36 protein-coding genes are annotated in these 41,151 nt (G+C 71.0%); 11 read left to right on the forward strand and 25 right to left on the reverse strand.

What is annotated here, in order from left to right; genetic code table 11:
- The 16 genes from NBX02_RS02245 to NBX02_RS02320 form a co-directional block, all read right to left on the reverse strand.
- A partial coding sequence (locus NBX02_RS02245) for an FAD-dependent monooxygenase (RefSeq protein ID WP_250289752.1) occupies nt 1-1,288 on the reverse strand: 1,288 nt, incomplete at its 3' end.
- 22 nt (nt 1,289-1,310) lie between these two features.
- Nucleotides 1,311-2,471 (reverse strand): glycosyltransferase, encoded by a 1,161-nt coding sequence (locus tag NBX02_RS02250; RefSeq protein ID WP_250280891.1) that lies wholly within the window; start codon nt 2,469-2,471, stop codon nt 1,311-1,313.
- A 72-nt stretch (nt 2,472-2,543) separates the two neighbouring features.
- Nucleotides 2,544-3,383 (reverse strand): ester cyclase, encoded by an 840-nt coding sequence (locus tag NBX02_RS02255; RefSeq protein ID WP_250280893.1) that lies wholly within the window; start codon nt 3,381-3,383, stop codon nt 2,544-2,546.
- Nucleotides 3,380-4,654 carry a beta-ketoacyl synthase N-terminal-like domain-containing protein gene (locus NBX02_RS02260; protein WP_250289755.1) on the reverse strand — a complete coding sequence of 425 codons (1,275 nt, stop codon included), beginning with the start codon at nt 4,652-4,654 and terminating at the stop codon, nt 3,380-3,382. Before NBX02_RS02260 ends, NBX02_RS02255 begins: the two co-directional genes overlap by 4 nt.
- Nucleotides 4,651-5,943, reverse strand: coding sequence for a beta-ketoacyl-[acyl-carrier-protein] synthase family protein (locus NBX02_RS02265; protein WP_445548213.1), 1,293 nt, complete (start codon nt 5,941-5,943; stop codon nt 4,651-4,653). The genes NBX02_RS02260 and NBX02_RS02265 overlap by 4 nt, the downstream gene beginning before the upstream one ends.
- 82 nt (nt 5,944-6,025) lie before the next feature.
- On the reverse strand, nt 6,026-6,439 hold the full coding sequence (locus tag NBX02_RS02270) for a cupin domain-containing protein (protein ID WP_250289757.1): 414 nt from the start codon (nt 6,437-6,439) through the stop codon (nt 6,026-6,028).
- A gap of 137 nt (nt 6,440-6,576) precedes the next feature.
- Nucleotides 6,577-7,053 (reverse strand): SRPBCC family protein, encoded by a 477-nt coding sequence (locus NBX02_RS02275; RefSeq protein WP_250289759.1) that lies wholly within the window; start codon nt 7,051-7,053, stop codon nt 6,577-6,579.
- 52 nt (nt 7,054-7,105) lie between these two features.
- Nucleotides 7,106-7,450, reverse strand: a complete 345-nt coding sequence (locus tag NBX02_RS02280; protein ID WP_250289761.1) for an antibiotic biosynthesis monooxygenase family protein — start codon at nt 7,448-7,450, stop codon at nt 7,106-7,108.
- A 483-nt stretch (nt 7,451-7,933) separates the two neighbouring features.
- A complete protein-coding gene (locus tag NBX02_RS02285) occupies nt 7,934-8,188 on the reverse strand; it encodes a phosphopantetheine-binding protein (RefSeq protein ID WP_250280904.1) in 255 nt (84 codons plus the stop codon).
- Complete coding sequence (locus NBX02_RS02290) at nt 8,166-8,555, reverse strand: TcmI family type II polyketide cyclase (protein WP_250280906.1); 390 nt, start codon at nt 8,553-8,555, stop codon at nt 8,166-8,168. Before NBX02_RS02290 ends, NBX02_RS02285 begins: the two co-directional genes overlap by 23 nt.
- Before the next feature lie 377 nt (nt 8,556-8,932).
- Nucleotides 8,933-10,126, reverse strand: coding sequence for a LuxR C-terminal-related transcriptional regulator (locus tag NBX02_RS02295; RefSeq protein ID WP_250289763.1), 1,194 nt, complete (start codon nt 10,124-10,126; stop codon nt 8,933-8,935).
- Between the two features lie 10 nt (nt 10,127-10,136).
- Complete coding sequence (locus tag NBX02_RS02300; protein WP_250289765.1) at nt 10,137-10,793, reverse strand: ATP/GTP-binding protein; 657 nt, start codon at nt 10,791-10,793, stop codon at nt 10,137-10,139.
- Nucleotides 10,774-11,142 carry a DUF742 domain-containing protein gene (locus tag NBX02_RS02305; protein WP_250289768.1) on the reverse strand — a complete coding sequence of 123 codons (369 nt, stop codon included), beginning with the start codon at nt 11,140-11,142 and terminating at the stop codon, nt 10,774-10,776. Before NBX02_RS02305 ends, NBX02_RS02300 begins: the two co-directional genes overlap by 20 nt.
- Before the next feature lie 255 nt (nt 11,143-11,397).
- On the reverse strand, nt 11,398-11,817 hold the full coding sequence (locus tag NBX02_RS02310; RefSeq protein WP_250280910.1) for a roadblock/LC7 domain-containing protein: 420 nt from the start codon (nt 11,815-11,817) through the stop codon (nt 11,398-11,400).
- Nucleotides 11,817-14,651: a nitrate- and nitrite sensing domain-containing protein gene (locus NBX02_RS02315; protein WP_250289770.1), complete on the reverse strand. Its 2,835-nt coding sequence runs from the start codon at nt 14,649-14,651 to the stop codon at nt 11,817-11,819. The genes NBX02_RS02310 and NBX02_RS02315 overlap by 1 nt, the downstream gene beginning before the upstream one ends.
- 638 nt (nt 14,652-15,289) lie before the next feature.
- Nucleotides 15,290-17,824 (reverse strand): protein kinase domain-containing protein, encoded by a 2,535-nt coding sequence (locus NBX02_RS02320; RefSeq protein WP_250280915.1) that lies wholly within the window; start codon nt 17,822-17,824, stop codon nt 15,290-15,292.
- 318 nt (nt 17,825-18,142) lie between these two features.
- On the opposite strand from NBX02_RS02320, the gene NBX02_RS02325 reads away from it, so the two are divergent.
- On the forward strand, nt 18,143-18,694 hold the full coding sequence (locus NBX02_RS02325; protein ID WP_250280918.1) for a hypothetical protein: 552 nt from the start codon (nt 18,143-18,145) through the stop codon (nt 18,692-18,694).
- Here NBX02_RS02325 and NBX02_RS02330 read toward each other — a convergent pair.
- The 3 genes from NBX02_RS02330 to NBX02_RS02340 form a co-directional block, all read right to left on the reverse strand.
- Nucleotides 18,681-20,390 carry a DUF2142 domain-containing protein gene (locus NBX02_RS02330; RefSeq protein ID WP_250289773.1) on the reverse strand — a complete coding sequence of 570 codons (1,710 nt, stop codon included), beginning with the start codon at nt 20,388-20,390 and terminating at the stop codon, nt 18,681-18,683. The genes NBX02_RS02325 and NBX02_RS02330 overlap by 14 nt on opposite strands.
- A 153-nt stretch (nt 20,391-20,543) precedes the next feature.
- Nucleotides 20,544-21,410, reverse strand: a complete 867-nt coding sequence (locus NBX02_RS02335; RefSeq protein ID WP_250289775.1) for an ABC transporter permease — start codon at nt 21,408-21,410, stop codon at nt 20,544-20,546.
- The gene (locus tag NBX02_RS02340; protein WP_445548214.1) at nt 21,407-22,381 is read right to left on the reverse strand and encodes an ABC transporter ATP-binding protein; all 975 of its coding nucleotides are present in this window, start codon (nt 22,379-22,381) and stop codon (nt 21,407-21,409) included. Before NBX02_RS02340 ends, NBX02_RS02335 begins: the two co-directional genes overlap by 4 nt.
- A gap of 299 nt (nt 22,382-22,680) precedes the next feature.
- Here NBX02_RS02340 and NBX02_RS02345 point away from each other — a divergent pair, with 299 nt between their 5' ends.
- The 4 genes from NBX02_RS02345 to NBX02_RS02360 all read left to right on the forward strand — a co-directional run bounded on the left by NBX02_RS02345 (nt 22,681) and on the right by NBX02_RS02360 (nt 26,763).
- Nucleotides 22,681-23,499 (forward strand): class I SAM-dependent methyltransferase, encoded by an 819-nt coding sequence (locus tag NBX02_RS02345; protein ID WP_250289780.1) that lies wholly within the window; start codon nt 22,681-22,683, stop codon nt 23,497-23,499.
- Between the two features lie 302 nt (nt 23,500-23,801).
- Nucleotides 23,802-24,899 carry an HpcH/HpaI aldolase/citrate lyase family protein gene (locus NBX02_RS02350; protein ID WP_250280928.1) on the forward strand — a complete coding sequence of 366 codons (1,098 nt, stop codon included), beginning with the start codon at nt 23,802-23,804 and terminating at the stop codon, nt 24,897-24,899.
- Nucleotides 24,896-25,834 (forward strand): HpcH/HpaI aldolase/citrate lyase family protein, encoded by a 939-nt coding sequence (locus NBX02_RS02355; protein WP_250289784.1) that lies wholly within the window; start codon nt 24,896-24,898, stop codon nt 25,832-25,834. Before NBX02_RS02350 ends, NBX02_RS02355 begins: the two co-directional genes overlap by 4 nt.
- A gap of 128 nt (nt 25,835-25,962) precedes the next feature.
- Nucleotides 25,963-26,763, forward strand: coding sequence for an N-acetylmuramoyl-L-alanine amidase (locus NBX02_RS02360; RefSeq protein WP_250280933.1), 801 nt, complete (start codon nt 25,963-25,965; stop codon nt 26,761-26,763).
- Here the strand turns inward: NBX02_RS02360 and NBX02_RS02365 are convergent.
- The gene (locus tag NBX02_RS02365) at nt 26,748-27,221 is read right to left on the reverse strand and encodes a hypothetical protein (RefSeq protein ID WP_250280935.1); all 474 of its coding nucleotides are present in this window, start codon (nt 27,219-27,221) and stop codon (nt 26,748-26,750) included. The genes NBX02_RS02360 and NBX02_RS02365 overlap by 16 nt on opposite strands.
- On the reverse strand, nt 27,218-27,355 hold the full coding sequence (locus NBX02_RS02370) for a hypothetical protein (protein ID WP_250280937.1): 138 nt from the start codon (nt 27,353-27,355) through the stop codon (nt 27,218-27,220). Before NBX02_RS02370 ends, NBX02_RS02365 begins: the two co-directional genes overlap by 4 nt.
- A gap of 121 nt (nt 27,356-27,476) precedes the next feature.
- Between NBX02_RS02370 and NBX02_RS02375 the strand changes: the two genes are divergently transcribed.
- Both NBX02_RS02375 and NBX02_RS02380 read left to right on the forward strand, forming a co-directional pair.
- A complete protein-coding gene (locus NBX02_RS02375) occupies nt 27,477-27,641 on the forward strand; it encodes a hypothetical protein (protein ID WP_250289787.1) in 165 nt (54 codons plus the stop codon).
- A 298-nt stretch (nt 27,642-27,939) separates the two neighbouring features.
- Nucleotides 27,940-28,875 carry a M48 family metallopeptidase gene (locus tag NBX02_RS02380; RefSeq protein WP_250280939.1) on the forward strand — a complete coding sequence of 312 codons (936 nt, stop codon included), beginning with the start codon at nt 27,940-27,942 and terminating at the stop codon, nt 28,873-28,875.
- Between the two features lie 115 nt (nt 28,876-28,990).
- On the opposite strand, the gene NBX02_RS02385 is transcribed toward NBX02_RS02380, so the two are convergent.
- Complete coding sequence (locus NBX02_RS02385) at nt 28,991-29,938, reverse strand: dihydroorotate dehydrogenase (protein WP_250280940.1); 948 nt, start codon at nt 29,936-29,938, stop codon at nt 28,991-28,993.
- A gap of 478 nt (nt 29,939-30,416) precedes the next feature.
- On the opposite strand from NBX02_RS02385, the gene NBX02_RS02390 reads away from it, so the two are divergent.
- On the forward strand, nt 30,417-30,659 hold the full coding sequence (locus NBX02_RS02390) for an acyl carrier protein (protein ID WP_250280942.1): 243 nt from the start codon (nt 30,417-30,419) through the stop codon (nt 30,657-30,659).
- A gap of 251 nt (nt 30,660-30,910) precedes the next feature.
- Here NBX02_RS02390 and NBX02_RS02395 read toward each other — a convergent pair whose 3' ends face one another.
- Entirely contained in the window at nt 30,911-31,333 is a 423-nt protein-coding gene (locus NBX02_RS02395) for a DUF2795 domain-containing protein (RefSeq protein WP_250280944.1), read from the reverse strand.
- 883 nt (nt 31,334-32,216) lie between these two features.
- Between NBX02_RS02395 and NBX02_RS02400 the strand changes: the two genes are divergently transcribed.
- Both NBX02_RS02400 and NBX02_RS02405 read left to right on the forward strand, forming a co-directional pair.
- The gene (locus NBX02_RS02400; protein WP_250280946.1) at nt 32,217-33,020 is read left to right on the forward strand and encodes a DUF1918 domain-containing protein; all 804 of its coding nucleotides are present in this window, start codon (nt 32,217-32,219) and stop codon (nt 33,018-33,020) included.
- Nucleotides 33,021-33,166: 146 nt separating this feature from the next.
- Complete coding sequence (locus tag NBX02_RS02405) at nt 33,167-33,817, forward strand: phosphoribosyltransferase family protein (RefSeq protein WP_250280948.1); 651 nt, start codon at nt 33,167-33,169, stop codon at nt 33,815-33,817.
- A 61-nt stretch (nt 33,818-33,878) separates the two neighbouring features.
- Here NBX02_RS02405 and NBX02_RS02410 read toward each other — a convergent pair whose 3' ends face one another.
- A complete protein-coding gene (locus NBX02_RS02410; protein WP_250280951.1) occupies nt 33,879-35,546 on the reverse strand; it encodes a lytic murein transglycosylase in 1,668 nt (555 codons plus the stop codon).
- Between the two features lie 1,350 nt (nt 35,547-36,896).
- On the opposite strand from NBX02_RS02410, the gene NBX02_RS02415 reads away from it, so the two are divergent.
- A complete protein-coding gene (locus NBX02_RS02415) occupies nt 36,897-39,068 on the forward strand; it encodes a serine/threonine-protein kinase (RefSeq protein ID WP_250289788.1) in 2,172 nt (723 codons plus the stop codon).
- A 55-nt stretch (nt 39,069-39,123) separates the two neighbouring features.
- Here NBX02_RS02415 and NBX02_RS02420 read toward each other — a convergent pair.
- Nucleotides 39,124-41,151, reverse strand: a 2,028-nt coding sequence (locus NBX02_RS02420) for a SpoIIE family protein phosphatase (RefSeq protein ID WP_250289790.1), incomplete at its 5' end; no start/stop codon positions are given.

A 41,151-nucleotide genomic window follows, 5' to 3' on the forward strand; every position in this document is an offset into this window, starting at 1 on the left:
CACCTGGGCCGGTCGGGGGGCCACCGCGTCCGGTGTCCGGGGCGGCCGGCGGCCCGCCGTGTCCGGCGGCCGGGCCGGTTGGGGGGCCGGCTGAGGGGCCGCTGTGTTCAGTGGGCGGGCCGGCCGGAGGGCCGCCGTGCCCGTGCCCGTTCCCGCCGTGCCCACCGGGGCCGCCGTGTTCGGCGGACAGGTCGGGCGGGGGGTTACCGGGGCGGGCGAACAGCAGTTTGGCCTGCCTGGCCTGCATCTGCGTGACCGTTTCCACGACCGGCCGCCGCTGTTGCTCGAACTGGCCGAGCGTGTCGCGGTCGAAGCTGCCGGCGGCCAGCGCCGAGACGAGGATCGGATGCGCGAGTGCCGCGTCCTGGATCGCGAGGTTGATCCCCTGGCCGCCGATGGGGCCGTGCGTGTGCGCGGCGTCCCCGATGAGCAGCAGGCCGTCCCGGGCCCAGGTGTCGGCGAAACCGGCGAACACGTCCAGCACCGCGAGGTCACCGGGCACGTTGATGTACTTGGTGATCAGGTCGGCGTAGCGGGGAACGGACTGGCGGATCTGTTCCTTGATGTGCTCGATCCCGTGCTGGGCCAGCGACCGGTAGCTGCGCCGCGGGAGCGTCCAGCCCAGCTGGAGGCTGTCGGGGTAGGCGTCGTAGACGATGATCGGGTTGCCGTCGCCCTGGAAGACCGTCACCTCGGGGCCGTGCCGTTGCGGGGCGGGCAGTTTGAACCACACCATGTCGTAGTCGAAGGTGTCGATCTTGGTGAATGTGATGTCGGCCAGCCGCCGGGTCCTCGAGTGCCGCCCGTCCGCGGCTATCACGCACCGGGCGTCGATCCGCTGTTCGGTGTCGCCGTCCGGCAGGGTGACGCCGACGACGCGCTCGCCGTCCAGGAGCAGCCCGCTCGGTGACCGGCCGTCGAGATACTCGAAGCGGTCGTACTGTTTGCAGGCGTCGAAGAGCTCTTCCAGGACGTTCGGCTGCGGGATGCTGAGGAAGTGGTTGTACGGCGGTTCGATCTGGTCGTACTCGGCCTGGAACAGGGGGCGTCCGCCGGAGACGATACGGAAGCGTGAGCACTCGTAGTGGCCCCGTTTGCGGGCGCCGTCGAGAACACCCAGCTGGTCCAGTATCAGCGCGCCTCCGGGCTGGAGGATCTCGCCGCGGTACTCGCGGTCGAACGACGTCGCCCGTTCGACGAGGACAACCCGGGCGCCGGATCGCACCAGCAGCAGCGACAGGCTGAGCCCGGCTGGGCCGGCGCCGATGACGCAGAAATCTGTCTCCATGATGAAAGCTGCTCCCGTTTGGTCAGACCAGGGCGGCGGTGAGGTCGTGGATGACCGCGACGACGTCGGTGGGCGTCGGCTGGGCGGCGTTCTCGGCGGAGAGCGCCGCCGCCCTGTCCCGGTACGAGGGGGTGTCGAGCAGGTCGCGGCAGGCCGCGACCACCGACTCGGCCGTGACGCCTTCCCCCAGCAGCTGCCGGCCCGCGCCGGCGGCGCTGATGCGCGCGGCGTTGTCGAACTGGTCCGCGAACCGCGGCAGCGCGAGCTGCGGCAGGCCCGCTGTCACCGCGGTCAGCGTCGCCCCGGAGCGCCCGTGGTGGACGACAAGGTCACTGGTGGGTGCGACCAGGTGCAGCGGGAGCAGGCCGGTGGGGGCGCCGGCCGGCAGCGGCAGCGTCCAGCCGGGGCTGATCGGGTCCTCCAGGCCGGCCACGACCTCGATGCCGAGGCCGTGCAGGACGGCGGCGACCTCCGCCAGCGTTTCCGCGAGGTTCCGGAAGGCGGCCCTGACCAGGCTGCTGCCGACGGCCAGGGTGACCCGGGGCCGCTCCGTCCGCCTGAGGATCCACTCGGGCAGCGCGGCGGCTCCGCTGTAGGGGACGTAGCGGATGTGCCGGTCGCGGGATCCGGGCGGGTCCGCGGGCCGCAGGCTCGGCGGGCACGGGTGCAGGCGCAGCATGGGTTCGGGCAGGTCCGTCAGGCCCAGGCCGGCGAGTTCCGGCGTGAGCTCGTCGCGGGCGGGCGGCCGGGCCTCGGGCATCGTCGTCACACCCCAGCCGTGTTCGACCCAGGGTAGGCCGTGCGTCTCGGCGGCGAGCTGGCCCGCGTGCTCGGTCGGTTCGCTGATGATGACGTCCGGGCGCCAGCGCTCCACCAGTTCCAGCGTGTACGGCAGGGTGGCGGCGGTCAGGCGTCCCCAGGCCCGGCCGGTGCCCTCGTTGCGTTCCGCGGCGTTTGTCGCGGGCGGCACCGGCCGGCCGTCCCGCTCCCTGGTCATGATCGTGAGGAAGTCGACCGACGGCGCGGTCGGCCCCGCCGGCAGCGCGGCCTCGGTGATGGCGCCGGTGAAGTTCGCCGGCGCGGCGACCAGGACGTCGTCGCCGGCCGCCCGCAGCGCGTGCGCGAGCGGAACCAGCGGAAAGAGATGACCGTGGACCGGAGAAGTGGTGAAGAGCACTCGCACGAACTGCTCCTTACGGGTGTGACAGGTGTGGGGACACGGCCCGCGACGGTCGTCCCGGGCCGGCATCCCGTTTCAGGCGGTGAACGCCGGGTCGCGGTCACCGGTATCCGGCTGGAGCGTGCGAGTACCTCCCGGCAGACTGACGCCGAGCCCGCCGGAATGCGTTCCCCCCGTGCCCACGCCGAGTTGGCGCAGCAGGCCGCGGTCGTCACGGATGGCGTCGTGCTCGACCACCGTGCCGTCCGATATGCGGAACCAGTGGATGTGCCGCCAGGTGACCCGCTGGCCGGCCGCCCGCACACCCATGATCACGTCTTGTGCCTCGCCCTCGACCGCCAGTTTCGCCACGACGTTCTCGGTGTCCGCGACGATGCTCTCGACCGTCCAGGTCGCGGTCGGGAAGGCGCGCAGCACGACTGCCAGGGTCTGGGCCAGCCCGTCACGCCCCGGGGGGCTGCCCGGCTGGAGCCGGTGGTTGACCATGTCCGGCGCGAAGGCCGACACGGCGGCGTCGACGTCCCCGCGCTCCAGTGACCGGAAGTGCTCGAGAATCGTTCTCCGGTTGGCCTCGACCCGCCTGTCGACAGCGGATTCCGCTCTTTCCGAAGAAATTTCCGGGTCTTCTTTCTCGACATGCAGGACGATTTCCGAGATTTCCATTCTCGCGCTTTCCCGAAGTTCGCGCAGGGGTGCGGTAAGGATGTCCTGTTCCGGGCTCCGCTCGAATTTCTGGAATGCTTCCGGGCTGTCCCAGTCGCTGGTGATCACAAATTCGCGGGGGCCGGTGCGCAGGAGGCTCTGGCGCAGGTTTCCCGGCGTCCGGCGGACCACCGAGGCGATCTTCTCCCAGGCGTCGACGAAGTCCTGCTCCCGGTCGGGACGGACGAGCATGCGCAGCGTCGCTCTGATCATCGGGTTCCTCCGTCCGTGGTCGCGGGGTCGACGGCCCGCAGGATCAGCGAGCTGTTGAAGCCGCCGTAGCCGCGGGCGTTGACCATGGCGACCCGTACCGGGGTCTCCCGGGGCACCCGGACGAGATCGAGGCGGTACTCCGGCGCCGGGTCGTCGAGGTTGCCCACCGCCGGGATCACCCCGTCCCGGATGGACAGGACGGCGTTGACGGCGGCCAGGGCCGAGCCGCCCGCGCACATCCGCCCGGTCAGGCCCTGGGGGGCGGTGACCGGGACCCGCTCGGCGTGCGCGCCGAAGGCGGTATGGATCGCGCGCGCCTCGAGCTCGTCGAGGTCGCGGGAACCCGCGCCGTCCGCGAAGATCACGTCGACGTCGGCCGGGGTGAGCCGCGCGTCGGCGAGCGCCCGGCGCATGGCCTCGGCGTACCAGCGCGGATCCGGCGACGGGTCGCGGTGGTGGTGGGCGTCGTGGGTCGCCGCGTACCCGGCGATCTCGGCGTACACCCTCGGCGCGCCGCGGGCCGCCGCGGACGCCGGGTCCTCCACGACGAGCGTCGCGCCGCCCTCGGCGGGCACGTGGCCGCCCGCCTCGCGGTCGAACGGCTTGTAGCCGCCGTGTGGCTCACGGCTGGTGGACAGGCGCCCGCCCGTGATCTGGCAGGTCAGCGCGTAGGGGGTGAGGCCGGCTTCGGCGCCGCCGGCGAGCACCACCGGCGTCCCGCGCCTGATGGTCCGCCGCGCCTGCGCCAGGCTGTCGAGACCGCCGGCGCCGTCGGAGACCACGACCCCGGACGGCCCCTTGACGCCGTGCTGGATGGAGGTCTGGCCGGTGGTCGCCGCGTAGAACCAGGCGATGGACTGGTAGACGCTCACGGCCTGGCGGCCCCGGCTCCACAGCCGCTGGAGCTCCCGCTGGCCGAAGTCGTTGCCGCCGGAACCCGCCCCGAACACCACCGAGGTCGCGTACGGGTCATGCGCTGCCGGGTCATAGGCGGCGTCGGTCAGCGCGAACCCGGTCGCGGCCATGCCCAGCCACGTCCACCGGTCGGTCTGCAGGATGATCCGGCCGCCGATGTGGTCGGCGGGGTCGAAGCCGGTCACCTCACCGGCGAGCGTGGTGGCGTACCGGCTGGCGTCGAAGCTGGCGATCGGCCCCACCCGCAGCTCACCGCGCAGCGTGGAACGCCAGTGCTCCTCGGTCCCGATGCCGCTGGGGGTGACCGCCCCGATGCCGGTGATGACAGGACGCAGCCCGGCGCGGGTGGCGCTCACCGGTCACCTCGTCCGCGGTCGAGCACGATGGCCGACTGGAACCCACCGAAGCCGCTGCCGACCGACAGCGCCACGTCGACGTCGTACTCGCGGGCGATGTTCGGCACGTAGTCCAGGTCGCACTCGGGGTCCCGGCTGGACCAGTTGGCCGTGGGCGGGACCACCCGGTTCTCGATCGCCAGGGCGCAGGCGGCGATCTCGATGGCGCCGATCGCTCCGAGGGAGTGGCCGACCATGGACTTGATCGAGCTCACCGGGACGTCGTAGGCGTGCGGCCCGAGCGACTTCTTGAACGCGGCCGTCTCGTGGCGGTCGTTCTGCTTGGTCCCGGAGCCGTGCGCGTTGACGTAGCCGACCCTGGTCGGGTCGGTACGGCCCTGCCGCAGGGCGTCCGAGATCGCTTCGGCCATGTCGAGGCCGTCGGCCTTCAGGCCGGTCATGTGGAAGGCGTTCGAACGGGCGGCGTAGCCGGTGATCTCGCAGTACACGTGCGCGCCCCGGGCCCGGGCGTGCTCGAGCTCCTCCAGGATGAGCACGGCGGAGCCCTCACCCATGACGAACCCGTCCCGGCTGGCGTCGAACGGCCGGGACGCGTGCTCGGGGTCGTCGTTGCGGGCCGACGTCGCGCGGATCGCGTCGAAGCAGGCGATGGAGATCGGGGACAGCGGCGCGTCCGTCGCACCCGCGATCACGATGTCGGCCTCGCCGTCGGCGATGAGCTGGTGGCCGTACCCGACCGCGTCGATCCCGGAGGTGCAGCCCGTGGAGACCACGTGCGCCGGGCCGTGGGCGGAGAAGCGGCAGGCCACCTCGGTGGCCAGACAGCTTGGAACCAGAGCGTGATAAAGGAACGACGAGGCGTAGACGGGATCGACGAGCCAGTCGCGCCCGCTGTCGCTGGCGACGACGTACTCGTCCTCCAGCCGGGTGGTGGCGCCGACCGCGCTGCCCATGCTGACGGCCACCACCGGACCGCCGGCGTCGGCGGCGTCGGCGCTGTCGGCGCCGTCCCTGCCGAGCTCCAGACCGCTGTCGGCCACGGCCTCGGTCGCGGCCGCGAGAGCGAACTGCACGAAGCGGTCGTTGCGGGCGATCTCCTGCGGGGTCAGGCCCGCCGCGGCCGGGTCGAAGTCGCATTCGGCGGCGATCTGCGAGCGGAACTGCGTCGGGTCGAAGAACGACAGACGCCTGGTAGCCGTCCGGCCCTCGGTCAGCAGGTCCCAGAACTCCTTGCGGACAGTGCCTCCCGGCGCGACCACGCCGATGCCGGTTATGGCCGTCCTTCTCACTTCCGGCTCCTTCACGGGGTGTTTCTCACGGGTGTTCCGCGGCGGGTGCCGCGGGCTGGGCCAGGGCTGGCCCAGGGCTGGCTCAGGGCTGGGGGAGCGGTTCGGTGTCGACGTGGCCGAGGTCCGGCCGCGGCGCCAGCGGGCTGAGGTGGAAGACGAGGAAGGCGGTCTCGTCGCCGTCGTTGACGATCCGGTGCCGGGTGCCGATCGGGATGAGCACCCCGTGCTCGGCGGGGAGCGTGGTGTGCTCGCCGTCGAGCCGCGCGACGACCTGCCCGGACACGCAGTACAGGAACTCCTCGGAGTACGGGTGCCAGTGTTCGCTGACGAACTCGCCGGGCCGCAGCGTCAGCGTGCCGAGGAAGCCGGACTTGGCGCCCACCGTCGCGGGGGACAGCAGCGTGCGGATGTCGCCGCCGCGGCGGCGGTTGGCCGGGACGTCGTGGATGGAGAGCACCTTCGGCGCCACTTCCAGGTTGTTGGTCGTCAGGGTCATCGCTGTCTCCTCGAACGTCTCGTGGACCGCCCGGAGCCGCCTGCTCGGCGTCCGGGCCGGGGCCTGACGGGCCCGGCGCTGTCACACGGAATTCGCGCGGAATTCACAACGGGCGCCGAGCCCTGGCCGGGGCTGGTTCAGACCTGCTGGGGAAGGGCCTTCGCGCTGCGGGCGGCCAGCTCGACCTTGTCCCGGATGACGCTCATCTCCCGCCGGGTGTTGTTGTTGATGTTGTTGGTCATCCACTCGTCGTCGACCGGCGCGTCCGGACGCATGTGGAAGTCCTGCGTCCAGTGCATCCTGGTGCCGGTGCCCTCCGGTTCGTAGGTCCATTCGATGTTCATGAACTCGAAGGGGCCTGGTTCGACGCGGCGGGCCCGGACCTGGTGCTTCTCCGGGTCCAACGTCCGTTCCGAGACCCAGCTCCAGACCTTCCCGTTCGCGTCCGGGTGCATTGTCAGCCGGAATCTGAAGGTCTGGTCATGGTGCTCGAGAATCTCCACCGAGGCGTACTCGGTGAAAAGATCCGGCCAGTCCGCGAGACTGTTCGTGATCGTCCAGACCAGATCGATGTCGGCGTCGATCCAGATCGAGTTCTCCGTGTGCCCGGCCATGGCTCTCCGTTTGATTGACGATGTTCCGGTCGAGAAAGGTGTCGCCGCTGGCTCAGCCGGCCTGCTCGGCGTACTCGCGCGCGCCGGCTCCGGGCAGGTGTGCCACCACGGTCCCGGCGGCCGCGGAGAAGCTGGTGCGCAGCGCGTGCAGCCGCTTCCGGTGCTCCAGGTGCTCGGGATTGCGCTGGAACTCCTGGTACGCCTGCTCGTTGGCCCATTCACCGAATATGTAGTAGGTGCTGGGATCGTCCGTGGAGCGGACCAGCCAGGCGCCGAGGTTCTCCGGCTGCTTGGCGGCGTCCGGGGCGACCTGCAGCCAGGTCTCCTCGAACTCGCGCTCCCGACCGGGTGCGATCTGCTGCGTAAGAACAATCCGGAAGGTGCCGGAAGCACTCATCGGGTTTCTCCGTTCGGATGTCTGCGGTCAGGTTCAGGGCCGGCGCGGGACACGGCCCGCGGCGCTGTTGCCGATATGTCCGGACCGGTTCGTCGTCCGGGCACGCGTGCCATCGGACGGTGAAGACCTGAAAATGACCGGTTGCGTCCGTCCGACGGCTCCTGAACGCCCTCGGCCGGATGCCTCCCGGCGCCGGAGCCCGCCGGAGCCCGCCGGAAGCCCGCAGGGGCTCCCACTGGCAGGCTCCGCCTGTACGGACGTGCCTCCTCGGCCCTGGAGCGTCCTCGGCCCTGGAGCGTCGGTCAGGCGGTCGCTACGTGCCCGGTCCCGGCCGGGGACGGACATCGCGTGGGCGGACGGCTGCCGGCGCAGCCGCGCGTTCCCCCTGGTCGCATGATTCTCGCTGTCCGGTCGTGAATTCCTGTCGGATACGGGATGAATCCCTGTCGGATGCGGCGTGAATCCGCCGGTCCGGCCGCCGGTCTATGCGACGTCCGCTCTGACAGCGCCGTTGATGGCGGTGAGGATTTCGGCGAAGGTGTGGTCCTCGGGCGGTTCCGCCGGCAGTTCGACGCCGAAGGTGTCGAGAACGACGGTCTGCAGGTGCAGGTAGGCCAGTGAGTCCACCCCGGCCTCGGCGAACGTGACGCCAAGATGGCCGGGCCGCTCATCGGCGACGAGCACCGTACGTTCCACGAGGAAGTCGAGCAGCTGGTCAGCGGTCCACTGATCCGCCATGGTTCTCTCCTTTGTCCTGGTGACCCGGTTTCCGGGCGGGCCGGTCCGCGGCCCATGAATAGAAGTTCCGGGCCATCGCGTCGCGTGGGCTGCGCCAGGTGTCCGGGTCGTATGCGGTGATGTGTCTGGCGAGTTTCGTGTTGACGTCGACGAACAGCGGGTGTCCGCGTACGGCGGGCAGGGCGGGCGCCACGTCGTCGGCCGCCTCGATCAGATGAAAGTAAAGTCCGTGGAAACTGAAGAGGTCCCGCCGGACAACACCCAGCAGATGAGGCAGCTCCCCGTCGTCCGACTCCCGGAAGATATCGGCGACCGCGGGTTCGTCGTCAGCGCTGATACGGGCCACGATGAGAGTACGGTGCGTCATCCGACGGCCCTGTTCCGGGCCGCCGGAAGCCGGCCGAAGAATATCGACACGCCTGCTCCCTGACAACTTGAAGAAAGGACGGGCAAGCATGCCGCACCGTCGGCGTCGATGGTGCGGAGGCTGCCCGCGCAAGTCAGTGGCCCGACGCCGTCGTCGGTGGTTTCGGTATACGGGTCGGTTGGGCGGCCAGCACCCAGCCTCGTCCGCTCGGGCGCCGCGCAGGCGTCACCTCACGAAGGCTGGGGCCTGGCCGCCGCTCCGGCCCGTCTCCCTACGGAAGCATGAGGTATTGGGACTGTCATGTCTTGCAGTTGGCATGGCAGGAACGTGTAGTGGCAACTTGGTGCCAATGGTGTGGCCAAGTCGATGCGAAAATGCTATAACCAGTCTTTTTTCGCTGCGAGGATGCCGGCCTGGAACCGGCTGCGGGCACCCATCCGTCGCATGAGATCGGCGATCATGCGACGGACCGTTCGTACCGACACGCCGAGGTGCCGGGCGGCGGCCTCGTCCTTGGCTCCGAGGCTCAACAGCCTCAGCAGGAGGCGTTCGGAGTCGCTTGGAGCGGAATTGTCAATCTGTTGTTTTTTTGTCTGCGAGGGGCCACCGCCCTGGTCGGGCTGGCCGCCCTGAGCGACCAGGCCGGCCAGGCTGGCCAGGCCGGCCGGGCCGGCCTGGCCGCGAACGCTGGAGAGGCCAGGGCTGTCACCCAACGTGGCCTGGCCGAAGGCGATGTGATCGAGGCCGGTGTGCCGGAGCCCGGCCTGGCCGAGCTCGCCAGCCCGTTCCAGGGGCCGCGCGGTCTTCCAGAGCTGGTCGAACAGCATCGTGGCCAGGCCTGTCAGCGCCGGCTCCCGGAGCAGCAGCGCGCAGCCGTGCTCCTCGCCCGGGCCGGATGTCAGCAGGAGCAGGGCGGTCTCGCGGTCGACCATGGCCATGTCCGCCAGCGGGGCGTCGGCCACCCGCAGCTCCAGGCCATCCGCGTCGACGGTGTCGCATCCGGCGGGAGCACCGTCCTGTGGGGCCGGGCGCGGCTGGATGGCGCGCACGACGACCCCGCGGCCAAGGGCCTGTAGCACCGCCTGGGTGCACTCCGCTGTCATGATCGATGACTGCCAGGGCCGGGTGTGCAGAACCAGCAGCTCCCGTTTGGCTCGGGCTACGAGATCGAGCAGCTGGTCCGCGACCGCTTCCACGCCCTTCAGCCGCACGGCGTCGACAGCTGGCTCCGGCTGCCGCTCCTGCCCCTGCATGTAGTCGGCGACCAGCACGCTCACCTGCATATGAGCGCGGATGAGTTCCTCCTGTTGGCGGATGAGCCGATCGTGTTGCTGTCGGAACAGCTGTTCGAGAGGGATCTCGGGATGGACGGCGACCAGCCGGTCGGGGCTCTCACGGGAGGGCACCAGCAGTGAGAGCGCGACGAGCCTGTCGCAGGCCTGCCGGACGGCGCCCGTGGGACATCCAAGGGCGATGCTCACCTCCTCGGCGCTCATGTCCTTCCGGCGCAGCCACATCCGGTAGGCGGCGAGAGCGATGCCATCGATGCCGAGAAGATCGAACATCGTCATCAGGCACGGCCTAGTCCACGCGGCTGCCGGCCCTGGGGAGGCCCCGTTGTGCCTCCTCGCTCGTGACCACGTCGAGGGAGTGACGGACCAGCGCGACCAGGGCCTGCCGGACGGACTCCCGCCGGCGCGCGTCGCAGAAGATGATGGGCCGGCGGGGGTCGACGTCGAGCGCTTTGCGGACCTCGTCGAGCCGGTATTCCCGGGCGCCCTCGAACCGGTTGACCGCCACCAGGAACGGAATATCCCGCTCCTCGAAGTAGTCGACCGCTGGGAACGAGTCGGCGAGCCGGCGGGTGTCGACCAGGACGATGGCGCCGATGGCACCGAGAACCAGCTCGTCCCACATGAACCAGAAACGGTCCTGGCCAGGTGTGCCGAACAGGTAGAGAATCACGCTGTCGAGCAGCGTGATCCGGCCGAAATCCATGGCGACCGTCGTCGTGGTCTTGGTGCTGACCTGGGAGGTGTCGTCGATGCCGAGGCTCGCCGAGGTCAGTGCGGCTTCGGTCGTGAGCGGGGGGATCTCACTGACCGTCCCGACAAAGGTCGTCTTTCCGGCGCCGAATCCGCCGGCAATTATGATTTTGACCGGGCTGGGTGCCGGGCTGGGTGCCGGGTTGGTCACCTGGCTGCCGACCGTGTGCGGTCTAGAGGGTCTGTAGTCCATCGAGCACCTTTTCCATCAGCGTCACGTCGGGACGCTCGCTCGGTCGGGCTGGGCGGGTGACGCGTACGAGACCGGCATCGATCATGTCGCCGACGAGAACACGTGCCACCCCGACCGGCAGGCTGAGCTGCGCGGATATTTCCGCGATCGACTGGATGCTCTGGCAGAGCAGCACGATGTTCCGTTGTTCTGGATCAAGAGTTCGGACCATCGCACGCCCGTGCTCCGTCGTCGACACCAGAGCCACCAGCTCCAGCGCGCGATTGGCCGCCGGTCGCGTCCGGCCGCCGGTGACGGCATAGGGACGGACGACCGGACCTGCGTCGTCGTCGTACCACTCCTCGTCCACCGGTCCTCCTGATCAGGGCTTGACAGTAATCGCTGAAGTTCGTCCTGCTGGAACTCGTCCCGTGAAAATCGTCTGGTCGAAGAATCCGCCGGCGGCGGTCGGCGGCGGTCGGCGGCGGTCGGCGGCGGTCGGCGGCGGTCGGCGGCACTGTGCCGGAACCCGGCCCGACGACGACCGTCCGGGCCGGGTTCCGGCGGGAGCTCGCGCGGGTCACAGCAGCGGAACCCGGGCCGCCGCCAGGATTCCGGCTCGCTGTCAGCGAGGCAGCGCGGCCTGCATCTCGGCACGCAGCTCGGGGGTGAGGAACTCGCCGACACGGATGACCAGCAGCGCCATTTCGTAGGCGATCAGACCGATGTCGGCGCCGGGCGTGCTGAGAATGGCCAGACACGACCCGTCGCCCACCGCCGTGACGAAAAGAAATCCCTGTTCCATCTCGACGATCGTCTGGCGGACACTGCCGCCGCCGAAGAAACGGCCGGCACCACGAGCCAGGCTGTTGAAGCCCGAGGCGACCGCGGCCAGCTGGTCGGCGGTTGTCCGGTTCATTCCGTTCGAGGTGGCGAGCAGGAGGCCGTCCGCCGACAACACGATGGCATGGGTGACCTCCGGGACTTTCCGCGTGAGGTTGTTCAGCAGCCAGTTCATGTTCTCGACCGGGCCGATGTGGCGCATTACATCACCCTTTTCGCGTCGTCACCGTTCGGGTTCGGTCCCTCCTGCAGACCTCGGCCGAAGTTGGTCTGGAAGGAGGACATCATGGATCGGATCTCGTCCGGTGACCGCGTTCCGCTGAGGAGCGACGGCGGCACGGGGCCGTTGGTGGGTGTCCCCCTGAGCTCAGGCGCGAGGCTGGCCCGCCGCTGCCGTCTGGGCAGTCCCGTCTCGTTGGGCTGCCCGGGCGGGGCGGCCGGCGCGGCCGACGCCTGGGAGAACCCGGAGCCGGCACCTGGGAACGGGTCCGCCGGGGGGGTGCTCCTCCTGCGGCTGGGCAGGGCAGGCTGTCGCTGCGCGTCCAGCGGCTCGGCCCACCGGTCCTCTGGCTGCGGCCAGCCGGAGGACGCGCTGGGCGCGTCGTCCCAGCGGGCGGAGGCAGGCGGCGGTGGGGCGGGGATGCCCGAGGGCTGCTCGGCCCAGGCGTTGGGCTCGAGCGCCAGGTTGGAGCGCGGACGCTCCCGTGGATGGTCGTTCCCGGCGCTGCCGCCGGCGCCGTTGTCGATCTCCCCGTCGCCGAGCTGGTCGGATTCGGTGACGAACCAGCTTGAACGGATCGTGGGGAAGACCGGCAGATCGTCCATGAGCGGCCAGTCCTCGCCGCCACCACCGCTACCGCCGGCGCCGTTGCCGGTGGGCGCTATCGGTGACGCGCTCATCGACAGCAGCTCGCTGGTGTCGAAGGAGCCGGCGAAGGGGATCGGGCCGCTCAGCGGGTCCGGATCGTCCATGGGGATCGGGTCCCGCAGTGAGAGCGGCTTGCCGATGGCGAGCGAATCGGTGAACGCGGCCGGGTCACCGAGGTCGATGGAAGCGTCCAGCGGCGCGTCCAGGGAGGCACCCAGCGGTATGTCCAGGGCCGGCGCCTTGACCCGCTCGGGCCTGGCCGTGGCCGGTGCCTCCTGCGGGGCGTCGTCGATCTCGCGCAGCAGGTCGCTCGGGACCAGGACGATGGCCAGGGTGCCGCCGTACGGCGACGGCCGCAGCCGGACCTGGATGTCGTGCCGCTGGGCGAGCCGGCCGACCACGAACAGGCCCAGCCGCTCGCTGGTACGCAGGTCGAACGGGGGCGGGTTGCTCAGCCGCTCGTTGATCTCGGTGTATTCCTCGTCGGTCATGCCCAGGCCGCGGTCCTCGACCTCGATCACGGATCCGTTGGAGACCTGGTGCCCGGACACGTGCACGGGGGTGTGCGGCGGGGAGAAGGAGGTGGCGTTCTCGATCAGCTCCGCGAGCATGTGGATCACGTCACCGACGGCGTGCCCGCCGATGGCGGAACCGGCGATCGGCAGCACCTTCACCCGGGTGTAGTCCTCGACCTCGGCGACCGCGCCACGCACGACGTCCTTGATCGGGACTGGCCGCCGCCAGCCACGGGCGGGCTTCGCTCCGGAGAGCACGATCAGGTCCTCGGCGTGACGGCGCATGCGGGTCGCCAGGTGGTCGAGCCGGAACAGCTCGGCCAGCTCGTCCGGGTCGGTCTCCTTGCGCTCCAGCGCGTCGATGACCTTCAGCTGACGGTGGATGAGCGCCTGGCTGCGGCGGGCGAGGTTGAGGAAGGTGTCGCCGATGCTCTTGCGCATCGCCGCCTGCTCGACGGCGGTGCGCACGGCGACCTGGTGGACGGTGCCGAACGCCTCGCCCACCTGCCCGATCTCGTCCCTCGTCCCGATCCGGACGGGGAACACCTCGGTCTCGACCTGGACCTGCTCGCCGCGGTGCAGCCGTTCCACGACGCTGGGCAGGCTGTCGTTGGCCACCTCGAGGGCAGCCCCCCGCAGCCGCCGGAGCTGACGGATCATGGGGCTCGCGACGAGCAGCGAGATGCCGATCGACGCGGCCAGGACCAGCGCGACGAGGAGGCTGCTCAGCCAGGCGCTGCGGGTCGCGTGCGAGTCGATCGCATTGCTCTCCTTCGTCAGGTCGGCCGCGATCAGGTTTTCCACCAGGCGGAACCTGGAGATCTTGTCGGCCATGGCTTCCAGGACGCGCTGGCCGTCGAGGGTGATCGGCTGGTTCATCTGGGTCGCGGACACGATGGTGTCGCGCGTCTGGGAGACGCTGGTCGCGACCGGTCCGACCGTTTTGTCGTAAAAGTCCTGTTCTTCCTGGGATGCGATGGTACGGAACTGCGCGATCCAGGCATCCTCGGCGCCGGCGTTCGTCTGCGCCTGTTTGATGACCGCGACATTGGTCTGGTGGAAGAGGATCACCGAGAGGCTGCCGCGTTGCTGGGCGGCCGCCTCTCTCGCCCGCGACACGCTGGTGAGGGCGCCGACATAGTTGATCAGTTTGGCGTTGTCGGTACCGGCTCCCACCTGGGCGATCAGGTCGAGCAGATTGTTGATGTTTTTGTTGAAGAACTCCGTGTTCTTCACCCGGTCGGTCTGCCGCTGGTCGATCGCCTGCCGCTGGTCGGGGACCTGGTCGAGCTGACGCTGGATGGCGTCCATGGCCGGCCGTAGGTCCCTGGTCACGCTGCCGGGGAGCCTGGTCGCGTCCTGTTGGTAGGTCGTGATGGCGACGTCGGTCGGGCCGCGCCTGGCCCGCATCTCCTCGAGGCCCTCGCGGAATTGGCTGCCCACGACCGCGGACGAGGCATAGCGTTCCTGCTGGAGGGCGTCAATAAGATCGTTGACTTTGGTTGAGAAGGCTGCGAGGTCCCGGACCCGGCTGCTTGCGTCGACGCTCGCAAGGTCGGCGCGCACCTGGAGGGCGCTAAAAACGGTCAACGCCACCAGCGGGAGGATGAGAATGGCTACCAACTTGGAGCGGATTGGCCAGTTCTGGAGCATCCGATCCTCTCCTTCGACGCAGTGTCCTGACGCCTTGTCGGGGCGAGCGTTCTGGTTCGGCGTTCCGTGTGCCGGCTTACACCTCGACCCACGGTGAAGACCGTGGCCGCGGCTCTTTCCCCCTGGGCGGGACAACTGTACCCGGGCTATTAAGCACGCCTGGAACAGGGGTATAGAGGTCGTGGGGAAGGGGCTCGAACCGGATCAATGGTCGATCACCGGCCGACCGTCCGGCCATGGTCCGGGCGGCCCGCCAGCCGGCTCCGGGATAGGCGCAGATGATATTTGTGATGGATTGCACGGCCCGATGATCGACGTTCGTCGTTGTGGCTGGCGGGCTGTGAAAAGGCTGCTCGTGGGCGGGTGTGTGTTTACGGATTGTGGCTCGGTAGACGGCCGAGTTGAAAGGCGGTGGACATCGAGCTGTACCGGGAATGGTCCGGAATCTGTCCCCAAACTGTCCCGGCCGCCCGTGACCGGCGGGTTGGGGACCGGAAACTGCAACAACCAGGTGTCCTTCGGACCACTACCCGGTGCCGGTAACCGGGAAATCACCGCCACGGTCACCCGCCGGTAGTGGGCCGGCGTTGATGGTGCCGGGACAGGCGGCACCGGTCAGGCGCCCGCCACCCCGCCGATCATTCCGACGGGGTGGACCGGGTCCCGGCCCGGGCTGTCACGTGGGCGCCGTTGGGCACCGCGCGCGCCTCGCCGCCCGCCCGGACAAGGGGATACACGGCGAAGTAGTAGGTGGCCCCGTCCCGCGGGTCCCGCAGGTGCCAGCCGCCTCCGATCTCCAGGCTGCTGTTGGTGACCTTCGCGCGCCGGGCGGCCGGGTCGTCCGGCCCGGTGGGGGCGGTGTCGTGCCGCCACAGCACGCGGGCCTCGGTGATGCCCGGCGGCATCTGGAACGTCAGAGTGATCGTGTTGCCGTGGTCCACGGCCCGCAGCGCCCGGATGTGCGGCCCCGGCTGGTGCCGGATGGAACGGCCGACGACCGCCCTGTGCTCGGCGATGCTGATCGGTGTGTACACCGTCGGATCGGCTGCCGGATCGGCCGTCGGGCCGGGTGCCGCGGTGTCGACCAGGCGTCCACGCCGGCTGGAGCCGACCAGGCGTTCCCGTCCCCGCAGGGAGGCGGTGGACAGCTCGTGATCAACAGGGCCGAACGGTTCCGGCTCCGCCACCGGCCGCGGGCCGTGCTCGTGGCCCGCCGGGCCACCGCCGGGGATCTCCCGCACGGATGCCTCGGCCTCACCCCCGGCCCCGGCTCCCGTGCTGGTTCCCGGTCCGGCTCCGGCCGCCGGGCCGGGCGAATCCGCCGGTGCCTCGGTGGCATAGACCCGGACCAGCGCGCCGGGCACCGTCGTCCACCGCAGGACCGTCGTCCCGCCGCTGTCGTCCACCTCGAGGTCCAGGACGGGCCGGGGCCGCCTGACCACGGTCACGACCACATCGACCCCGTTGGTGTGGGCCAGCGCGCCGAAGGGATCCGGGTAGGACACCCGCACCCGGTACCGGTAGGTCGCCCCGGTCTGCACGTCGCGGTCGACATGGCGTCCGCCGGTGGAGCGCAGGCGGCGGGCGGCCCCCCGGAACGGCGAGGACTCGTCGAAGGCCCGCTCGATCAGCACGTCGTCGTAGCCCGCGTCGAGCTGCCAGGACAGGGCCACACCATCGCCGTCCATGTGGGCGCGCAGGTTGGTGACCTCCGGGACGATCACCAGTGGTGGGGTGCGGACCGGTTTCGACCGTCTGCCGCCAGCCGTCGACATCACCTCGTGCCAGACCGTCACTCCCCGGGGCACGCCCGCGTCGGACAGCTCGGTCGAGCCGGTCGTGCCCAGGCTGCGCTCGAACCGCCCGCCCGGCGCGCTCGGGTCGGCGACCACCCGCAGGACGCGGAAGGCGACCGGCCCTGACGAGTGCGGCGGGGTCCACCGCAGGAGCACCGCGCCGTTGTCCTCCCTGGCGGTGAGGTTGGACGGCGGCGCGAGCGCGCCGGGCTCGCTGGTCCCGGTGGGGCCGTTGGCGTCAGCGGCGCGGTCGTCGTCGGCGCCGGCGGGACCGGCGTCCTTCGGCCGTGGGCGGTCCGCCCCGTCCACAGCGGCGGTGCCGCTGCCTCCGGAGGAACCGCTGCCTCCGGAGGAACCGCTGCCACTCTCGTCAACGACGGTGCCGCCGCTGCCGACAACGGTGCTGCCGCTGTCGGGGATGGTGCCGAAGGAGTAGCGGGTGCCGACGTCGTCACGGCGGACGATCCTTGAGTGCCCGCCGTTCTGCGTCCCTGTCGATGTCCCTGTCGATGTCCCGGTCCGCGCCGGGGTGGGCGGCGTGCCGCCCGGCCGTGCCGCGGCGATGTCCGCCAGCAGCTGGCGTGCCTGCCGCGCGGACATGCGCACGCGCGGGTCCTTCTCAAGCAGGCTGGTCAGGACATCGACCAGCGGGCCGGCGAGCCTGGTCGGCGTCGGCGGCTGGAACAGGATCGCCGCCACCATCGCCGCGAAGGTCTCCCGGTAGAACGGTGGCCTGCCCTCCACCGCGAAATAGAGGGTCGCGCCGAGGCCGAACAGGTCGGCCTCCGGGGTGGCGGGCTCACCGTTGAGCCGTTCCGGCGACATGTACGAGGGCGTGCCGAGCACCCCGGTGACGGTGAGGGCGGAGTCGCTGTCCCGGGTGGCGATGCCGAAGTCCGTCAGCACCACCCGGCCGTCCGTGCCGATCAGTACGTTCGAGGGCTTCACGTCCCGGTGCAGGATGCCGAAGGCGTGGGCGGCATCCAGGGCATCGCTGATCGCGACCCCGACGCGGGCGACCTCGGCGACCGGTAACGGTCCATGGCCGCGGACCAGTTGGAGCAGCGACTGGGACGGCACGAGCTCCATCACGATCCATGGCAGGCCGTTCTCGACGACGACGTCGAGGATGGTCACCACGTGCGGGTGGCTGCGCAGTCTCGCGGCGTGCCGGGCCTCCCGCAGCGCCCGCTCGACCCGGTCGGCGCGCTCGGACAGGTCGAGGCCGTCCTCGAGGTCGATCTCCTTGAGCGCGGCATCGGTCAGCAGCACTTCGTCGAAGGCGCGCCAGACCGTGCCCATTCCGCCGGCGCCGAGCCGTTCGATGAGCCGGTACCGACCGGCCACCAGGCGGTTCACCTCTGGAGCGGCAGCCACGTCGCCCCCTCCGTGATGTTTTCGTACCGCGTTCTCCCAGTGCAGCATGCCACTTGGGCCGGGGGCCGGTGCCCGTGGCGTCGCCGGGCCGTCAGGTGCTCCGAGGCCGCCGGCCGGAAAGCCGGGCCAGCAGGCCCGGCCGGGAAGCCCACCAGGTGTCCCCGGGTGGCGGCGCGGCGGTGGGGTGGTGCTTTAGTGGTCGGCGAACCGGTGCCGGCGGCCCGACCGCCGTGGTCACCGCGGTGACCTCTGATGCCGCTGCCGCACAATGGTGACCATTCGTCATTACTGCCGTTCTTGCTGTGACTGGAGGTGTCAATGGGCCGGGCCGGAATGCTGCCGCGCCGCCGGGCAGCGGTGGCCGGTGCCATGGGCGTGGCGCTGCTGCTCGCCGGGTGCGGCGGGGCTGCCTCCGATGACGCGCCCGCCACCGTCCCGGATGTGCCGGCGACCGCGGTGACCGATGTCGGGGCTGGTGCGGGCGCGGGCGCGCCGCCGGCCGGCCTGCCGACCGACCTGGTGCTGCCGAGCCAGACGGCGGCGGCGTCCGCGCCGCCTGCCCCCGCCGTGACGACCGGTGTCGGGGCGCTGCGGGGGACGCTCGTCCCCAGGCACTTCCCGTTCCCGAAGGATGCGGTTCCCCGGCTGGTCAGCGCCGAGGCGACGGCGACGACGGTCGCGCTCAGTGGTGTGACCGCTGACGACGCCATCCGGTACTACCGGCAGTCGATGCCTTCCGCCGGTTACACGTTCCAGCAACAGAACGTCGCCGACGGACAGACAACGCTCACCTATACCGGTTACGGCCAGCGGGTCCAGGTGCACGCCGGCGGCGCCCGGGAGGTCACGCTCGCCTTCACCGGCGCGTAGGGCGCGTGGGCCGCGTCCGCAGCGGTATGTGGTCCCGTCGGAAGGAATCGGGGCCGGGGCCGGGACGGCCGGAGCCGGGCCGCGGGCCGTGGCCGGGCCCGGCTGCGGGAGTGGCCCCGGCTGCGGGAGTGGCCCCGGCTGCGGGAGTGGCCCCGGCTGCGGCCAGGGCATCCCGGTGGGCGGCCCGGGCCGCAGCAAAAGTGACGATCATGGGTATGCAGGCGAGGGCTGTCCACGGCGTCCAGCCGCCCGGTGGCGACCATGCCGGCTGCGGCAGGAAGAACCACAGTGGCCCGTCCGGGCCGACCGCGTACCGGTGGCTGTTGGTCAGCCACGCGGCGAACTGGCCGGCCCCGCTCACCGCGATGACGCCCGCGGCGGCCGTGGCGGCGCGGGCGCGCAGGTGCGCAGGCAGCCTGTCAGCCAGCACCTCCACGGACAGCAGCGGCAGCATCACCAGCGCCGGCAGGATGTACCGGCCCTGCATACCGAACCCGTTCTGGATGAACACCGCCGCGGCGAGCAGCTCGTACAGGACGACGACCACCAGCAGGCCCCCGGCCAGCAGCGCGCGGTCCCGCCGCCGGCCGACCGCGAACGCCGCGAGGAACAGCCCGCCGGCCAGCAGGGCCCACAGCCCGTACAGGGCCGTCGGCAGCGGGACGGACTGCCAGCCGAAGACCCCGACCGTCTGACGCGCCGACTCGGCGGCGGTCTCGGCGGCGAGCACCAGCCCGTGGCCCAGCCGCCCCCACAGGACGGGGGTACGCAGCGACAGCGCCTGCGTCCAGAGCACCGACCCGGCAAGCCCCAGCATGACGGTCGCCGCCGCGGCGGTCGCCGGCCGGCCGCCCTCGCGTAGGCGGTGCCATGCCGTGCGCGGGGAGAGACGGCCGGCCCCGAGGGCGGCCGCGAGCACGATCCACAGCGGTGCCATGGGACGGCTGAGCGCCGTCACGGCCATGGCGATGCCCGCGACCCACCAGGCCCGGGCCGAGGGCTGTTCGGCCCGGGACAGCCGCAGCGCAGCCGCGGCACAGGCCAGTGCGCCGGTGAGCTCGGTACCGCTGGCGCCGGCCTGGGAGCCGAGAAAGACCACCATCGGGGTGACCGCGGCCGCGATCCCGGCCAGCGCCAGGGGACGCCGGCCAGGCCGCCCCTGGCCCCCCAGCAGGAGCCAGGTGGCGGCGGCCAGCAGCGCCGCCGAGACGAGCGCCGAACCGAACCGGGCGAACACGTAGCCGGAGCGGACCGACCAGGCCGCCCGCGTGAGCGCTCCTTCGGAGAGGTACATCAGCGGCGGATACGCGCCCACGATGCTTTCGGCCCGGCCGGGCGGGACGGCGGTGGCCTGGCGCAGGCAGGCCGCGGACACCTCCGGGTCCAGGGCGGTGCAGGGCGGGCTGGTCGTGATCCGCAGCTGGGCTGGCAGTTCGAAGCCGCGATAGGCGTTGCGGACCTGGCGCAGTGAATCCTCGCTGAACACCCCGAAGGAGCGCAGCCTGGCGAGCGGGACGGGCTCGCCGAGTACCTGCCCGCGCCCGGCGGCCACCGCTTTCGCGTAGTGGCTCGGCTCGTCCGGCGCGGTTCCCAGCGGGTTTGTCAGCGCCCACAGGAAGATCCAGCCGGTCAGCGCGGCGAGCAGGAGAGCGGGCGCGCCGGGTTTCCGCAGCCAAGACCACAGTGGTCTTTTCATAGGGGCCGCACATTACCAGGGATACGTTCCGTGAACGGCAAGCGAATTCCTCCCCCGTCCGGCCCCAGGAATGCCAATGACGTGGAGTATCCGTTTGATTTCTTTATGTGAATATCGATATTGCTGTCGCTGCCGGCCGTCCGGCGCGCGTGCCTAGTCGATGAGCCGGCGGCGCATGGAGCGGACCGCGAGCAGCCACATGATCCACGCGAACACCCCCAGCGCCCCCAGGTGCCCGAGGTCGGTGAGCGGGGCGAACCCGAATGCCGCGTCGCGCACCAGCTCCACGCAGTGGTAGAGCGGGTTGGCCCAGCTCAGTGCCCGCGCCCAGCCCGGTAGCTCGCTCACCGGGAAGAACGTGCCCGCGACAAGGAACAGCGGCGTCAGCACCCCTGAGATGATGTAACTGAAGCTGTCGACGGACGGCACCAGCGCGGACGTCCATATCCCGAACAGGCTGAAGCCGAACCCGGTGAGGAACCCGACGAACGGGATCACGAGCATTCCGGGCGTCGGATCCAGGCCGAACGCGATCGCCACCAGCAGCGGCGCGCAGCCGTAGACCCCCGCCTTGGCCGCGGTCCACAGCGCCTCCCCGAGGACGATCTCGGGTATGTCGACGGGAGCGGCCAGGACGGCTCCGTAGAGCTTCTGGTAGGTCCGCCGGATGAACGTCTGGAACATGCTGGCGAAGGCCGAGGCGAACAGCACCGAGCTCGCCACCACGCCGGTGCCGAGGAACTCCACGTACCGGTAGCCGGCCACCACGGACACCAGCGAGCCGAACCCCCAGCCGAAGGCCAGCAGATAGATCGTCGGCTCCACCACGGCGGAGAAACTGGTGGACAGCCAGTAGCGCCGGAACAGGGTGATGTCGTGCGTGATCACTCCCGCCAGGGCGGCCGGTTCGACCCGCCGCAGCCGGCGCGTCCCGCCCGTCCCGCGCGTCCCGCCCGTCTGGGCCGTTGCGTCCGCCCCTGCCCCGTCTGTAGCCGTTCTGGCCTCGTCCGTGGTACTCATTCGACCCGCTCCCCGGTGAGGGCGACGAACACGTCCTCCAGCGTCGCCGCGCGCCGGATCCCGGCTCCGAGCCGGTCGTCCAGCTCGGTGGGCATGTTCTCGGCGCGCAGCACGGACACGGACGGCCCGGTCCGGCGGGTGGTGAAGCCTGCGGCCTCCGCCCGCGCCGCGATCTCGGCCAGCTTCGGCGGCGGGCCGTAGTACTCCGCCGCGGTCCGCCCGGCATGCGCGTCGATGAGACGGGCGGGCGTGTCCCGTGCGATCATCCGGCCGCGCGACATGATGGCGACGTCCTGGGCGAGCCGCTCCGCCTCCTCGATGTAGTGGGTCGACATCAGTACGGTCACGCCGTCCGCGCCGAGCCCGGCGATCAGGCTCCACAGCTCCTGGCGGACCTGCGGGTCGAGCCCGACGGTGGGCTCGTCGAGCAGGACGAGCCGGGGCCGGTGCACCAGTGCCCTGGCGACCAGCAGCCGCCGCCGCATGCCGCCGGAGAGGTCGTCGGTCACCGTGTCGGCCCGGTCGCTCAACCGCGCCAGCGTGAGGGCCTGCTCGACCGCGGCCCGGCGCCTGCGAGCGGGTACCCGGTACAGCCGGGCGAACACGGCGAGGTTCTGCCGGGCGGTCAGCTCGCCGTCGAGGTTGTCCTCCTGCGGTACCACCCCCATCACCGCTCTGGCCTGCTTCGACGCGCGCGGCACGTCGTACCCGAGGACACTGATCCGGCCGGTGTCGGCGATCGACTGGGCGGTCAGCATCCGCATCGTGGTGGACTTGCCGGCACCGTTGGGCCCGAGCAGGCCCAGGCACACGCCGACGGGGACGTCGAGGTCGAGACCGTCGACCGCGGCCACCTCCCCGTACCTTTTCACCACATTTCGTATTGATATCGCGGATTCGCCTGGCTGATCCCCGGGCCTGGCGGCCGTGGCCAGGGTCTCCGTACGAGGCAGTGGCATACCGTGGACCATAGGTCGGGCGCGCTCGGTTCTCATCTGGTTTTTCGCCGGCGGACGCCGGGCGGCCGGCCGTGGAATGCCCGGCCGGGACGTCGTGTGCTTTCCGGGCACCGCACCCGAGCAGCGACCGTATGCCGCCGCCGTCGCCGTCGGGCTCCAGGTGGCCACACCTGCGGCATCCGGAGCCGAGCGTCCGGCGGAACACGTCGGTGCCGCGCTCAGAAGACCTCCCCACGGCAGCTTCTCACCGCTGGTTCCTGCGCTACATTGATGGCCACCGTCATCCGCTCCGCCGGTACCGGGAGGTCAATGTGCTCAGGCACACCGACAAGTTCGACGCATCACTCTCCGAGATATCGAAATCGCTGCTCGCGCCATTGTCGGAGCAGCCGCGGGACTGGTTGCTCGGGCGGGCTCTCGACGAGCTTGTATCCGATCTGACGGCGCTGGACGCGGCAGCCGAGAACATGGTTTCCGGCGCCCCCCGGCCGGATATCGTGGAGCCGGTCGACTCCGCGGCCCCCACGATTGTCGACGGTTCGTTGCTCGTCTCCGGCCAGCAGGTCATGCAGACCTGGGAGAAGCCGCTGATGAAGGCCATGGCCGAGCAGGTTGCCGGCCCCGGCCGCTCGGTCCTGGAGATCGGTTTCGGCCTGGGCATCTCCGCCGGCTACATCCAGGAGTACCGGCCCGCGCGCCACACGATCGTGGAGGCGAATCCGCAGGTGTTCGAGACGGCCGTGGCGTGGAGCCGCGAGCCCGGCCACGAGAACACGGAGATCGTGTTCGGCAGATGGCAGGAAGTCATCGACTCCCTCGGGCGGTTCGACGGTATCTTCTTCGACACCTACCCACTGGACGAGAACGAGTTCGCGTCCCATTTCCTGGGTGGCTCGACCTATGCCGAGCACTTCTTCCCGGCGGCTGCCGGACATCTTACCGAGGGCGGTTCGTTCACCTATTACTCGAACGAGATCGACTCTCTCTCCCGGCGCCACCAGCGGTCCCTCCTGCACTATTTCCGGACCATCCGCATGCGGGTCGTGGACGGGCTGCGGCCACCGCCGGACTGCAGCTACTGGTGGGCCCCGTCCATGGTGGTCGTCACCGCCTCGGAGTCGCGTTACTGAGCATCCGGCAGCTACTGAGCATCCGGCAGCTACTGGGCATCCGGAGCCGCTGGGCGCCCGAAGTCGTGCCACCGGACGGCCGCGCCACCATGAGTCGATCATCAGAGGTGGCCCGTGAGCACGCTCCGTATGCCGCGCGCGGTGTGTCGGCTGCGTCCCATGCCTCCCATGACCGGTAGATCATCGCGGGTGCCACGGACAAGATGCTTGTGGGAGCCGCTGCCGGGATACTGACCAAGCTGCCCGCGTGGCCGGGCCGGCTACGCCAACGGGAGACAAGCAGCCGACGGGAGACAAGCCAGATGCCTCGTAACCCGAGGGACTTCTTCGCCCCGCTCGCGGTGGGAGCGCCGGCGCCCCTGCGAGAGCTCCCACGGGCCCCCTCCCGTGTGATCCATTTCTTCGACCCGAGCAACGCGAAGATGGCCTCGAAGGTCCCGGACATCCTGCCCCGCATCGACGTGGTCCTGGGCAACCTCGAGGACGGCGTCCGGGCCGACAGCAAGATCGAAGCCCGTGAGGGGCTGGTGAAGCTCGCCGCGGCGACGGAGTTCGGCGAGACCCAGCTGTGGACGCGGGTGAACAGCCTCGACTCGCCGTGGGGCCTCGACGACCTGCTGACCCTCGTCCCGGCGATCGGCCACAAGCTGGACGTCATCATGGTGCCCAAGGTCGAGGGCCCGGAGGACATCCACTATGTCGACCGGCTGCTCGCCCAGCTCGAGGCGAAGGCGGGGCTGGCCCGCCCGCTGCTCGTCCACGCGATCCTGGAGACCGCGCGCGGCGTCGCCAACGTCGAGGAGATCGGCGCGGCGAGCCCCCGCATGCAGGGCCTGTCGCTCGGGCCCGCGGACCTCGCCGCCGACCGGCGGATGAAGACGACCCGGGTCGGCGGCGGCCACCCCGGATATCTCGTCCGGGCCGACCCGTCCCCGGCCGACCCGGACGCGCCGCGCCCGAGCTACCAGCAGGACCTGTGGCACTACACCCTCGCCCGGATGGTGGACGCCTGCGTGGCGAACGGCATCCTGCCGTACTACGGGCCGTTCGGTGACATCAAGGACGTCGTGGCCTGCGAGGACCAGTTCCGCAACGCCTTCCTGCTCGGCTGCGTCGGCGCGTGGAGCCTGCATCCGGTGCAGATCGACATCGCGAAGCGGGTCTTCAGCCCGGAGCCGGCCGAGGTCGCCTGGGCCCGGCAGGTCATCGAGACGATGGGGGACGGGACCGGAGCGGTGATGGTCGACGGGAAGATGCAGGACGATGCCTCGGTCAAGCAGTGCAGGGTGGTCCTGGACCTGGCCCGGACCCTTGCCGCGCGCGACCCACGGCTGGCCGAGGCATACGGCTTCGCCGGCACCGCCGCGGCCGACGCCACCGGGCAGGTGGCGGCCCGATGAGCGGCGTGAACGGCGACCTGACGGCTGGCTCGGCAGACTCGGCGGCCTACCGTCCGCGCCGGTCGGTCCTGTACATGCCGGCCGCGAACGAGCGGGCGCTGGAGAAGGCCAGGGGAATCCCCGCGGACGCGCTCATCCTCGACCTTGAGGACGCTGTCGCCCCGGACGCCAAGGACGCCGCCCGGGAGCGGGCCGGCGCGAAGGTCGCGGACGGGGCCTATGGCGGGCGCGAGGTGACCATCCGGGTCAACGCGCTGGACACCCGCTGGCACGCCGACGACCTGCGCGCGGCGGCCCAGGCCGGCCCGGACGCGGTGGTCGTGCCGAAGGTCGGCTCCGCGCGGGACGTGCACGCGGTCGAGAAGGGCCTGGAGGCCGCCGGCGCGCCGGATCACACCCGGATCTGGGCGATGGTCGAGACCCCGGTCGCGATGCTGCGCATCGAGGAGATCGCGCGCTCCTCGCAGCGCCTCGCCGTCTTCGTCATGGGCACGAACGACCTGGCCAACGAGCTGCACGCCGAGCACGTGCCGGGCCGGGCGCCGCTGCTGACCGGGCTCGGGCTGTGCCTGCTCGCCGCCCGGGCCGCCGGTATCGCCATCCTGGACGGGGTGTTCAACAACATCCGTGACCTCGACGGCTTCGAGGCGGAGTGCGTCCAGGGCCGGCAGCTGGGCTTCGACGGCAAGACACTGATCCATCCCGGCCAGGTCGAGCCCTGCAACCGGGTGTTCGCGCCCACCGAGGCCCAGGTCGAGGAGTCCAGGACCATCCTCGCGGCCTGGGAGGAGGCGTTGGCCTCCGGCCGCGGCGTCGCCACGGTGAACGGCCGGATGATCGAGAACCTGCACGTCCGCAACGCGCAGCGCGTCCTCGCCGTCAGCGACGCGGTCACCGCCCTCGAACGCGGAACCGCCCCTCCAGCACCGCGGTAGCGGACACGTCCATGAATTGACGGTACCGCGTATTGGGTAACCGGAAGGGGCGGCGGCGTGGGCTCGGTGGGCGTGAATCGGGGGAACCTGGTTGATAGCACTCCGGCCCGCGGGTTTAAGATACGGCCGTGGCGCACATCGTTCAGGGCTTCCAGTATCGGCCGGTCCGCAACACCGCTGGCGACACGATCCATCCGGTCGGCCTCGTGCTGCACGTCGCACAGGGCAACGGCTCCCAGTTCGGCTGGTTCAACGATCCGCAATCGCAGGCATCGTCGAACTTATGGGTGGGCAAGGCCGGGCAGCGTGAGCAGTACGTGCCCTCGGACGTCCGGGCGTGGGCGCAGGCGGCGGGAAACAGCACATACGACTCGATCGAGACCGAGGGTTTCGACACCGAGGCGCTGACCCCGGAGCAGATCGAGAGCGTGGCCGTGGCTTACGCCGACGGTGTGCGTGCTTTTGGCTGGGCGCTGGCCGTGACGGACACGCCCGGCCAGTCCGGATTGATTACTCATAGCGCAGGAAGGGCGGCCTGGGGCAATCATCCGGGTTGCCCGGGTGGTATCCGCACCGGCCAGCGTCATCAGATCATTGCGAGGGCCGCGCAGATCGCGGGAGGCCCGACGTCGCCTGTGCAGCCCAAAGTGGTGGCTCTGCAGCATGCGGTGCACGTGGTCGCGGACGGGACCTGGGGCCCGGTCACCGACGCGGCGCTCGCCGAGGTCCGGGCCAACCGGCATACCAGGGCCCAGCAGGCCGCGGTCGGTGCGGCCGTCGACGGCGCCTGGGGCCCCCTGTCGCAGGCGGCATATGTCGTGACGGTACGGACGATCCAGTCCATCCTCGGAGTGGGGGTGGACGGGGTCTGGGGGCCGGTCACCGACCAGGCTTTCGTTGCCGTCCGCAACGATCATTTCACCGGCTGATCCCATTCGGCTACGAGAGCGTCCCAGGTACGGTAACGAGCCACCGGATAAGCGGTGGACACGACCCCGTTGGGGTCGACAACGGCCACCGGATATCCAAGCTGTGCCCGGTACCCGCGTTCGCTGACGACAATGCGGCCGCCGAGGCGGGCCGCGCCGACGACGATCGGCCGCGACGTCCACCTCGGGGTGGCCGCCGCGGCAAGTTCGTGTGCCGACAGCCATGCGTACAACCCGCAGACACAGTCCTCGCCCGGCATCCGCGGATGCGGTGTCAAGGGCGACTGAGACATCTGGCCGCCGAGGTCGTCCCGCGCACCGCGCAGGCAGAACGCCTTGGTGAGGCCGTCGGGGCGCCACAACAACAGGCCGGCCGGGAACGGTGACCACGGCGTCCATGCCGGGCGTAACCGGCCAGCGCCGTCCACCGCCCACTGGCGCCAGCCGATGACGCTCACCTGCCTGCCGGCACGGGTTCGGTTTCGACCGGTTCAGCCGGTTCGGCCGGTTCGGGCAGGGCCAGCGGCTCCTGCTCCGGCCAGGAGATCGGTTCGTCCTCGACGATCCGCAGCGGCTCACCTACATTTGACATACATCAACGTTCCCTCGCCCCGCCGCGCCGGTCAATATCCCTGCCGTCATCCCGGCCGTCCGCGCCGGTCTCAACGCAGGCGCAGGATCTGTAGGCCGTGGTCGGCCAGGAGGGCTGGCAGGTGACGGATGGTCGCGATGGCCCTGGCGCGCTGGTCGTCCGGGAGATCCGGCCAGTCGACGAGCAGGTTGTGCTGTCTGCGGCCGTCGTCGCGGCCCGGGGCGAACGTCCAGCCCTGGCCGCGCCGTTGCGCGCACCGGCGGCTCCAGCACAGCCGGTTGCCTGAGGACCCGCACCACGCCCGCCGCCGGGTTCAGCCGCCGGGGCCCGGCGTCCAGCCGTGCGGGCGTCCAGGCGCTCGCCGACCGTACGCGAAGGACGACAAATAGATGACAAGCTGGACTTGGACGAAGTATCGCCGAATATATCTACAGTCCGGTAGCCTTCAGGCGCCACACTTGTCGCACGGTATGACGACGTAACAGCGCGGGCCTCGTTCAACGGTTTGTGAGCCGCCTGTAGCCGTTGGGATCCCGTCGGCTCCGCGACACAACAAAAACGGGGGAGCAATGGATAAGCCGGACATGCTTGCGCAATCAGCCGACGCGGCTCGCGCGCTGTCAGCCGGTCGCGGTGGGAAAGCACGCGTCCGCCTGACCGGGCTGGATGCGGACGTTTTTCGCCATCCGCTCGACCGGCAGGCCGCCCAGAGCCTCAAGCGCGTGCCGGGGTTCGACAAGGCGGTCGCGAAGTTCATCGAGTGGGGCTGGGAGCGTAAGGAGTACATCGAGCTCACCGCGTCGGGGGTGCGGGTCGGGCCCCGCCAGCTGCCCCGCGTCCACGGCCTGCTCCGCGAGACCTGCGCGGTCCTCGACATTCCGGAACCCGAACTCTACGTCCGCAAGGGGCCTACGAACGCCTACACGTCGGGGCACAACAATCCCTACATCGTGCTGTTCACCGAACTGGTCGACACCATGTCCGAGGACGAGCTCCTCGCCGTCATCGCCCACGAGGCCGGGCACATCAAGTGCGGGCACGTCCTCCACAAGACGATGGCGCGGGTTTTCACCGGCGCGGCGACTGCGGGGCTGCGACGCACGAACCCGATGACGGCCATCGTCGGGGTAGGTGTCCGCGCGGCGCTCAAGAGCTACGACCGGGCTTCCGAGTTCACCGCCGACCGCGCCGCGATGCTGACCACCCAGGACCTGCACGCCTGTGTCGGGATGATGATGAAGATCGCCGGTGGTGTCCAGACCGACCAGATGGACACCACCGCCTTCCTCGAGCAGGCGCGTCACCTCGATGACCTTGCCAGCGCGAGCAACATTTCCCGTTTCCACCGTTTCCAGCTCCGTATTGGCGGTGATCACCCGCTCCTGGTTGAGCGCGCCCGCCGCTTCGATGAGTGGATCATGAGTGGCCAGCCCGGTGTTGTCCTCGCGCGGTACGGCACCACGGCCGTCCCTACTCAGCCGACGGACGGCGTGAACAGCCTAGACCGCTACCAGCGGTAGTTTGTTGGACCGCCAGCATCATCCGTGATGGTCCCGTATCTGTCAGGACCGTGCCCCGGTGGGGCCCGACACCTTGGTCCGGCCGGCGGCATTTCGTCTGGAGCGGATCGGCTTCTCAGAACAGATCGACGTAGTCGGTGAGGATGTCGCCGAAGACGCCGGCGTCGCCGTTACGGTTCCAGAAGGCGGTGGCGGCCTGTACCGCCGTCGCGCCGGCGCACAGGAAGTCGGCGATGTCGCGGCCGCGGGACACCCCGCCCGCGCCGATCAGCTCGACCGTCTCCGGCAGCAGCCGCCGCAGCTGGCGTACCTGGCCGAGCGCCACGGGCCGCAGCGCGGCACCCGCGAGCCCGGCCAGTTCGACGTCGATCACCGGCCGGTTCGCCTCGTCCAGGACGAAGGCGTTCGGGAAGGTGTTGACCGCGCAGACGAACCGCGGGCCTTGCGGTGTGCCGGACAGCCTCGCCACCAGGCCGGCCAGTGCGGCCAGCCCGGCCGGGTCCGAGAACGGGGAGATCTTTATGCCGAAGGGCGGTGGTTGTCGATCCGCACTGTCGCCGGCGGCGGTGGAGGTGGCCGCGGCCGTGGTGAGCGCCTGGCTCACCTGGGCGCAGATCGCCTCGGTCCGGTCGTTGTCGAAACACGCGATGCGTTTCTGCCGGCCGTCGTCCCAGACGTTCGGGCAGGCCAGGTTGAGCTCGATGATGTCGACGCCGGCGAGCGCCACGTCATGGGCGACGACGGCGTACTCGGCCTCGCTGAATCCGGCGATGCTCACGACGAGTGGTTTACCGGCGGCATGCGCCATCGAGATCATGGCGGGCAGGTGCTCACGGTAGTACGCAAGCCCCGGATTGGGCAGGCCGAGCGCGTTGAGCGAGAAGAAATCCCCGGGGTAGTAGACGTTGCCGCCGTTCCCGGTGCGCGGCCGCAGGGTGATGGAGCCGACGACGACGGCGGACACGGCGCTGCGGGCGAGCACGCTCACCTCGTCCAGGCTCTTGCACGTGCCCGCGGCGTTCATCAGCGGATGCTCAAGTTCGACTCCGCACAGCGCTGCCACGGCCACCCTTCCCGAGATCCGTGTTTCCGGTGTGGTTCGCCTTCTCCAGGAGACAGTATCGAATTCCTGTTCCTGGCCGCGGCGCGTGGGTCAGGGGCGTTATGGCCGGATGTATCCACCGTGTCGTGTGCCGGGCGTTTCCGCCGGGCCGGCGCTGCGTGCGGGGCGTCTCCGGGGCGTCTCCGGGCCGGATCGCCCGTCAACCGTTCCGCACGTTCTGTCCTCGTCCTGTTTCTGTTCGTGGCCGGTATTCGGCACCGGCCCACGTTTGGCCTCCCTGACGGCTGCCGAAGAAGACAGGGTCGGCCGCATCGCGCTGCGGCGGCCCGGCACCGGCCAGCGTCATCGGTGCTCATCGGCGTCACCGGTGCTCATCGGCATCCACCGGCGCCACCGGTCGTGGCGTCCGGCGGCGGAGGCCGACACCAGGAAAGTGCTACCGGGAAAATATACGACCGACGCAGGAAGAAGGCTGACGATGGCGACTGGTGGAACAGGATTCAGTGACGTCGTCCACGACCTGATCTCGGTGCAGTATCACGCCCTCAAGGGGAGCCGTGAATACGAACAGTTCATCCGTGATGCGGATGCGGAGGGACAGCCGGAGATAGCCAGCTTCTTCCGGGCCGTCCTGGAACAGGATGCCGAGCGCGCGGTCGCGTGCCATCGTTATCTGTCCCGGCTGTCCGGCCACGCGCCGGCCGGCTCGATCGTCCGCTGAGGGGCTCCACTGAGGGGCTGAGAGATCGCCTGAGGGGCTGAGAGATCGTCGGGAGCGTGCGGGGCCGTTCCGCGCGGTAGGCCGCGTTCGTCCGGAGCCCCGGGCCAGCGGCCGGAGCCGACCCGCGGGCGCCGACCTGGCGGGAGCTCCGGCCCGGCGCCCGAGACCCATGCGGGCGCCGAGGCCCGAGGCCCGAGAGTCGAAGGGAGGCATCGGCGGGATCCTTAGAAGCGCTGGGATCAGCGCTGGGATCAGAAGCGCACGGTCTCGACGTCCGCGCCGCCGTGCAGGGCCCGCCACAGATCACCGAACGAGTCGTACTGTTCCCGCTTGGGGCGGGCGGCAAGTCTCTCGACGAGCTGTTCCGGAGCGTTACGGACACGCAGCGTGTAGGCGAGCTGGGCGGCTCGGGCGGGGAAGTCGTGGCGGTCGAACCACCGGGCGAGCTCGGAGCGGGCCTCGACCGCCGCGGCGGTGTCCGTGCTGGTGGCGGCCTTGTTCTCCGGCCGTTCCGGGATCACCGCCACCTGGGGCTGATCCTCGCCGGGAGGTTCCGCGGAGCGCCATTCCTCGGTGCGCGTGTCCCGTCGCGCCCGCACGATCCCGTACACCTCATGGGCGAGGTTGTCGTCCTTGGCGGGGCCGTGCTTGGTGCTGCCGCGCTGCATCGACATCTTCGTGCTCCTGTTGTTGATCGTGTTTCTCGGGCGCTTCCCGCGTTACGGCCGCCCCGGTCCGTGCCGGGAGGCGGGCCACTGCTCCGGCGGGAGGATGCCGGGGCCGGGCGGTGGGAGGTCAGGACCGGGACCGGGACCGGGCAGATCGGGCCCAGGGTCCGGACCGGGCAGATCGGGCCCAGGGTCCGGACCGGGCAGATCGGGCCCAGGGTCTGGCGGGGCGGGCCCTGGGCCGGGCTGCGGGACGTCCGGGCCGGGCGTCGGTGTCGGGCCGGGCGTCGGTGTCGGGCCGGGAGACGGTGTCGGGCCGGGAGACGGTGGCAGGTCGGTGGCCGCGGGCCCGGGCCGGGCGCTGGGCTGGCCGGATGCCGGCCGGGAAGAGGCCGGCCGTGCGGAGGACGGGCCGCCGCGCGCGACAACTAAGATCATGATACGCCCTCCGTGGAACGAAACGGTCGATGATCGGGATACGGCGGGGCGGCCGCGGCTGGTCGCCATGCCGGCCGACTCCTGCCACCTTCCACGGACATGGCATCTCGAACCGTCCATGGCATCCCGAACCGTCCAGGTACCTGGAGAGGGGCCCGGGGCGCCGGGAACCGGGCCGGTCGCGGGCCGCCCGGGCCCCGGTCGTTCCCGGAGCGGCCCAGCGGATCCCCGCCGCGGGGATCACGGTCGCCCGGTCTCCGGTTCCGTCCGAAAGAGCGGCTGTGCGGGTGTGCCGGGCACGCTGGACGGGGAAGTGGAGAAGACGACGAGGAAGTGGAGAAGACAGGGAAGCGGAGAGGAAGCGGAGGAACGGCATGCCCCACGCGGGCCCGCGAACCGGGATCACGGGCCTGTGGCCTGGGAAGGCGTGCGGTCCGGGAGGTGAGCCTCGATGGCGAACGTACTCAGCGTGACCAGTGTGCCGCCGGTGACGGTACGGCGGTACAGGACGATCGGGGAAGCGGCCCATGAGATGGACATCCACGGCGTGGGTGCTCTTCTCGTCATGGACGATCGTGACCACTTGGTCGGTATTGTCACCGATCGTGACATTGTGTTGCGGGGGGTTGCTCGTGGCGTCCCGATGGAGGCATCCATTGACCGTCTGATGACGACGGAGGTCTTCACCCTGCCCGCTGACGTGGAGATCGACCGCGCGTACGAGGTATTTCGCGATCACGCGCTGCGGCGGCTGCCCGTCCTCGACGGCGGCCGGGTCGTGGGGGTCCTCTCCATCGACGATCTCCTCATCCGTGACGCGCGGCGGATCGAGGACGTGGTACGCCCCCTCGCCCGGGAGGTCATCGCCCGGCACCGCAGGACGCCGGTGGGCGCGGGCGGGGCCGTCCGTGCCGGTGACGGCGCCGCCCATGCCGACAACGGCGGCGCCTACGCCGGGACCGGCGCCGGGAGGGGCGGCACCTACGCCGACAGCGGGGTGATCGCGTCCCGCCGGCTGGTGCGGGCCCACCCCGGTGACACCCTGGTCATCCACGGGCGGACGCTGGGCCGGCCGGAACGGTCCGGCGAGATCCTGGAGGTGCGTTCCCCCTCGGGCGACCCGCCATTCCTGGTCAGCTGGTCCGACTCCGACCATGTCAGTTTCACCTATCCGGGCCCGGACGCGGAGGTGCGTCCGCGTGCCGAGGCGGCGACGGCGGCCACCGGCGAGCGGGCCGGCAACGGGCAACGGTAGCTGACTGGTAGCGGACAGTGGCCAGTAGTGGACGATGGCAGCCGGTAGGCGGCTGGGAGCCAGTGGCGACCGGTAGGTGGCCGGCTGCCGCTACCGGATGCCATCCGTGACGTCCCGGTACGGTCGCTCTGAGACGGAGGTGGCGGGTGGACCCTCTGTTCGCCGACCGGCCGGCGGCGGGCCGCGCCCTGGCCGGGCAGCTGGCCGCGTACGCCGGCCGTGACGATGTCGTCGTCCTGGCGCTGCCACGAGGCGGTGTGCCGGTCGCCTTCGAGGTGGCGCAACGGCTGGGTGCGGGGCTGGACGTCTTTCCGGTGCGCAAGCTCGGGGCGCCCGGGCACGCCGAGCTTGCGATGGGCGCGCTGGCCGGCGGCGGGACACTCGTCCGCAACGATCAGGTGATCCACAGCCTGGGCATCGGGGAGAAGGCGGTCACCGATGCCGTGGCCGCCGAGCGCCGTGAGCTTGCCCGCCGGGAGGATGCCTACCGTATCGGCCGGGACGCGCTCGACGTCACCGGCCGCGTGGTCCTGCTGATCGACGATGGGATGGCCACCGGTGCCACGATGTACGCCGCCGTCGAGGCCGTCCGCCGACGTGGGCCGGCGCAGGTGGTGGCGGCTGTTCCCGTGGCCTCGGAGCGGGCGTGCCGGCAGCTGAGGCTCGTCGCCGACGGTGTGCTCTGCCTGCGCACTCCGTCGACATTCTTCTCCGTCGGTCAGTACTATGCGGATTTCTCCCAGACGACCGATGACGAGGTCCGTGAGCTTCTGCGCCGTTCCGTGACCGCGAGATGACAGCCGGGTGGTCTCCCATGGGCCACCAGCCAGTGATCGTCATTCGCGGGGCGCGGGTGTCTCATGCTGCCGCGGCCGGGGTGCTGGCCGGCTCGGATGCCGCTGGGGCCGGCGCGGTCGCGGGAGCGCTGCCGACCGGTGCGGGTGCCGGGGCGGACGGCGGACCGGACGTGGGTGCTGGCGCTGGATCAAGCGTGGGCGTGGGTGGGGCGGTCTGTGCTGGCGGATTGTTCAGACGTTGTGCAATGCTTGTGAGCCTGCTGCGTGCTTCGTCGCTGACCTCGACGGATGAGGCGTCAGCAAGCCGGCCGAGGAAGGGCGTGAGCATTCCGGGGCCGGTGACGGTGCGGGGGATCAGCGCGTCCAGCGCGGCGGTGGTAGGCGCGTCGACCTGGCCCAGCTGGCTGTAGCGCGCCAGCCGGTCGCGCAGGGACGCCGGGCTGGTGTGCCAGCCGGCGAAGTCCGCGGCGTTCAGGCCGGTGACGTCGAAGGCGGTGGCGGGTTGCGCCGCGCAGCCGGTGTTCGCGGGCTCGGGGGCGAGACGGGCGGTGAGCGCGCCGGCCGCGCCCGCCTCGCCGATGTCGTGCCCGCTGAAGCGGGCGAGCCGCCACCGTGCCGGCGTGCCGCCACGGGCGTCCGCGATCACTGTGCTGCGGGCGCTGGTGATCAGGTGTCCGTGGCTGTCGAACAGCGTCGCGTTGATCGGGATGCTGACCGGTGCCCCGCCGGCCGGGGCACCGGCCGTGCTCAGGACGCCGGTGATGTCGAGGGCGTCATAGCCGGTGACGGCCGGGTCGAGGTCGGCGGGCGCCGCGGCCAGCGAGCCCGCCACAATGGTGATCGTTGGGCAGCTCGCGGACGGTGCCGGGGCGGGCGTCGCGTCCGCTTCGGGCCGTGGGGTGACCGTGATCGCGGCGGGCGTGCCCGCCGGCGCGGGCACCGCGGGCGGTATGGATGCCGTGAGCGCCGGGGGCGGTATGGGTGCCGCGGGTGCCGCGGCTGCTGGGGGCGGTGCCGGGGCCGCGGGTGTGCTGCCGCCGGGACGCGCCTGGGACGGCGCCGGGGCGGGCAGGGGAACTGCCCCGCCGCTGGCGTAACCGGTCATCCAGGCGAGCACGGCACGGGCGTAGTCACCGGACGGGTTGTAGGCGAGGATCGCTGCCCGTAACTGCGCGGGGTCGCTCAGATCGCGGTTGTAGGCGCAGAGGTAGCCGGCGGCGGCGAGGGCGGCGTCGTCGATGTTGTTCGGGTCGCGCTGGCCGTCGCCGTTGCCGTCGCTGCCGGATCTCGTCCAGGAGGACGGGATGAACTGCATCGGCCCGATGGCCCGGTCGAAGACCGTGTCACCGTCCCATCTGCCGTTGTCGGTGTCGGTGACACGCGCGCGTCCGCCCGCGCCGTCCAGGGGGAGCCCGATGATCGACGGGGTGACGGTACCGGCGGGGCTGATGGCGCGGCCGGCGCCGTGCCCCGATTCCACCCTGCCGATTCCGGCCAGCAGGGGCCAGGTCAGGTGGCAGCTGGGCCGTCCGGCCGCCATTCGTTCGGTCGCTCTGCGGTAGGCGGCCAGTACTCGTTCCGGTATGCCTTTGTCACCAGCGGTGAGTGTGACGGCCCCGCCCGCCCCGGCGGCCACGGCCGTGGCCAGGCTCTGCGTGCCCGGCGCGGTGCCACCGCCCGCCCCGCCGGAGCCGCCGGAGCCGCCGCCCGGGCCGGCGAGCGGTGGCATCGGGAAGGCACCACCGTCGGCCGGCGGCCTGAGTGGTCCGGGCGGCGGCCCGCTGGGGGCGTCTGATTGTGAAATGATTGTGGAACCGTTGGCGAGAAAGAGAAGCGCGGTGGCGACGGCCGGCATCATGAATACCCGCACCCGGCGTGGGCGTGGGCGTGGGCGTGGGCGTGGGGCGGACGGTACTCGCGGGCAGGCCTCGTCGGATGTGGGTACGTCCCGGTGCCGGTGCCGGTGCGCGCCAGCGTGCCTGGGGCCGCGCCGATGCTTGCTCACGGTAGGCGTCCACCTCGTCGAGCTGCGTGGGTGCCGAACGGCATGGGTATCGAACGGCATGGGTATCGAACGGCATGGGTGTCGAACGGTCTTGGTCGGGTAGGCCGCGGTGCGCTTCACTGCTGGAACTCCGGCGCACCGCCGAGGTGTCCACCGTCGTTATACGCCATGCCCTCGGGCCGGGAAGTGGCTGTTGGGCAGCCAATGTCGACCGCACATTCGGGTGTAGGGCCGTGGCTGTAGGTTGTGAATCGATGGGTTCGCGATTGAGCGGGATGTCGTCCGGTGTTCCCGGTCCCGGTCCCGGTCCCGGTCCCGGTTCGGTTCGGGGACGCATTTTGCGCGGCCCTGTCGCGACATGTCTGAGGGTAGCGGCCTGAAGACTTTCAGTGCGCTACCGCAGGTTTCACGAGCGTGCCCGGCCGGCCGTCTTCTGGGGACGGTTCTTTTATCGCTATTCGCTGAATGTTTACCTGGGCGCCCGGCCGGGCCCACGGACCACCTCGTCTTTCCTCCCGGCGGTGTCACGTGCTGTTTCCTCCGGGCGGTACCACGCGCCAGCCTGGTCCGTCGGGCCTCGGAGCGATGTTCCCCTCGCCGCGCCCACTTCTGTTGCGGGTGTATGAATACCAGGTGTCCATGACCGGCCAATGCATTGGCAGTGGTAATAGGATGGGCTGTGACGGCCTCCCGGACGCCCGTGGCGCCGACATCGAATTCACCATCGGACGGGCCGGGATTTCCTGTCTCGCGGGTCGCCCTGAACCGGGAGCGAATGGGGGGGCTGATGTGCGGTGCCGCCGCTGCCCGTCAGGGCACGGCCGACGGCGGTCGGATTCTTCCCGGCGATCGGCGGGCCCGCCGGCTGACCGGGCGGCCGGGGCGCCGTCCGATATCACCGCCGTGGCCGCCGGGCATGGTCGTCAGGCGTGATTGTCGGGATAGGCGAGATGTAACTCACACGATGATACGGCCCAGGTGATTATGGCCTGCCGGGATGACGGGACGGGGCGTTGGTAACGGTTCGGGATGGACGTCGGCGTGGGGGCACGCCCGCATCATGACTGCGGATCGATGACTGTTGACCGGGCACGGGTGGCAGCGGCGCTACCCGGTTACGATCTCGGTGACGAGATCGGCGCGGGCACGTTCGGGGTGGTGTTCGCCGCCTGGCACCGCCGTCTCCAGCGTGATGCCGCGGTCAAGGTACTCGACGGAGGGTACGGCCGGGCGGTGGCGGGATTCGCCACCGAGGCGCGGATTCTCGCCGCCCTGGACCATCAGCATGTGGTCCGGGTCTATGACTATGTCGAGACCGGGGGACTGCGTCTGCTCGTCATGGAGATGCTGGCCGGCGGGACGCTGACCCGCCGCCACCGGGCGGGGATGCTCCCGGAGGAGGCCTGCGCGGTAGGGCTGGCGATCGCCGCCGCCCTGACCTGCGCGCATTCCCGCGGAGTGCTGCATCGCGACATCAAGCCCGACAACATTCTGTTCGACGCCACGGGCCTGCTCAAAGTGGTCGATTTCGGGCTCGCGAAACAGGTGGGTGGGCCGCCGGCCGCCGCCGGCGCGGTGGCCGGGACGCCGTTGTACATGGCTCCCGAACAGATCGAGGGGGGCCGGCTGGGGCCGGCCTCCGATCTGTACGCGCTCGGGGTGCTGCTCTATCTGCTGCTGACCGGGGTGACGCCGTTCGCACCGGCATCCTCCATCCTGCGGCAGCGTCCCGACCGGGTCCCGCCACCGCCGCCGGGCGTGCCGGTTCAGGTGGCGGATGTGATCATGTGGGCGTTGGCGAACGATCCGGTGGCTCGTCCGCCGTCCGCGCTGGCCTTCGCGCTGGACCTGGCCCGGGCCGCCGCCGAGGCCTACGGCTGGGGCTGGCTGGCTCGTTCGGGGATCGTGCTGCATATCGACGCCGAGGTCCGCGCCGCCGCCGAACGGCCGTTCACGTCCACCCGCCCGGCACTGCCGCCCACTGCCAACGGTGACACGCCGCCTGCACACGGAGACGCGTCCTCCGTACCGTCGACAGGCGGCGCGTCCCCGGGCGGCGCGTCCCCGGGCGGCGCGCTCTCGGACGCAGAGGCCGGCGGGCGTCTCGCCAGCCGGCCACGCCGCGCCCGGCCACGCCGCCGGCCGGGCATGACGCCAGGGCACCGCCGCCGTGGTGGTGCTTCTCGCCGCCGTATCGTCGCCATGGCGGTGCTCATCGCCGTCAGCGCCGCCGCTCTTGTTGCCGCCACCCGCGGCGGAGACCTGTCCGAGGCCGGCGCCCGTCCGCTCGGCCCGCCGCTGACCGGCCCCACCGGCCCTGCCGGCTGGGTGCTCTCGGTGGTGTTCTCCCCGAACGAGCAGGTGCTGGCCAGCAGCAGCCGGGACGGCACGGTGCGGCTGTGGGACATCACCGACCGTGCCCACCCTCGTCTGCTCGGCAGGCCGCTGACCGGCCCCACCGACGGGGTGACGTCGGTGGCGTTCTCCCCGGACGGCCACACCCTGGCCGGCGGCAGCTGGGACCGCACGATATGGCTGTGGGACGTGACGGACCTCGCCGCCCCCCGTCCGCTTGCCGGGCCGATAGCCGGCCACACCGACGCCGTCACGGCGGTGGCGTTCTCCCCGGACGGAAAAATCCTGGCCAGCGGCAGCCGGGACAGGACGGTGCGGTTGTGGGACGTCACCGACCGGTCCGATCCACGCCCGCTCGGCGAGCCGCTGATCAGCCATTCCGATGCCGTGGTGTCGGTGGCGTTCTCCCCGGATGGCCGTGCCCTGGCCAGCGCCGGCTACGACAACACGGTGCGGCTGTGGGATCTGACCGACCGTTCCCGTCCGCGCCTGTTCGGCTCCCCGCTGGTCGGCCACACCGCGTTCGTGTTCTCGGTGGCGTTCTCCCCGGATGGCCATGTTCTGGCCAGCGGTGGCTTCGACGGGACGATCAGGCTGTGGAATGTCACCGACCGTTCCGACCCGCATCTGATTGGTGATCCTCTGCGGGTCTCCACCAGCACCACCGTGCGCTCGGTGGCCTTCTCCCCGAACGGTCGTACGCTGGCCAGCGGCAGTTTCGAGGGGATGGTCCGGCTGTGGGACATCGCCGATCCTTCCAGGCCGCGCCCACTCGGTGGCCCCCTGACCGGCCACCAGGACTGGGTGCTGTCGGTGGCGTTCTCCCCGGACGGCCGTACGCTGGCCAGCGGCAGCCGGGACAACACGGTGCGGCTGTGGAAGCTGCGCTGACCGGGCGTCGTTTTCCGGTGGTGCTGGCCGGCACGCGGTCAGCCACCTGGCCGGTTCAGCGCAGCTGGACGGCGATCAGACAGGTGTCGTCGTCGGTGTCGGGGGTGGTGTGGCGCAGGAGATGGTCGGCATACCGCTGGAGGTCGGCGATCGGCCGGCCGGCGGCCAGGACCAGGGTGTCCAGCGTCTCGTCGAGGGCGGTCCCGCGTTGTTCGACGAGGCCGTCGGTGAACAGCAGGACGCCGTCGCCGGGCCGCAGCGCGGTGGCGGTCTCCTCGTAGGCGCTGTGTGGGTCCGCCCCGAGGAGGACGCCGGCCGGCAGCGGGAGCATGGCGGCGTCGCCGTCACGGACCAGGACGGGCGGCAGGTGCCCGGCGCATGCCCAGCGCAGCATACGGGTGGCCGGATCGTACAGACCGCAGACGGCGGTACCGGTGACGTCGTCGGTGAGGTGGTAGGCGACGTCGTTGAGCCAGCGCAGCAGCTGGGCCGGCCCCGCCCCGGTCATGGCGAGCCCACGCAGGCTGTTGCGTAACGTGACCATGCCGGTGACAGCTCTGATCCCGTGCCCGGCGATGTCACCGACGGCGAGAAGGACCTCCCCGGAGGGCAGGACGACCGCGTCGTACCAGTCGCCGCCGACCAGATGGTCCTGGTTGGCCGGCCGGTAGCGGACGGCGATGTCGAGCCCGCCGTTCTCGACCGGATCGGCCGAGAACGGCGTGATGGCCCGTTGCAGCTGGATGGCCAGCCGCTGCTGGTCGTCGGCCCGCTGTTCGGTGTCGGCGAGCTGGTTGCGGGTGGCGGCGAGGGCGACCTGGGTGTGGTAGAGAGTCGAAAGATCCTGGTATGTGCCGCGGACGGCGACCAGGGTGCCGGCGGTGTCCGTGACGGGCTCGGCGAACGCGCGTATCTGCCGGATCGCGCCGTCGGCCCGCAGCAGCCGGAACGTCGTGGCGGCCGGCCGTGCCTGGTCGAACAGCACGTCACGGAAACGGCCGACAGCAGCGAGATCATCGGCATGGACGTAGGCGTCCAGCCCCTGCAGGGAGACGGGCGCTTCCGGCGCATCCGGCGCCAGCCGGAACAGCGTGAAGGTGTGGTCGGTCCAGCGCACGTCACCGGTGAGCATGTCCTGCTGCCAGCCGCCGAGCTCACCGAGCCGCTGGGCGTGCTGGAGGATGGTGGTCAGCCCGTCGGTGTCGTCGGTCCGCCGCCAGGTCAGCGCGATGCCGTCGAGGAACCGGCCGATACGCACGTCCATCTCCGTCGCGACGATCCGGCCGCCGACGATGACGTGGACGGGCAGGCCGTCGGCCTGGTACGGCCGGCCGGTGCGCAGCACGTCCACGGCCTGCCCGAACAGCCCGTCCAGGACGGTCATCAGCGGATGGAGGTGGGACAGCCGGCGGCCGACGAGGTCACGGGGCTCCCGGCCGGCCGGGTCGACGAACCCTTCGCTGACGTGGTCGATCTGGAAGTCGACGATCCGCCCGTCATGGTCACGGACGGCGTGGGCGACGAGGGCGGAGCGCAGCAGGGCGTCCAGCAGGGCGGGCAGCCACGAGCCGTGGCGTCCCCAGGCGCGTTCCCCCTGGGCCGCCCCGAGGCTGCCGGCGCAGACCCCGGCCAGCGTCAGCAGCTGGTGGCGCAGCGCGGGAGTGAACTCCTCGAGGGGCTGCGGCCAGCAGATCTCCATCGCCCCCAGCAGTGCCCCGGCGTCGGTCAGCGGCAGCGCCACCCGGGCGCCGCGCCATCGCCCGACCAGCGGGATCCGGTCCGGCAGGTGGCGGGCTGCCGGCCACCACCGGGGGCAGCCGTCCTGGGCGACCCGCTGGGCCGGGCAGTCCATCTGCGGCGGGATGCGCTGCCAGCGGCTTGCCTCCAGGGCGCCGAGCCCCGCCTCGCCGGCGAGCTCCAGCGCGCCGTCCGGTTCGATCATCCACAGTGCCACGGCCACGGCTCCCAGCGGGGCGAGGGCCTCCTCCATCGTTGCCGCGGCGATCCGCTGCCCGTCCACGGCCGGCGCTGCCGGGGCCTCGGTCGGCTGCGCCGGCTGCTGCCGGGGCGGCCGCGCCGCGCC

This window comes from Protofrankia sp. CiP1_Cm_nod1, assembly GCF_920888515.1.
In the GTDB taxonomy this organism is placed as follows: domain Bacteria; phylum Actinomycetota; class Actinomycetes; order Frankiales; family Frankiaceae; genus Protofrankia.

Excerpts from the sequence above, each read along its gene's own strand:
- NBX02_RS02295 (WP_250289763.1), bottom strand. The coding sequence starts at position 10,126 with ATGACGATGTTCGATCTTCTCGGCATCGATGGCATCGCTCTCGCCGCC.
- NBX02_RS02330 (WP_250289773.1), bottom strand. The coding sequence starts at position 20,390 with ATGAAAAGACCACTGTGGTCTTGGCTGCGGAAACCCGGCGCGCCCGCT.
- NBX02_RS02340 (WP_445548214.1), bottom strand. The coding sequence starts at position 22,381 with ATGGTCCACGGTATGCCACTGCCTCGTACGGAGACCCTGGCCACGGCC.
- NBX02_RS02415 (WP_250289788.1), top strand. The coding sequence starts at position 36,897 with ATGACTGTTGACCGGGCACGGGTGGCAGCGGCGCTACCCGGTTACGAT.
- NBX02_RS02280 (WP_250289761.1), bottom strand. The coding sequence starts at position 7,450 with ATGAGTGCTTCCGGCACCTTCCGGATTGTTCTTACGCAGCAGATCGCA.
- NBX02_RS02380 (WP_250280939.1), top strand. The coding sequence starts at position 27,940 with ATGCTTGCGCAATCAGCCGACGCGGCTCGCGCGCTGTCAGCCGGTCGC.
- NBX02_RS02410 (WP_250280951.1), bottom strand. The coding sequence starts at position 35,546 with ATGCCACCGCTCGCCGGCCCGGGCGGCGGCTCCGGCGGCTCCGGCGGG.
- NBX02_RS02290 (WP_250280906.1), bottom strand. The coding sequence starts at position 8,555 with ATGACGCACCGTACTCTCATCGTGGCCCGTATCAGCGCTGACGACGAA.
- NBX02_RS02350 (WP_250280928.1), top strand. The coding sequence starts at position 23,802 with ATGCCTCGTAACCCGAGGGACTTCTTCGCCCCGCTCGCGGTGGGAGCG.
- NBX02_RS02390 (WP_250280942.1), top strand. The coding sequence starts at position 30,417 with ATGGCGACTGGTGGAACAGGATTCAGTGACGTCGTCCACGACCTGATC.
- NBX02_RS02325 (WP_250280918.1), top strand. The coding sequence starts at position 18,143 with ATGGGCCGGGCCGGAATGCTGCCGCGCCGCCGGGCAGCGGTGGCCGGT.
- NBX02_RS02270 (WP_250289757.1), bottom strand. The coding sequence starts at position 6,439 with ATGACCCTGACGACCAACAACCTGGAAGTGGCGCCGAAGGTGCTCTCC.
- NBX02_RS02370 (WP_250280937.1), bottom strand. The coding sequence starts at position 27,355 with ATGTCAAATGTAGGTGAGCCGCTGCGGATCGTCGAGGACGAACCGATC.
- NBX02_RS02285 (WP_250280904.1), bottom strand. The coding sequence starts at position 8,188 with ATGGCGGATCAGTGGACCGCTGACCAGCTGCTCGACTTCCTCGTGGAA.
- NBX02_RS02300 (WP_250289765.1), bottom strand. The coding sequence starts at position 10,793 with ATGGACTACAGACCCTCTAGACCGCACACGGTCGGCAGCCAGGTGACC.
- NBX02_RS02255 (WP_250280893.1), bottom strand. The coding sequence starts at position 3,383 with ATGATCAGAGCGACGCTGCGCATGCTCGTCCGTCCCGACCGGGAGCAG.
- NBX02_RS02395 (WP_250280944.1), bottom strand. The coding sequence starts at position 31,333 with ATGTCGATGCAGCGCGGCAGCACCAAGCACGGCCCCGCCAAGGACGAC.
- NBX02_RS02400 (WP_250280946.1), top strand. The coding sequence starts at position 32,217 with ATGGCGAACGTACTCAGCGTGACCAGTGTGCCGCCGGTGACGGTACGG.
- NBX02_RS02275 (WP_250289759.1), bottom strand. The coding sequence starts at position 7,053 with ATGGCCGGGCACACGGAGAACTCGATCTGGATCGACGCCGACATCGAT.
- NBX02_RS02315 (WP_250289770.1), bottom strand. The coding sequence starts at position 14,651 with ATGCTCCAGAACTGGCCAATCCGCTCCAAGTTGGTAGCCATTCTCATC.
- NBX02_RS02335 (WP_250289775.1), bottom strand. The coding sequence starts at position 21,410 with ATGAGTACCACGGACGAGGCCAGAACGGCTACAGACGGGGCAGGGGCG.
- NBX02_RS02310 (WP_250280910.1), bottom strand. The coding sequence starts at position 11,817 with ATGCGCCACATCGGCCCGGTCGAGAACATGAACTGGCTGCTGAACAAC.
- NBX02_RS02355 (WP_250289784.1), top strand. The coding sequence starts at position 24,896 with ATGAGCGGCGTGAACGGCGACCTGACGGCTGGCTCGGCAGACTCGGCG.